Below are 57383 nucleotides of genomic sequence, written 5' to 3' on the forward strand. Positions count from 1 at the left end.
AGTTCGGCACCCAGCGAAGCCGAAGAATAAATTTTCCGTTTTACAATTTCGGTGGTGCCCGATTTGTTGACCAGCGTAACCGAGGCCGTTGATGTTTTATTATCGCGCAGGTAAGTAACTGCAATCTTATCGCCCGGATAACGATAGGCCAGTTCTTCCTCGAATGCACTTTGGCTGTTTACTTCTGCATTATTGATTCGTATAATCACATCGCCAGGTTTTAAACCGGCCTTTACCGCGGGCCCTTCCTTATCCAGGCTTTCAACCAATACGCCTTTAAAATCAATTCCCTCGGTTTTTAAATCGTACTTCCTTGCGTTTTGAAAATTGTATTCAATCACGTTTCCGCCAAAAAGGGCTTTTTGTACCACACCATATTTTACAAGGTCATCAAAAACTTTTTTGGCAATGTCCACCGGCACGGCAAAAGCGTAGCCGGTGTAACTGCCCGTACGGGAGAGGATGGCCGTGTTGATGCCGACCAGCGCTCCTGCTTTGTTTACCAGTGCCCCACCGCTATTGCCGGGGTTAATGGCTGCATCAGTTTGAATAAAAGATTCGATTGGGAACTTGCCCTCCAGAATTCCAATTCTTCTTCCTTTGGCGCTTACAATACCGGCTGTTACGGTTGACGAAAGCGAAAAAGGATTTCCGACTGCCACTACCCATTCGCCCACCTGAAGTTCTTTGGATGAGCCCAGTGTAATGGCCGGCAGGTTGGTCTCTTCAATCTTTAGTACTGCTAAATCAGTTGAAGGATCGGTTCCAATCAGTTCGGCCGGATACACCTTTTTATTATAGTTTACTTCAATGCGCTCGGCCGATTCAACCACGTGGTTGTTGGTAATGATGTAGCCATCGCGGGTGAAGATGACACCGGAGCCGCTGCTTACCTGGGTTTGCGTTGTTCCTCCACCGAAAAACCAGTCGAACGGAGAGTATGAGGTTCCTTTAAAAATGCTGTTGATGTACACCACACTGGGTATGGCTTTGTTGGCTGCCGTGCTGAAGTCGGTTAGCTCTGTAGGGTTTGCCGAACCGGAAATTTCAGGAACTGTTACCGGGTAAGCAGGCGAATCGTAATGTACATTGGTGAAAACTGTATCGGGTTGAGGCTTACTGCTATCATTCTTGATAAAGAATTGAAAACCCATAAAGGCGCCTGCCAGTCCGGCAAGGAAGCCCACAACAATAACTTTGAGTGTATTCATAACGATGCTATCCGGTTTGATGTTTGGCAAAGAGCAAAAGTTGATTCGCCCGCCTATTTTGGTGTAAATATAATCTGCCCTACGGTTTTGCGGTTTTTTCGGTTGCGCGGACAAAATATTTACTTTTGGCTTTTATGGGAATCCGCTCAGTACTTGCCAAACCTTTTGCTGCTTATGTGGCTGCACAGACCCGGAAATGGGCCAGCCAACCCGGTCGTGTTCAGTTGCAAACACTCACAAAAATTATACGGCAGGCAAGCCATACTGCTTTCGGTAGGGATCACGGGTTCACAACTGTTCAGTCATACGAAGACTTTAAAAAGCAAGTACCGGTTCGCGATTATGAACAACTGAAGCCTTACATCGACCGGATTTTAACGGGTGAAGGCGATGTGTTGTGGAGAGGCAAGCCGGCTTACCTGGCCAAAACTTCGGGTACTACTTCGGGCACCAAGTACATACCTATTTCGCACGAGTCGAAATACAGTCATTTTATAAGTGCCCGCAATTCAACGCTAAGTTATGTTCATCAAACAGGTAACGCTTCCTTTCTGGATGGCAACCTGATTTTCCTTTCGGGCAGTCCGGAACTGGAAGAAATTGGCGGCATTAAAACCGGCAGGTTGTCGGGCATCTCCAATCACCTGGTGCCGGGTTACCTGCGTACCAACCAGAAGCCCTCGTATGCTACCAATTGCATTGAGGATTGGGAAGAAAAACTTGAACGAATAATAGATGAAACGCTGCATGCCAACATGACGCTGATATCGGGCATACCGCCATGGGTACAAATGTATTTTGACCGTATACATGCGCGCACCGGAAAGAAGATTAAAGATGTGTTTCCTAATTTCTCGGTGTTTGTTTACGGGGGTGTTAATTTTGAGCCGTATCGGGCCAGGCTGGAGGAATCCATCGGCAAGAAAGTTGACTCCATCGAAACCTATCCGGCCTCCGAAGGTTTCATCGCTTACCAGGATTCGCAGCATGAACCGGGCTTACTGCTGCTGCTCAACAACGGCATGTTTTATGAGTTTATTCCGGCAGAAGAATATTTTGCTGAAAACCCAACACGACTAAGCATTGAAGAAGTTGAACTGGGTAAAAACTATGCACTCATTATTAATAGCAATGCCGGACTGTGGGGATACTCCATTGGCGATACGGTAAAGTTTGTTTCCAAAAACCCATACCGGCTGCTGGTTACCGGCCGTATTAAACATTTTATATCGGCTTTTGGCGAACACGTAATCGGTGAAGAAGTCGAAAAGGCCATGAAAGCCACGATGCAGAAATTTCCGGAAGTTGAACTTACCGAGTTTACCGTGGCACCGCAGGTAACACCTTCGGAGGGCCCGCCACACCATGAGTGGCTTGTTGAATTTGGAAAAGCGCCAGCCGACCTGGCCTCCTTTGCCTTGAACCTGGATAACCAAATGCGGGCATTAAATGTTTACTACGATGACCTGATTACCGGAAGTATCCTGCAGCCGCTGAAGATAACCTTGCTGAAACCGAATGCCTTCGTTGAGTATATGAAATCGCAGGGTAAATTAGGCGGGCAAAATAAAGTACCCCGGCTTTCGAATGATCGGAAAATTGCCGACCTACTCAGTATGTTTAAATTGTAATCTATTTTGATCAAAAAAAAGCATATCGCCATTCTCGGCTCCACCGGTTCCATCGGCACGCAGGCGCTTGATGTGGTGCGGGCTCATCCGGATGCATTTGAAGTGGAAGTTATTACGGCACAGAACAACGCTGATTTACTCATACAACAGGCCATTGAATTTAAACCCAATGCGGTTGTAATCGGAATAGAAGAGCACTACGCAAAAGTAAAATCAGCATTGCAGCAATACCCTGTAAAGGTATTTGCCGGTGATGGTGCGCTGGCATCGGTGGTGCAGATGGACAGCATCGACCTGGTGCTTACCGCGCTGGTGGGCTACTCCGGTCTTCTGCCGACCATTAAGGCTATTGAAGCCGGCAAGACCATCGCATTGGCAAACAAAGAAACACTGGTTGTTGCCGGAGCGCTCATCACCAGTCTGGCGCGTGAAAAGGGAGTGAACATTTACCCGGTTGATTCGGAACACTCGGCTGTTTTTCAATGCCTGGCGGGCGAGTTTCATAACCGCATTGAAAAGATCATTCTTACCGCATCCGGTGGACCCTTTCGCGGAAAGAAGAGAGAAGATCTTACCAACGTAACCCGTGCCCAGGCCCTGAAGCACCCCAACTGGAACATGGGTGCTAAAATTACTATTGATTCGGCCACGCTTATGAACAAAGGCCTCGAGGTAATTGAAGCCAAGTGGCTTTTCGGGCTAAAAGCCGAGCAGGTAGAGGTTGTAGTTCACCCGCAATCCATCATTCACTCGATGGTGCAGTTCGAAGATGGTTCCATAAAGGCCCAGATGGGCCTGCCCGATATGCGCCTGCCCATCCAGTTTGCGCTTACCTACCCCGACCGGCTCAAGTCGGATTTCCCCCGGTTTAATTTTTCGGATTACCCAAGCCTGACCTTCGAAAAACCCGATACCGAAACTTTTCGTAATCTTGCACTCGCTTTTGAGGCGCTGAGGCGGGGCGGAAACATGCCCTGCGTACTCAATGCCGCCAACGAAGTGGCCGTGGCGCAATTCCTGAGCGACAAAATCGGTTTTCTGAAAATGTCGGATGTAGTGGAACGATGCCTCGAAAAAATTGCTTATATCGGTAATCCTGCTTACGCGGATTACGTTGAAACGGACAAAGAAACAAGAACAAGAGCTTTAGAATTCTGTAAATAATGGATTGGATGATTTCGCTGGCCCAGCTGTTGCTGAGCATTTCAATTTTGGTTGCCGTACATGAAATGGGCCATTTATTGGCTGCAAAATATTTTGGTATGCGGGTGGAACAGTTCTCCATTGGGTTTCCGCCTAAAATCGTGTCGTTTAAAAAAGGCGATACCGAATATGCCATCAGTGCCATCCCGTTGGGAGGCTATGTAAAAATATCCGGTATGATTGATGAATCGCTTGATACCGAAGCGATGAAACAGGAACCCAAGCCCTGGGAGTTCCGCAGCAAGCCGGCCTGGCAACGGCTTATTGTGATGCTTGGCGGCATTATTGTTAATGTACTGGTGGGAATTTTGATTTTTATCGGCATCACCTATTTCTTTGGCGATTCGTACCTGCTTAAAGATAAAATCAATGAGAACGGTGGTTTTGTTGTGGGCGCAGCCGGAGAAAGCATTGGCTTGCAAACCGGTGACAGGATTGTTAAAATTAACGGACATGATTACCGCTACTTTCAGGAACTGGTTGACCCGAACAACCTGCTGGCCGATAACGCATCGTACACCGTTGAGCGCAACGGGCAGGAAGTAGTGATTGCCATTCCGCCTGACTTCATTCAGCGGTTTAACCGGAAAGAAGGACTTGCTAACTTTCTGTGGTACCGCTTTCCTTCGGTTGTTGAAAAAGTAATGCCGGGAACGATTGCATCAAAAGTCGGGCTTCAGAAAGGCGATGTGTTGAAGCAGGTTAACGGCCAGCCGGTTTATTACCATGACGAAGTAACCAAACTGGTTCGCTCGCGCACCGACTCCGTTTCGTTTACTGTTGAACGGAGTGGCGAATTACTCTCGTTCAGCGAAAAATTTTCAGGGCAGCCCGCTATCGGGTTTTATGCCCGCCTGCCGAAGGAGTTTTTAAGCGAGGCGGAGGAAAAAATTCAATACGGATTTTTCCAGTCCATCCCGTTGGGTACATCGCGTGCCTTTACCACGCTGGTGGTACAGGTAAAAGCATTTGGAAAAATTATTTCGGGTGTACTCTCTCCGAAGGAATCGCTTTCCGGCCCGATTGGCATTATGCAGGCGTTTGGCCGCACGTGGGACTGGGAGCGCTTCTGGTCGCTAACGGGCGTGCTTTCGCTGGTATTGGCGTTTATGAACCTGCTGCCCATACCCGCCCTGGATGGCGGGCACGTGATGTTCCTCGGCTATGAAATTATTTCGCAGCGAAAACCATCCGATAAATTTCTTGAACGGGCGCAAAAAGTAGGCATGGTATTCTTGCTTACGCTGATGGTGCTGATTTTTGCCAACGACATTATCAAGTTGTTTTAGTTCCGTTTATTTCTAATCTCAAACTCAACCCTGCGGTTCAGCCTGCGGTCGTCTTCGGTTTTTTCCTCCACAATCGGCTTCGAACCACCATACCCGATGGCGGTAATGCGGTTCGGATCAATTTTGAATTCGTACATCAGGTAAGCGCGGATGGCATCAGCACGTGCCTGCGAAAGCCGCAGGTTGGCATCGGCCCGGCCTTCCGAATCGGTATGCCCGCTGATGGTCAGGTTCAGGTAGGGGTGGTCGGTCAGAAAATTTCCGAGCCGGTTTAAATCCGGGTGCATGGCCGGCAGAATATCGGCTTTGCCGCTTTCAAACTCCAATGATTTAAAGGCAATTTTGCTTTCCAGTGGCTCGGTTTGCTTATTGATTTCCATATCGCCATCCATAAAGAAAATTTCTTCGATGCGGAAATAATCATCGCCCTGGATGATGAGCAGGTAATTGCGTTTGTTAATCAGGCTGAAATCAAAACTGCCATCGGGCCTCAGAAATTTCGGAGCCACCTCAACACCGTAGTCCAGATCAATAATCGATACAATCCCCTTCATCGGGTTGCCGGTCTGGCTGTTGGTCAGCGTACCTTTTAGCTGAGCAATCGCTTCGGGTTGAGCCTCCATAGGCACCGGAAACGAAAACAGATCGAGGTTTTTGGGGTCATCACTTTCTGAGCGCGCGTAATAGAGATCCTTCGATTTTGAGTCGATGGTAAAATAATATTCGCTGCCCGGCCCGTTTACCAGCGGCCCGATGTTTTTAGGCTCACCCCACTGGGTGCCCTGTTTGTACGACTTGTAAATATCAAAATCGCCAAAGTTGAGGGGTTGTCCGTTTGAACTGAAATAGAGCACGTTGAACTTGTGATGAAAAAACGGACTTACCTCGGATTGTCGTGTATTAATAATGGGTCCGATGTTCCGGGCCTTTTGCCAGTTGCCGTTTTCATCTTTAACAGAATAGTAAATATCGGTTTGGCCAAATCCGCCAGTCCTGTCGGATGCAAAGAAAAGGGTATCGCCTGAGTGCGAAAGTGAAGGGTGCGAATCCCAGTAGATGGAATTAATGTTCGGGCCCAGGTTACGCACATTACCCCAGGTGTTGTTTGCTTTTAATTCGGCAATGAAAATATCGCAATCGCCTTTCGGTTCGGTTTTACACCGCGCAAAGTACAACTGCTTTCCATCATGACTCAGACAGGCCGAGCCCTCGTTATCGCTGGTATTGATGTCGTTGTACTCCTGTGCATCCATCCATAAGCCGAATTCGCGCACGCTGAAAAATAAATCCTCATCGTATTTTCGTTCGATTAAGCTGGCGTGCATGTTTCGTTTGGAGGTAAACAACAGCAGCGTATCCACATTGCCGATGGTAGGGGCATAGTCTTCTTTCGGTGAGTTTATTCCGATGCCCATATTCAGTAATACGCCATGCGGGGGGCGCAGGGTATCAATTTCTTTGCGATACTCCACCAGTTGGTAGTATTGTTCTAATGGAACGTAGTAGTCGCGCTGATTCTCAGTAAGCACATCGTATTCTTTCTGAATTTTAGTGATATCGGCATGAGGCACATGGTGTTTCAGTACCAACTTATAGAGTAATATGGCTTCGCCTTTTGGGCCGTGTTTCTCCGAAAGCCGGGCCAGTTGCCAGAGCAGGGAGGTATTACGCGAAAAGTTTTCAATACCAAAGTTTGTAACATAGGCTTTAAGTGCCTGGTAGAGGGCCTCTTCGGCACCCGATGCCTCCAGTTGCCGGATGTGGTTCAGCTTCTCACGATTGGTGTAGTTGGCAATGTTATTTAGGTTAGGAAAACTGAAAATGTCAGATTGGCTGTAAGTTGTCAGGCTATCATTAAGTTGCACTACGCCTGCACTCTTTAGTTTTTCCTTTTTTTTCTGCGCTTGGGCAGGTAAATGGACGAGCAGGCAAATGCCAATAATGCAGTTAAAAAAATAGGTTTTCACATCAGCTTGTTTTGCCGGAAAAAGCCATATCGCTAAAGTTGAAACAATTTTGCTTCTTTTACAACGTATTGGCATTGCTATTGTCAGCATATGGGCCCTATATCCGTTGTCCTTTTTACTGACTTAACGGATGCCAATTTGACACAACCCCTGCATGTTTAAAACGATGCCCATACAGCTTGTTCAGGACGATGGCGATGAACTGATCCAGTTAATAAACCCTGAACAGGAAAGCGATTTGAAGCCAGAGGATCTGTCCGATGAGCTTTCTATTCTGCCAATAAAGAACACGGTGTTGTTTCCGGGGGTGGTTATCCCCATAACGGTTGGCCGGCAAAAGTCCATTAAACTGGTAAAAAAAGCTTACCAAGGCAACCGCATAATAGGCGTTATTGCCCAAAAGAACGCCCAGGCCGAAGAGCCTTCAACCGAAGAATTATACCGCACGGGTACTGTTGCGCGCATCATTAAAATGCTGGTACTGCCCGATGGCAACACTACTATAATTATCCAGGGTAAGAACCGCTTTCATGTAACGGATTTTGTGCAGGAAGATCCCTGGCTTACCGCCCGTGTTGCCCTGCAGCGCGAAGTGCCCATTGAAATGACTAAAGAAGCAAAAGCACTCGTACAATCGCTTAAAGAATCGGCTTTTAAAATTTTAAAACTAAACCCCGAAATCCCGCAGGAAGCACAGATTGCGCTGGATAACATTCAACGTGTTCCGTTTCTTATTCATTTTCTGTCATCTAATCTTAATGTTGAAGTAGCCGATAAACAGAAAATTCTGGAAACCGAAAACATTATGGATCGCGGCACGCTGTTGCTTCAGTTTATGCTGCGCGAAATCCAGATGCTGGAAATTAAAAACGAAATCCAGAAGAAAGTACATACCGATATTGACCAGCAGCAGCGCGACTACTTCTTACGGCAACAGATAAAGGTGCTGCAGGATGAATTGGGTTACGATACCCCCGACAAGGAAGTGGAGGCCCTGCGAAAACGAGGCGAACAGAAAAAATGGGCCAAACCGGTGGCTGACCATTTTAATAAGGAGTTGGATAAGTTATTACGCATAAACCCGCAGGCGGCCGAATACCCCGTGGTGATGAACTACGTGGAGTTTATGCTGGATCTGCCCTGGGGTGAATACACGATTGATGATTTTGATTTAAAGAAGGCGCGAAAAATTCTCGATGCCGACCACTTTGGTCTGGAAAAAGTAAAAACCCGGATTTTAGAATACCTGGCGGTACTCAAACTGAAGCAGGATATGAAGGGGCCCATCCTGTGCCTGTATGGCCCTCCGGGAGTAGGAAAAACCTCGCTTGGCCGTTCAATAGCAAAAGCCCTCGGCCGAAAGTATGTGCGCATGTCGCTGGGCGGTGTGCACGATGAAGCCGAAATCCGCGGGCACCGGAAAACCTATGTCGGAGCCATGCCGGGTAAGATTCTGCAGAACATTAAAAAAGCCCACTCTTCAAATCCGGTATTTATCCTCGATGAGATTGATAAAGTCCGGTCTGATTTCCGGGGCGATCCGTCATCGGCATTGTTGGAAGTACTCGACCCTGAACAAAACAGCACCTTTGGCGATAATTACCTGGAAGTAGAGTACGACCTCTCTAAGGTGCTTTTCATTGCAACAGCCAATTCGTTGGATACCATCCATCCTGCGTTACGCGACCGGATGGAAATTATCGAAATAACAGGTTATACGCTTGAAGAGAAAACCGAAATAGCGCTGCGGCACTTGGTACCCAAGCAACTGACCGAACATGGCCTGAAAGAAACCGATTGCACCTTTACCCGAAAGACGGTTGCCAAAATTATTGATCGGTACACCCGCGAATCGGGTGTGCGTACCCTCGAACGTAAAATCGGATCCATCATCCGCCACATAGCCAAATCGGTAGCCATGGGTGAACCTTACACCAAAACAGTAAATGATGAAGTGATCCGTAAAGCCTTAGGCCCTGAAATTTTTGATGAAGAACTCTACCAGGGGAACGATATTGCCGGAGTAGTTACCGGACTTGCCTGGACACAGGTGGGAGGAGAAATTTTGTTTGTCGAATCAAGTTTAAGTAAGGGCAAAGGAACTTTAACCTTGTCGGGTCAGCTGGGCGAGGTAATGAAGGAGTCGGCCATGGCGGCACTTTCTTACCTGAAGTCGAATGCCGAAACCCTGGGCATTGACCCACGCGTATTTCAGCAATACGATTTGCACATTCACGTTCCGGCCGGTGCCGTACCGAAAGACGGCCCCTCGGCAGGCATCACCATGCTTACCTCGCTGGCTTCGGTTTATACGCAGCGGAAGGTAAAAGCCAGGCTGGCCATGTCGGGTGAAATTACCTTGCGCGGAAAAGTATTGCCGGTGGGCGGCATTAAAGAGAAGATACTGGCTGCCAAGCGAAGCGGAATCAGCGAAATAATTCTGAGTGCAAAAAACAAAAAGGATATTGATGAAATTGAAAAGCATTACCTGAAAGGCCTTCGCTTTCATTTTGTGGATACGGTGGATGATGTACTGAAAATAGCCCTGATGAAAGAAAGGGTGAAGAACCCCTTGCGGTTCAGTTTTACAGATCAAAAAAATCCAGGCTGAAAATCCGGCTAAAATTCAGTAGCCTTGCAGGGTTGAAGAGGGTATTAATCATAGCGTTGGTACACGGTGTTGCGGTAACCTGGGGGCAGTCGGGAGGAAATAAATCATTTCAGTTTTTAAATGTACCGGCACATGCCCGGCTGGCAGCCCTGGGTGGCGTAAATGCTTCACTGGCCGATGAGGATGTTAATTTTGTGTTCAATAATCCGGCCTTAATAAGCGATACACTGGCGGGCTATGCTTCGGCAGGCTACCTTTTTTACCTTGCCGATATCGGGCAGGCCACTTTTTCGTACGCACATGATTTTTCCAAAGCAGGCGCAGTAACGTTTGGTATCCGGCATATCAACTATGGCGAAGTGGCCGGCTATGATGCGGCTGGTATGGAAACCGGCATGTTCAAATCGGGTGAAACAGAAATTTTAATTGGTAAAAGTCACCAGGTTGGCGTTTTCCGGCTGGGTGCAAGCATTAAAGGTGTTTTCTCGAATTTAGCCGGCTTTCGCGGAACGGCCCTGCTCACCGATGTGGGCGGAATTTTTATTCATCCGCAAAAGCAACTGGTGGTGGGCATGGTGTTTCGCAACCTGGGTTTTATACTCAACGAATTTTCTGAAACCAGTAATTCGGATTTGCCTTTTGATATTCAGATAGGCGCTACCAGCAAGCCCGAGCACATGCCGGTGCGGTTTTCAATTACCTTGTTTAACCTGACCAACCTGGGCAAGGCGTACCGCGACCAATCGCTGGTAACGGAATTTTTTCGGCACCTTAACGTAGGAGCTGAACTGCTTATCCATAAAAACGTAAACGTTTTAATCGGCTACAACGGCCTGCGGCAGCAGGAGTTACAGGTACAGAGCGGTTCAGGTATGCGGGGATTTACAGTTGGATTTTTGGTACGTGTAAAACAATTTGAATGCGCGCTTAGCAGGGCAACCTATAGCGTGGGCAACGCGGCTTATGCATTTACGCTTAACGTTAATACAAAATCAATGCTGATGAAGCGAAAGGAATTATGATTACAGAAAAATACTTAACACCCCGGCAGATTGTTGCCGAACTGGACAAGTACATTGTGGGCCAGGCCGAAGCCAAACGCAATGTGGCCATTGCCTTGCGCAACCGGTGGCGGAGAATGAATGTGCAGTCCGAATTACGGTCGGAAATTATCCCGAACAATATCCTGATGATTGGCGCGACCGGGGTAGGTAAAACCGAAATTGCCCGCAGGCTTGCCAAACTGGCTGATGCTCCATTTGTAAAAGTGGAGGCATCAAAGTTTACTGAGGTGGGATATGTGGGGCGTGATGTGGAAAGTATGGTGCGCGACCTGGTGGAGCAGTCGGTAAACATGGTAAAGGCCCGCAAAAAGGAAGAAGTACGCGACAAGGCAGTGCAGGCAGTAGAAGACATTATTCTGGATGCGCTTATACCGCCCCTTCGGCAGCAACCGGTACGCACCGGCTTTTTGGGTCAACCAGAAACCGCAGCCGATGAAACACCAACCAACGACATCGAACTTAATGAACGAACACGCCACCTGTTCAGAGAAAAACTGAAAAATGGCGAGCTGGAAGAACGCAAAATTGAAATCAACATCAAGCCATCGGGTAACCCGAACATTGGTATGATTGGTGCCGGTATGATGGACGAGGTTTCGATGATGAACCTGCAGGAAATGCTGAGCGGCATGTTACCCAAGAAAGCCAGGAAGAAAAAGGTTACCGTGGCTGAAGCCAGGCGCATTTTGCTGGAAGAGGAAGCTGCGCGGCTTATTGATATGGATGAAGTAAAAGAAGAGGCCATCCGGCTGGCCGAAAATTCAGGAATTATTTTTATTGATGAAATTGATAAAGTTGCCTCCGGCTACAAGAAGGGAGGAGGCGGCCCTGACGTGAGCCGCGAGGGTGTACAGCGCGACTTGTTGCCGATTGTGGAAGGAAGCACGGTAAATACAAAGTATGGCGTTATCAAAACCGATCATGTATTGTTTATAGCGGCCGGGGCGTTTCATATCAGTAAACCGTCTGATTTGATTCCGGAGTTGCAAGGCCGTTTCCCGATTCGGGTTGAACTCAGTAACCTGACGCAGGAAGACTTTGTACGGATATTAAAAGAGCCGCGCAACGCGCTCACCCGGCAGTACCAGGCATTATTTGAGGCGGAAAGTGTTTCGGTTTCATTTACCGATGAGGCAATTCAGGAAATCGCGCGCATGGCATTTACACTAAATGCCGAAGTGGAGAACATTGGTGCCCGAAGGCTGCAAACCGTTATGAGCCGGTTGCTCAACGAGTTCCTGTACGATGTTCCGGATAGGATAAAGCCGGGGTCATCCATCAGCATTGATGCTGCGCTGGTAAAGGAAAAACTTAGTGCGCTGGCAAAAAATAAGGATCTTAGCGAATATATTCTTTGAGGATATTATTGCTACCGGTTCTTGTATTCCTGGGGGGTTATCCGTGCGATGGTCAGCCGGCTGACTCATTGCGTGCTTATTACATTCAGGAGTACCCCGACCACTTTTTTATCTGGCCCGTATTAAAACAACGGTCGCTAACGTTTGATATACAGGATAAGCAAGAAAACAAACGTAAAGTTGAATTTATTCCGAACAACAAGTTCACCTTGGGTGCCGGCTTTTATGTATTTGATTTGGGTTTTGAAGTTACGTTTGCCATACCCCTTGCTGAAAACAGTAAATCCATTTATGGAGAATCGACTGGGCGCGACCTGCAACTTAATATTCTTTCGAAAAAATGGGGCGCAGATATCTATTACCAGAAATACAACGGCTTTTATATAAACGACAGTGATAACCCCGTGCCGAAAGGGCAGCCCTATCCGCAACGTTCTGATTTGGTTACCCGCAACTTTGGTGCTTCGGGTGTTTACATCTTTAACCACCGCAAGTTTTCCCTCCGGTCCTCATTTACCTATGCCGAAAGGCAGTTGCGAAGCAAAGGATCTTGGCTGCTGTACGGAACAATAAACTCATTTAAGGTTACGGCCGACTCGGCCCTGCTGGATCCGGCCGTTCAGGATGTGGTGGGTACCGGTTCAGGTTTTCGGTCACTTCGGTATACTACGGTAAGCGTAGCGCCTGGTTATTCATACAACCTGGTGTGGCGTAAATTTTTTCTTAATGCAACGGTGGCGCTGGGCCCGGCTCATCATTGGATAAATTATGAAGAAGAATCCGGTCCGAAACGCGATGACATTAGTATTAACAGCACCGGTATAGCCCGGTTTGCGGTTGGATACAACAGTAACCGTTTCTTTGGCGGTTTCGGTTTTTCAGCTCAGACACGCATTGTAAAGTTCGAAGAGGTACGGGTTTCCAATTCTACCAACTTGTTTAAATTACTGGTTGGGTACCGGTTCAGGGAGTTCGGTATTCTTAAAAAAAGAGTTTGGGATGTAAACCCGTTGAAGTTTTAATCAGCGTTTTTTGGGAAATCAATAAACAGTAATTCGCTGTTGCCGGTTTCGATATCCTTCCACGTGTCGGTAAGGAAGCGGGCAGCTACCACACCGCAGGTGGGTAGGTTATCCAGGTTTGCGTGCATTACCTCGTTTACAAAATCAGTAAGACCCGGGTTGTGCCCGAACAGCATAACAGCATCGTATTTATTATTGAGGTTTTGTGTGATATCCAGAATAGTTTCAGAGTCTGCGTGATAGAGTCGTTTGTCGGTTTTTATTTTTTCTTCATCATAACCGATTTCCCTGCCGATTCGTTTAGCTGTTGCAAGTGCCCGCTTAGCCGGGCTGCTCAGCAGCAGCCCGGGATTAATGCTGCGTTCTTTTAAACGCTTACCCATGCGCGGAGCGTCTCGTTTACCCCGGTCGTTCAACGGTCTGTCAAAATCATTTTGCAGAGGATCGTCCCAACTGGACTTGGCATGCCGTACAATGTATAGTGTTTTCATCTCCTTATTCAAAGGTAAACACCTGGTTGCAATTCTGCTATCTTTGCCGCGTGATGAAACGGTGGAAGAAAATACGAAGGAAAATCCGGTATACCACCATTTATGTGGTCATTCGGTTTTTGATAAGCCTGTCAGCAATTGTACCGCGTAAAACCTGGTTAACTGTATTTGGCTTCTTTGGTAGACTTTCATTTTATCTGGCTACCCGGTCGCGCAGGATTACCATTGCCAATTTAACCATGGCCTACGGCCATGAAAAAAGCAAAGCTGAAATACACCGCCTGGCGCGAAATGTTTTTGTTATGGTAGGTAAAAATGGTGCAGACATCATCCGGTCTTATCGGGTCACATCACGCGACAGCTATGAAAAACTCCGTGTAATCCACGGTGCCGAATTTCTTCATAGAGCTTATGCAAAGGGTAAAGGTGTTATTTTTCTTACGGCTCACCTCGGTGCGTTTGAATTGTGTGCTACAGAAATGGCCGTGCGCGGTTATAAGCCGCTGATTATCGGTACCGCCATGAAGGATAAGCGGCTTACTGAATTATTATGGCGTCAGCGAAGTAAACTGGGTGCCTCCGCTATTGAACGCGGTAAAGAAACCGTCCGTTTACTGAAAACATTGAAAGCCGGTGGCACCGTAGCCATTTTAATTGATCAGGATACACGTGTTAAAAGTGTTTTTGTTGATTTTTTCGGGAAACCCTGTGCAACTCCGGTTGGTGCAGCTGTTTTGGCGCTTAAAACCGGTGCCTCGGTAGTGCCTGTATTTTTGCACTTGCGTGACGATGGCATGCAGGAGGTTAACTGTTACCCCGAAGTTGAGTTAGTGCATACCGGGAATGAAGAACAGGATATTGTAGCCAATACTCAAAAATTTACCAACATCATTGAAGATGAGATCCGAAAATATCCGGAGCAGTGGGTGTGGATGCATGAGCGCTGGAAAACCAAACCCGGTGAAGAACTTAATTGACTCTTAGTGTTTTTGAATTTTGTGCCCGGGTTCCCAGATGATCCGCATAAAAAAACTAAAGCGTTGATTTTCGCGATTAACCGGAACTCCCGTAACAATACCCATCAGAAAATTATCAGCAATACCCAACCGAATTTGCGGCCGTATCACCATATCGAAAACGGATTTATAAAGTTGCTTGTTAAATTCAACGCCAATAAAATTGCGGGTACCGGTAATCATGTAATGAAAACTGGTGTTGATTTCATGATGGCTACGCCACTGATTCGTTTTAAAGTCCTGTTCAAATTTCGGCCCCGTGTAGATCAATGCATGGTAATTGTTGCCAAAACGTTTGGCGGCAATAAAAAATGGATTAAAGATGTTTCCGGTAAATAACGGATTGCCAAAATTGCGAAAGGAAGAGAACTCAAATTCATGGATATACCCTAATGCCAGCGAGAGGTTGTGCTCGTCTGAAACCAGAAACGTCCATTGTGTGGCCAGTTTTAAACTTTCAAGCCGACTGGGAGGTACCGAATCACTTTCAGCACCATTTAACGGTGCAACGATTGAAATCGGCAATTCAATTTCAAGTCCAAAACGATCCACCGGTGCAAACTCGTATTCAATTAGCGCCTGGTAAGTGTCGAATTGAACATTATCCCTGATCCCGAAACCAATGTTCCATTCCTTTTCGCCTCTGTGAGCCCCCAGGTCACGAATCAAATCAACGTAAAGAGGTTCGGCATGAAGCACCTTCGGTTTGCGGCCTTTTGATTCCTCTTCGTGTATATAGAGGCTATCCAGTTGCTGATACACCAACTTCAGGCTGTCGGTTTCCTGCGCAAGACTGATAAGCTGTTGGAGAAGGAGCAATAACAGAAGAATTTTTTTCATGCAACCATAAAAATTTCACGGGATGCCTGAAACCGGGCATCCAGATAAAACAAAAATCATTCCTCTTATTTTTTAAAAATGAAATAAACCGCGAGAATAAGAAATAAAAAACCAATCAGGTGATTCCACCGGAACGTTTCGTTTTTGAAAAGCAACAGCGAAAATCCGACGAAAACCACCAGCGTGATAACCTCCTGAATGACCTTGAGTTGTACCAGCGAAAACGGACCACCATAGGCCTTAAACCCAATGCGGTTAGCAGGCACCTGCAGCAGGTACTCGAAGAACGCAATGCCCCAACTGATGAGGATAATGGTAAGCAACGGCAGGTTCTGGCTCCATTTCATTTCCTTAAACTTCAGGTGGCCATACCAGGCCAACGTCATAAACGCATTGGAAAGAATAAGTAAAGTAATCGTTAGTGTTCCTTTCATGTTAATGTGATAAGGTTAGTATTTTTTGAGTTTGCGGGCCCATGCCTGGCCTTGTTTAAGACGTTCAAGTTCTCCGTTTTTAATAAGCGAAGCCAGGCGTTCATTCAACGGGCCTTTCGAGGTTAAATGGTACTGGCCACATTCTTCGCATGGGTAAAACGTTACCGGGCCGTTGGCCCGTTCATATGCGAAGTGAATGTGGGCTTCCAACAAGGCCTCCTCCGCCAGAGCGGCAGTGGCATATGATCGTTTTCCGCTGGTACATTTTTGCATTAATGCGAAGGTAATAAATACCGCTAAGTGGTGGAATGGCTGCGTTTCACAGCCAATGTGTTAAACCTTTTACGATGCCGGTCATCTAAGAAACAGATAAACAAGAGGGTTATGAAAAATGTAGTAGCAGCAATCTTCATCGGGATGATGAGCATTGCAACTGAAGTAACCGCCCAGTTGAGACCGGGTGTTGACCAACGTCAGGCCGTATTGAATGCACAGCAGGTCCGCTTACGCCAGGCCGCTGTAAATCCTCAAAGGATTGAGCAGCTGCGCATAAGCCAGCAGCGGGTTGAGCAACTAAGGATTAAGCAGGCGCGCATCAAACACGAACGAATTAAAAATCACCGCATTAAACAAGCCCGGATAAAACATGCCCGCATTAAAGAGATTCGCGAAGATGCTGCCGATGAACTGGGCAACCAGCACCCCAGGCGCAGGTATTTTCATATGATGAAGAGAAAGCGCACGGCCGGGCAATTCAATTCAGAGAATCCCCCCTTCTTCGGAAATCAGTGAAAGACGGAGCGAATTAAAATGAGCGGACGGTTACCGTCCGCTTTTTTTGTGATATACCGGTCGGCCCCGCTAGACATGTATAAGGCAAATTGCTTAAAATTGCTCATCAGTAATTATACGCATTGGCTGGTATGATTTTTTTACTGCGGGTAATACGCCTGATAGTATTAAGTTTCATTCTGTTCTCCGGAGTTTTGGCACAGCCGGCAAAAACAGATAGCTTAAAACGCATTACAGAAACCGCTACTAATGATTCAATAAAAGTCAGTGCGTTGCTCCAACTGGCTTTTCAATCCATTTTTAACGACTCCAAAACGGCATGGCAACAGATGGAGGAAGCACATCGGCTGCTTGAAAAGACGAAATCCTACCCCTACCTTGAAACACATGCCCGGTATGTTAAAGCCGTGTATTATGATGTTACAGGAACTGCCGATTCAGCACGATTTTATTTTGAAAGCGGCCTTGAAAAAACCCGTTCGCATGGTTTTACCGATTTGGAAGTTAAATTCCTCAACGGCCTGGGCCTCAACAACTGGAATCGCGGACACTACCAAACGGCACTCGATTTATTTCTTCAGGTAAACAAGCAAAATCAATTATTAGATAAATCCAAACAAATACCCCAAAGTACACCGCTTAATAACATCGGGTTAATTTACCAGGAACTGGGCCTATACGAAAAGGCGCTTGAGTATCACCGGAAGGCACTGGAAATCCGGTTGCGCGATGCCGCCCTGCTGGCACAGGCAGCCACTTCGTATAACAACATTGGCATCTGCCTGTATCATCTGAAAAAATATGAAGAAGCGGAAGGAATTTACCGTACAGGCCTGGCGCTGGCCCGCGAACATAAATTCCTGCGGCAGTATTACGACCTGGCCGGCAACATGGCCAATACACTTGCCGCATTGAACCGATACGAAGAAGCCCAGCGGTTTAATCTTGAAATCATTAACCATGATCCTTCCATTAAACTGCCTGATAAGTTTTTGATGAACATCCGCTCGGCTGCAGCCGGAATTTATCTGAATATGGGTAAACCCGATGCGGCTTTGCCGCTTATTGAAAACGGCCTGGCATTAATCAGCCAAAAGCCCGAATTGGAATTTTATGCTCCCGACCTGTACCGATATGCTTCGGCCTATTATTACAGGCGTGGCGATGCGCAAAAGGGAAGGGAGTATGGCAATAAACAGCAGGAGATACTGGAGCAACGCTTTTCAAAGCGCAATGCCGAAAGCCTGGCCGAAATGGAAATAAAATACCAAACCGCTGAAAAAGAGCGTAAGATACTTGATCAGCAACTGGTGATTGAACACGGCAACCTGCTGCTGGCACGCCAGCGCAGCCAGAATATTATGCTGGTTGGTGCCCTGATTGTGCTGGCTTTGTTAACCGGTATCGGCTACATTTATTTTCGTACACGGCAAAAAGTACGCGAGCAGCAATTGTTGCTTAGCGAAAAGCAACAGCGTTTACAGGCGGTGCTGCAGGCAACCGAAGAGGAGCGCCAGCGCATTGCCCGCGACTTACACGATGGAATCGGCCAGCAGTTAAGCGGGGCTATTATGCAACTGGAGTCGGTATTGCATAATAATGATCAGGGTACATCACAAGCGCACATCAGCCTGCTGGTTGAAAACCTACGTAAAACATCTTCCGAGGTGCGCACACTATCTCATCAGATGATGCCCCGATCGCTTACCGAACTGGGGCTGGTGCCGGCCATCAGCGATTTACTGAACCGTACTTTTTCCGGAACTTCCGTTCAGTGTTCGTTTCATCACTACCAGGCAGAGGAGCGATTTAACGCTCAAACCGAATTAACTCTGTTTCGGGTGGTGCAGGAATTGGTAAACAACATCATCCGGCACGCCCAAGCGCATAATGTGTCGGTTAACCTCCTGCGCATGAAGGACAAACTACGTTTAACGGTTGAAGATGACGGAATAGGCTTTAAGGAAAACACGGTAAATAATGGTTACGGTTTGATGAATATCCGCAGTCGTTTAGAAGGTGTAAACGGTACGGTTCTTTTCGAACGAAACGGCCATGCCGGCACGCTGGTTACTGTTACCATACCGGTTACTAATTAACTATGGAAAAAGGTACCCTTTACCTGGTAGATGATCATCAATTGGTTATTGATGGCATTATCGCGTTGGTTGAAGGAAGTGGAGAATGGAAAGTAATCGGGTATGCCAATTCGGGTGAGGAAGCCCTCCGGAAAATCCCGATACTGAAGCCGGATATCATTTTAATGGATCTGGAAATGCCCCGGATGAACGGCCTGCAGTGCACCGAAAAACTACTCGCACATAATCCGCAGGCTAAAGTTGTTATCCTAACCTTTCATCAGGAAAAGGCCCTTGTACAGAAGATGGTTAAAATGGGGGTGAGCGGCTACATCATGAAAAATGCACCCCGGCAGGAGTTTCTTACCGGGTTGCAACTGGTTAGGCAGGGTGGTAAATTTTATTCCAGCCAACTTACCGAATCCATGCTCGAAGTAAACCCGCTCGCAGTCCGCAAGGAGTCGAACATAAAATTACTTGCTCTACTCAGTCAGCGCGAGCGCGAGGTACTGAAACTGATAGCCGAGGGTATATCCAGCAAATCGATAGCTGAAAAATTAAACCTCTCGCCCGCAACAGTAGAAACCCACCGTAAAAACCTGTTGAAGAAACTCAATGCCCGCAATTCGGCCGCACTCATCCGCATGGCCCTGACAGAAGGTCTGCTCGACTGAGTTTACCGGAATTCCGGTAGCATAATCCTTATTTTCAGGTAATGCCCCGGGAGCAGGGTTAGAAGAAATTGGCTTTGAAAATTTAAACCTCAAAGCCATGAAAAAAATTCTTCTCCTTTGGGTGCTCTGTTCCCCGGTGTGGGCACAGAACACCATCCAACCCAAGTACACATACACGTTGCCAAACAAATGGGAAACCTGGACGCTTGCTCCCGGTGGTATTTTATTGGTCGGTCATTCAAAAGGCTTTACCGCCATTGAAGCACACAACAACCAGTTGTTGTACGATTACACCGAGTTAGGCAAGATCAAACTCAACGAAATGGATTTGATTGAAGGGTTGCCCTGGGTTATGCTTAAAAATACAGCGGTTGGTAAAATGCCATCCTATGTGCTGCTGGACTACTTTACCGGCAAACCGGTTTTTGAAAGCCAGAAAAATGATTGGACGGGACCGGCAGGCTACTATTTTGTTGCCGATGAAGCGAAAATGGTGATCTGGGGAGCAAACAATAAACTAAAATCAGCTACCTGCATTGGTATGTATGATTTGGGTTCGAACAAAGAACTGGCGCTCATTGACCTGAAAGACAAAAAGCTAACCGGTGGCGGTCTTCCGGTAAGTATGGTGGTGGAAGACGATCGGTTTATTATGACCACCACCAAGAGTGTAGTGGTTGTGAATCTGCGCACCAACAAGATAGAGTGGTTCACCACCAAACTCAATAATTCAAACGGTACATTGAAATACCTGTTTGATGAAGAGAACCAGGTAGTTTATGCGTATGGCCCTTATTTGAAGGCCAAGATTTACAAAATCAATGCAAAAGACGGCTCGCTGATGTGGGCCAAGCCGATTAGTCTGGACGGGGCCGTGAAGCGCATTGAAATTCTGAAAGAAGGATTATGGGTGTATGCAGAAGAAGAAAAATCGTTTGAAGTAAACCTGTTTGATCCGGGCACCGCGCAAAAACTGTGGAAGAAGCCTTATAGCGATAAGGGAGGCATCCGCGAATTTATCTTCCAGCCCGAAGGCGTGGTGTTTGGTACTTCTACCGGAGAGGTAAACACCTTGCTACACACCGGTGCACTGAAACTGAGCAAAAATATTGATACGGGTGCGCCTTACCGGATATTTGCCCTTAACCCGGATGGTACCCTGTTTTATCTCAGCGGTGTTAAAATGGGGGTGGTTAACCTGCAGGATGGCGGGTTTGCGAAGGAGCCGGCCAAGTTCAGAAAAGTAGAACAACTGATAACTGGGGTTGATCGTGAAAATAACCGGTTCGTAGTAAGCACGGGCAACGAGTTGTTTTTCATTACGCGTGACGCCACCTCCCAAAAAGTATGCGACATCGCTTTTAAAGGCGATGAAAATCCTTCAAAAATTGAATTCCGTGAAGCAGGTATTCTCCTGTCAGCCAACCAGAATGCCATGCTGGTTGATTACGATGGTAATGTAAAGTACAGCGTGTTTTACAAAGCCCCCGGCACCAGCATTGCCGGTAAGTTGCTGGCCGGTGCTGTACTGGCCGCCAGCGTGGCGGCCGGTACTGCTAATGCCGCCAAAGCAGGGATGATGCAGGGTGCTTCACCGTTTTATGTGGAAGACGAAGAAGCTCGTGCATCAAATAATGCCAAATCATTCTCCGGGATGGCCGGCAGCGCAGCCGCTATTATGAAACAGCGTTTCAGCGCCACAGCGGCTACCAAAAACAGCCTCTATATCCAAACTTCACTGGATGAGGGTGTGGGCCTTATCAGACTCAATAAAGATACCGGTAAGCCGGATGGCCAGATTATTACCAAAGACAAAAAACCTGAATACCTGGTGGATGAAGATTTTGGTGCGTTCTTCTTTCTGAAGTCGGACAACACCATCATTGGTTACGACTTACGGCAATAAAACGCGTACAAAGCCCTTACCAGCCAGTCTCCGGGGCAACAGGGCTTTGAGGCTAAGCTGTTACCGGAGTTACGCCCTCCCCGCAAGGGGAGGGTTTTGTTTAGTTCAGTTTTTAGTTTTCAACCTTGAGTTGACTGGAAGTATCAACTCACTAACTTTTTATACTTAATCCGGTGGGGCTGGTCATCGCCAAGGCGTTTTTTCTTGTTCTCTTCATATTCGCTAAAAGTTCCCTCAAACCAATATACCTGCGAGTCGCCCTCAAAAGCGAGGATGTGCGTGCACACGCGGTCTAAAAACCAGCGGTCGTGCGAAATGATTACGGCACAACCTGCGAAATTTTCAAGGGCTTCTTCCAATGCGCGCAGCGTGTTTACGTCAAGGTCGTTGGTGGGTTCATCCAGCAGCAGCAGGTTGCCACCTTGTTTGAGCGCAATGGCCAGGTGTACGCGGTTGCGCATACCGCCCGAAAGCTCTTTGATTTTGCGTTGCTGGTCGGTGCCGTTAAAATTAAACTTGCCTACATAGGCGCGCGAGTTCATTTCTTTACCACCCAGCATAATAATATCGTTGCCACCACTGATGGCCTGCCAAACGGTTTCATCGGGTTTCAGGTCATCATGTTCCTGGTCAACATAAGCTATCTGTACGGTTTCGCCCACTTCAAAAGTTCCGGCATCGGGTTTTTCTTTTCCGATGATCATTTTAAACAGCGTGGTTTTACCGGCACCGTTCGGACCGATAATACCGACAATGCCGGCCGGTGGTAACGAGAAAGTGAGGTTCTCCATCAGCAGCTTATCGCCAAATGCTTTGGAAACATTTTTTGCCTCGATAACCTTGTTACCGAGCCGCGGGCCGGGCGGAATGTAAAGTTCCAGTTTCTCTTCGCGTTCTTTTACTTCCTGGGTCAACAGTTTTTCGTATGCATTTAAACGTGCTTTGCCTTTGGCATGACGGCCTTTTGGACTCATCCGCACCCACTCCAATTCCCGCTCAAGTGCTTTTTGTCGTTTTGATTCGGTTTTTTCTTCCTGGGCCAGGCGCTTTTGCTTTTGCTCAAGCCATGATGAATAATTTCCTTTCCATGGAATGCCCTCACCGCGGTCGAGTTCCAGAATCCAGCCGGCCACATTGTCCAAAAAGTAGCGGTCGTGGGTAACGGCAATAACCGTTCCTTTGTATTGCTTCAGGTGTTGCTCCAGCCAGAGTACCGATTCGGCATCGAGGTGGTTGGTAGGTTCGTCCAGCAGCAGTACATCGGGCTCTTGCAAGAGTAGCCGACATAAAGCAACCCTTCGTTTTTCGCCTCCCGATAAAAATTCAATTTTTGCATCCGGAGGCGGGCAGCGTAGGGCATCCATGGCGCGTTCCAGCTTGTGGTCAAGTTCCCAGGCGCCTATGGCATCCAGTTTTTCCTGAATTTCACCCTGCCGGGTGATGAGTTTTTCCATGGCGTCAGGGTCCTCCATCACGGCCGGGTCGGCAAATTTTTCGTTCACGGCTTCAAACTCTTTCAATAAAGCTACTGTATCCTTTACACCTTCTTCAACAATTTCGCGAACGGTTTTTGATTTGTCGAGTTTAGGTTCCTGCTCCAGCAAGCCAACCGAAAAGGAAAGGTCAGATACAACTTCGCCCTGAAATTCCTTATCCACACCGGCTATAATCCGCAGCAGCGATGACTTGCCTGATCCGTTCAATCCGAGTACACCGATTTTGGCACCATAAAAGAAAGACAGGTAGATGTCTTTAAGTACCTGTTTATTGGGCGGGTAAATTTTGTTTACGCCCGCCATCGAGAAAATTATTTTTTCGTCAGCCATTGAAGGAGGTTTAATCTTTTGTGAATCAGGCTGCAAATATGGCGTATTTCGGGCAACTGGCAATTTTGTTGTTGCAGGTTACCCGCCAGCCGGCAGGCCGATGAAGGCAAAAAACAGCACCCCAAAACAGGTGTTGCCTGTTGAGTAATTAATTCTATTTTTGCGGAAAATTAAAGGGAGGTACCCTATGTATTGGACACTTGAACTTGCCTCGTATCTGGAAGATGCACCCTGGCCGGCTACCAAGGATGAATTGATTGACTACTCCATCCGGTCGGGCGCACCGCTTGAAGTGGTGGAGAACCTGCAGGAGTTGGAAGATGACGGGCAGCCGTATGAGAGCATTGAAGAAATCTGGCCGGATTATCCGACCAAAGAAGACTTCTTCTTTAATGAAGACGAGTATTAGTATTACACAATCACAGAAAAGGACCCTGACGGTTGCCGTCAGGGTTTTTTTATTTCCGGGCAGCCAGCAGGGCTTCTGCAATAATCAGATCTTCGGCTGTGGTAATCTTGATGTTTTCATAGCTTCCCTCAAACAACGAAATGGTATGCCCCGCACGCTCGGCTACACTGGCATCATCGGTTAATGCAGCATCTTCTTTTAACTGGTAAGCCTGCTTGATTAAACTAACCCGAAAGGTTTGGGGCGTTTGAATTAACCGGAACCGCGACCGATCCATGGCTTTGGTAGTATCCTGGTCGGTCATCCGAATGGATTCTTTCAGGCGCACGGCAGCAACGGCTGAACCGTGAACCGCTGCCAGCCGGAATGAAGCAGCAATACTATCAGCACTGACCAGCGGGCGAACACCATCGTGAATAGCCACTAGTCCATCGGTTTCAATTTTGGCTAATCCGTTTCGTACCGATTGAAAGCGTGTTTCTCCGCCTTTTTCAAGAAGCAACGGTTTGTTGTAGTTATGAAGAAGGCACAACTCGTTCCACAACGCGAAGTCATCTTCGGGCAGTACAACAATTACTTTTAGGGAAGGGGAGTACGCATAGAAGGCATTGATGGTATGCATGAGTACAGGCAACCCGTCAATATCCAGGAATTGTTTGGGCACTTTGCTTTTAATGCGGGTGCCCTTGCCACCGGCCACGATAAGCGCGTATTCCGTATTGTTCATATCTTACCGAAAAATACCAAAAATAGTATGGTCCTTCTCCGATTTATCCTGATTGCCTTTAATGTAGTGGTGGTAACGTACCTGGTGTACCGCCTGTTCATCGTAATACAGGAGCCCATCATCAGATGGAAAAAGATACTGGTGGTAGGTGCAGGTTTGCTGTTGTTGTTTTCACCCTTCAGCATGTTTTTCGGCATCTTCAGGCCAACGATGCAGTATTTTTTGATTTATCCGGTAGCTATTGCCTTGTTTCTTTATTTAATCCGCGAAGTAAAGTGACTGTGCTTACAGAATGAGCATGGCGTCACCGTAGGTAAGAAACTTATACTTTTCCTTCTTAGCCACTTTATAAGCCTCCATAATCAGGTCGTAACCGCCAAAGGCGGCAGCCATCATCAGCAAAGTTGATTCAGGCATGTGGAAGTTGGTGATCATGGCATTACAGATTTTAAAGTCGTAAGGCGGGAAGATGAATTTATCCGTCCAGCCTTCTTTTACTTTTAACCTGTTCGTTGCCGAAACGGATGATTCCAGGGCGCGCGCAACGGTAGTTCCAATGGCCACTACCCGGTTTTTGTTTTCGAGGGCTTTGTTAACCTTGGCTACGCAGTCGGCACCGACAATAAAATTCTCTGAGTCCATTTTGTGCTTGGTCAGATCTTCCACATCCACATTGCGGAAGGTGCCCAGCCCGATGTGCAGGGTAATGTAAGCCATATCCACCCCTTTAATCTGCAATCGTTTAACCAGTTGTCGTGTAAAGTGCATGCCGGCCGTAGGGGCAGATACAGCCCCTTTATGTTTTGCAAAAATGGTCTGGAAGCGCTCTTTATCTTCGGGTTCTACTTTGCGTTTAATGTATTTGGGAAGCGGGGTTTCGCCCAGTGTTTCGATTACTTTATCGAAAGCGGCTGCATCGCCATCAAATAAAAAACGGATGGTACGCCCGCGTGACGTGGTGTTATCAATTACTTCGGCTACCAGATCGCCATTGCCAAAATAGAGTTTGTTGCCCACCCGTATTTTACGGGCCGGGTCAACCAGCACATCCCACAGGTGCATTTCGGCATTGAGTTCACGTAACAGAAAAACTTCAATTTTGGCACCGGTTTTTTCTTTGCGTCCGTACAGGCGGGCCGGAAAAACCATGGTATCGTTGGCCACCATGATGTCGCCAGTGCCGAAGTAGTTAACGATGTCTTTGAAAACTTTATGCTCGATTTTGCCGGTATCCCGGTGAATGACCATCATACGCGATTCATCGCGGTTTTCAGCAGGGCGGAGGGCAATCAGGTTGTTGGGGAGGTCGAACTTAAATTCAGATAGCTTCATAATTCCGAAGGCAAAGTATGCCCAATGAACAATTTATTTTTTTAAGGCTGCAAAAATAAGCCAATACTTGGTATTTGCGAAGTTGAACGCGTTTTTGTTGCCGGCTTCCTGTAACACAAACCCGGCTTTTTAGGTCTATTACCCGTAATTTACACCCGCAGGGGCCGACTAACCACGGGTTAGTTTAAGCGTTAATAGCTCATGATGTTTACCCTCCGACAGATTTACGAAAGTTTCCGGTTTGCCTGGAAAGCCCTCAAATCAAACCTGTTGCGAACTGTACTTAGTTTGCTGGGGGTAACCATTGGCATCTTTGCCATCATTACCGTGCTAACCCTGGTTGATTCGCTTGAAAGGAACATTAAGGATAGCCTTAATTTTATTGGTAGCGGGGTAATTTATGTTCAAAAATGGCCCTGGCTGCCCGAGAGTGGCGGTGAATATAAATGGTGGGAGTTTTGGCGCAGGCCCACGCCTTCGTTTGCCGAGTATAAAATGTTGCAGCAGAACCTGAAGCACGCCAGTTCCATTGCTATTGCAGTCGATCGCGAAAATATGATTATTAAACGCGATAACAACAGCATCGGGCAGGTGCGGCTGGTGGGTGGAAGCGAGGGTTATGATAAAATGTTTGAGGTGCCCGTTGAGAAGGGCAGGTACCTTACGCTTGATGAGTTGGGCACAGGCCGCAATGTGGCTGTTATAGGTTTCCAGGTGGCCAAAGCCTTGTTCCCGAACGATGAAGATGCTATCGGTAAGCCCATTAAAGTAAAGAATGTTCAGTATAATGTGGTGGGGGTTGTAAAAGAAGAAGGGGCAGGTTTCTTTGGTAATAACAGCAACGATTATGCAGTAATCATTCCGTATAATTCATTCAGAAAGTTATATCAAACCGGCACCGGGCGCTGGAATGAAACCGAATCGTACATTGCTGTTAAAGGATTTGATACCGATGTCGGGCTTGTTGAACTTGAAAACGAAGTGCGCGGCATGTTGCGCGGCAAGCGGGGCGTCCGCCCGACTCAGAAAGATAACTTTGCCATTAACCGCCCAGAGGCTATTATGAATGTTATCAGCGGGGTGTTTGATGTGGTGGGCATTGCCGGCTGGATTATTGGCGGTTTCTCCATGCTGGTAGGTGGGTTTGGCATTGCCAACATTATGTTTGTTTCGGTTAAGGAGCGCACACCCATTATCGGCCTGCAAAAGTCGATGGGTGCGAAGAATTACTTTATCCTCTTTCAGTTTTTGTTCGAAGCGGTATTCCTTAGCTTAATAGGAGGACTTGCCGGATTGTTCCTTACCTTTTTAATTACCTTGATTCCGTTGGGTAGCCTGGTGGTTACATTATCAGTAAAAAATGTTGTACTGGGGCTGGGTGTATCCAGTGTTATTGGTCTTGTATCGGGTATTGTACCCGCTGCGGTAGCCGCCCGGTTGGATCCGGTTATTGCTATACGCGCATGATAAAAAAACAGGGCTGGTTAACCAGCCCTGTTTTTAACAGCGTTACTTTCCTTCCAGCGCTTTTTTGCCATCTGCCTGGCTAAGTTTCTCTTTTATTTTCTTTTCAAGTTCTTCCATCAACTCCGGGTTATCCTCAATCAGTTGTTTTACGGCATCGCGGCCCTGCCCCAGTTTGTTCCCTTCGTACGAAAACCACGAACCTGATTTCTGCAAGATGTTCAATTCAACACCCAGGTCAACAATCTCGCCCGATTTGGAAATTCCTTTTCCATACATGATGTCAAACTCCACTACCTTAAACGGAGGGGCTACTTTGTTCTTCACCACTTTTACTTTAACACGGTTGCCCGTAATGTCATCAGCAGCTTCTTTAATTTGTCCGATTCTGCGGATGTCCAGCCGTACCGAAGCATAAAACTTCAAGGCATTGCCACCGGTAGTGGTTTCGGGGTTCCCGAACATGATGCCGATTTTTTCGCGCAACTGGTTGATGAACACGCAGGCGCAGCCTGTTTTGCTGATGGTGCCGGTAAGTTTGCGCAAAGCCTGCGACATGAGCCGGGCCTGCAGGCCCATTTTACTGTCGCCCATCTCGCCCTCCAGCTCGCCTTTGGGTACAAGTGCTGCCACAGAATCAATTACAATAATATCAATAGCGCCCGAGCGGATAAGGTGGTCGGCAATCTCAAGTGCCTGCTCGCCATTATCGGGTTGGGAGATAAGCAGGTTTTCGGTATCAATGCCCAGTTTTTCGGCATAGGCTTTATCAAAGGCATGTTCGGCATCGATAAACGCAGCAAGGCCTCCTTTTTTCTGTGCCTCGGCAATCATGTGCATGGTAAGCGTGGTTTTACCCGATGACTCCGGGCCGTAGATTTCGGTTACGCGGCCGCGCGGAATACCGCCAATGCCCAGGGCAATGTCCAGTCCGATGGAACCCGTGGAGATAGCGGGTATATCCATAATTTTTTCATCGCTTAATTTCATCACGGCTCCCTTGCCGTATGTTTTTTCAAGCTTATCAATCGTTAACTGAAGTGCTTTTAACTTTTCTTTGGTATCGCTCATATACTTTATACACTCGTATGGGTTAGTTGCGTTATTTTTAATATCGGGTTGAAATTACGACTATCACCCCCAAAAACAAACGGAGCCAACCGGGTACGACAAAAGCTGTCAGTGTGGCTGATGGACTTGATTCGGTTAACTTGCGCTGTTTTTCAATGATGTTAAAGAAGATACTCCTGTTTTGTTTGATTGCCGTTGTTGCCCTGATCGTTGCCTACCGCGAGTTGATTGGTTACGGTTTACGGCAGGGTATTGGTCAGCTTAGTATTGTATGGAACGCAAGGCCCATCAGCGAAGTACTTGCCGATGACCAGTTTCCCGATTCATTAAAGCAAAAACTCAGGCTGGTGCAGGCGGTCAGGCAGTTTGCGATTGACTCACTCGGCCTGAAAGACACTAAGAATTACCGTACGCTTTATGATCAGAAAGGCGAAGAGATTTTATGGGTGGTAACTGCGTGCGAGCCGTTCAGGCTGATTGAAAAGCAATGGGAGTTTCCGGTGCTTGGTGCCGTACCTTATAAAGGCTTTTTCAATAAAGAGTTGGCCATGAAGGAAAAGGAAAAACTGGAAGAAGCCGGTTGGGATGTAAACATCCGTAATCCGGGCGGCTGGTCAACACTCGGCTGGTTTACCGACCCCATCTTAAGCAAAATGCTTGAACGCAGGGAGGGCGACCTGGCCAGCCTGATTATTCATGAAATGGTACACGCTACCATTTTTGTGAAAGACAGTGTGGACTTCAACGAAAACCTGGCTTCCTTTATTGGTGACCGTGGAGCAGAACAGTTTTTAATTTATCACTTCGGACACACAAGTAAAGAATACCAACAGTTTTTGTTGGAAGACCGGGAGTTCCGGGCCTATGCCAATCACATGCTGCGCGGATGTGATTACCTTGATAGTGTATATCGGGCCATAGCCGACTATCCGCTAAACGAAAAAATTGAAGCCAAACATTCTGCCATCGCTCACATCATCAACACATCCGATTCGCTTGCCTTTACAACCTTCAGCCGGCCATCGGCACTTTACAGCAGCAAGCTCCCGAACAATGCGTACTTCATGAGTTTTAAACGTTACCAATCGCGTCAGGATATTTTCTGGACCGATTGGAAAAATAAATTTCGGGGTGACCTTAAACAGTACATTCAACACCTCAGCAGCACATACCCGTTTCTGTAAAATCCATCGCTTTTTTAGCGGATTAAGGAATTGTTAATATTAAATGAGCGGTTTTTTAAGCCTTGTTTTCTGCCTACTTTTGAAGCGAAAAACTTACTCTATTATGGCAAGCAAGCCGGTACACAAAGTGCTTGTGGTTGACGATGAAGAACCCATTCAGGAATTGCTGAAGTACAATCTTGAAAAAAGCGGGTATGAGGTAAAGACTGCCGGAGACGGCTCGAAAGCAGTTGAAATTGCCAGAAAATTTCAGCCGGATTTGGTGCTGTTGGACATTATGATGCCCAAGATGGATGGCGTTGAAACCTGCCGCCTGCTGCGCGAACTGCCCGAACTCCAAAAAACATTTATCGTCTTTTTAACAGCCCGATCAGAAGAGTATTCGGAAGTAGCTGCATTTGATATTGGTGCAGATGATTATATAACCAAACCCATTAAGCCCCGGGCGTTGGTGAGTCGCATCGGTGCACTTTTTCGCAGAGACAATAAGAAGGCGGGGGCTTCCAATGTTATTACCATTGGCGATTTGACGATTGACCGCACCAGCTATACCATAAAAGTTAAAGACCGCGAAATTAACCTTCCCAAAAAAGAGTTTGAATTACTGTACTTCCTTGCCCAAAACCCCAATAAAGTATTCAGCCGCGAAGATTTATTGCAAAATATCTGGGGTTCGGATGTTTACGTGCTGGCCCGGACGGTAGATGTTCATATCCGCAAAGTGCGGGAGAAAATCGGGGATGATTACATTACAACCGTAAAGGGAGTAGGTTATAAATTCAGCTTGAATTAATCACGGCCCGCAAGTAAAGGAATTAGGTTTCTCCTTGAATTTTGAATTATAAATCTTGAATTTTCAGCATGGTTTATAGTTCAAGGGTACTTGCCCTGTTACTGGCAGTAAGCATTTCGGTAATCACTACGTTATTTCTGCTGTTAATGGAAGCCCACATAAACGTTATGTTGGTTGGTTTTTTCATTAGCTTTTCGGTTTCATACCTGCTGGTATTTGTTGTGCTGGAGTTTCTCATCTTCCGGGAGATTAAAAAAATTCATAAGCTGATGGAGAAACTCAAAAAAAAGGAACTGAATAAAATCAGCAAGCAGAAGTCGGGCATTCTCAACCCGCTGGAAAATATTAACGAGGAAATTTTTTCGTTTGCCGAGCTTAAACAAAAAGAGATTGACGAACTGAAAAAACTGGAGGCATTCAGAAAAGAATTTATAGCCGATGTATCGCACGAACTGAAAACACCCATCTTCGCTGCCCAAGGTTTTGTACATACCCTGTTGGATGGCGCCATTGACGACAAATCGGTTCGCAACAAATTTTTAAAAAAGGCGGCCAAAAGCCTGGATGGCCTTGATGCCCTCGTTCAGGACCTGCTCACCCTTTCGCACATCGAAACCGGGCAGATTAAAATGCACTTCGAAACGATTGATTTATATAAACTTACCGAAGAAGTTTTTGACCAGTTGGAAGAAAAAGCACAAAAACGAAACATCAAACTAAAAATTGAAAATGAACCACAAAAGGTTACCGTATATGCCGACTGGCAGCGGATTTTTCAGGTGATGACCAACCTGGTGATGAACGCCATTAAACATTCGTTCGAAGGGGGCGATGTGCTGGTGCGATTTGAAATAGGAAAGAAAAGTGTGGTAACCCATGTGCGCGATTTTGGTGAAGGAATCCCACCGGAACACCTGCCCCGCATTTTTGAACGCTTTTACCGTGTTGATAAAAGCAGAAGCCGTGAAAAAGGAGGTACCGGCCTGGGCCTGGCCATCGTTAAGCATATTCTGGAAAATCACAACACCAAAGCCGAAGTAAAAAGCGAACCCAATAAGGGCGCTGACTTTAGTTTTAAATTACCCCGTGTGAAGCCCGAGCCCGGTGAATCTCAGGACTAATTAAATCCCAGCACTAATTATCGTACCGGTGTGAATACCAAACACAACTTCAAGTCACTGGTCCTTTGGGAAGATGAGGATTATATCGCGGTTAACAAGCCTCCCTTTATTGCCACACTTGAAGACAGAGTTGCTTCAACCCACCTGCTTGCACTGGCAAAGGTGCATGTACCCGAAGCACAAGCCTGCCATCGCCTGGATAAAAACACTTCGGGCATTCTTGTCTTCGCTAAAAACCCACCAGCCTACCGGCACCTGAGCCTGCAATTTCAGAACCGCCAGGTGGTTAAACTGTACCATGCCGTTGTTGATGGCATTCACCGGTTTGAAGAGGTGGCCGTTAACCTTCCCTTGTTAAAACAAAACGATGGAACTGTAAAAATCAGTCGCAAAAAAGGCCGGCCTGCGGAGACATGGATAAATACCTTACAGGTTTTCCGGAATCATACGTTGGTTCAATGCCGGCCGGTTACCGGCCGCATGCACCAGCTTCGTGTACACCTGGCTTCTCTGGGGGCATCCATTGCCGGTGATGAGCAATACGGAGGCAAACCGGTGTATCTTTCATCCTTAAAAAAGGGGTATACCCTTAAAAAATTCTCAGAGGAGCAACCCCTTATGAAGCGCATGGCCCTCCATGCCCTGAGCCTGACTTTTAAGCGACTGAGCGGTGAATCGATTACGCTGGAAGCCCCTTATCCAAAAGATATGAAAGCCCTGCTGCGTCAGTTAGAATTAACCGCGCGATAAACCAGCCTCTGAAACATCAAAATTTGCTCCCTGTTTGTATTTCAGGGCTCATCCGTTTACCTTTGTGTCCCTTTTTTAAGGAAGGGTTGATTTTATTGAATTTTAACGCTAAAAAACGTGGAGCATCAGAGTTATAAAACGGTTTTTGCCAACAAAGCCACTGCCGAGAAGGGTTGGGTATTGGTTGATGCCAAAGACCAGGTATTAGGCCGGGTTGCCAGCCAGGTGGCCAGCATAATTCGTGGAAAACATAAAACCAGCTATACGCCCCATACCGATTGTGGCGATCATGTGGTGGTTATCAATGCCGAAAAAGTAAGGATGACGGGTAAAAAATGGACTGACCGGGTAATCTTTACGCACTCCGGGTACAATGGCGGCCAGCGCGAACATACCCCGGCACAAATCCGCGCCAAGCATCCCGCCCGGCTGGTTGAACATGCCGTTCGGGGTATGCTGCCCAAGAACCGCCTGGGTCGCGAATTGTTCCGCAGCCTGCACGTTTATGCAGGGGCAGAACATCCACACACTGCACAGCAACCAAAAGAAATAAAGTTTTAATACATGGAGATTGTCAACGCAACGGGTAGAAGAAAAACTTCTGTAGCCAGGGTTTACGTAACCCCGGGGAAAGGTGAAATAAAAGTAAACGCCCGTGATCTCAAGGAGTACTTCCTCTCTGAGATTCACCAGACACTGGTTAAGCAGCCTTTGGTGGCGCTTAAAGCCGAGAACCAATACGATGTAACGGTAAATGTTGAGGGTGGCGGTATAAAAGGCCAGGCCGAAGCGGTTCGGCTGGGTATTGCCCGCGCCCTTGTTTCTGTTAACACGGAGAACAAACCTGTTTTGCGCAAGGAGGGGTTAGTAACACGCGACAGCCGTATGGTTGAACGTAAAAAATACGGCCGCAGAAAGGCGAGAAGGAGATTCCAATTCAGTAAACGTTAACCGGAAACAGCAACATGGCAAGAAAATTAACTTATCAGGATTTACTGGATGCAGGTGTTCACTTCGGGCACTTAACCCGCAAGTGGAACCCGAAGATGGCCGAATACATCTTCATGGAAAATAACGGCATCCACATTATCGATTTGAACAAAACCCTGTCGTGCCTTGAGGAGGCTGCCTTCGCCCTGAAAAACATTGTACGTTCAGGCCGGAAGATTATGTTTGTAGCCACCAAGAAGCAGGCAAAGGACATTGTTACCGAAGAAGCGAAGCGGCTGAACATGCCCTACGTTACCGAACGCTGGCTGGGTGGTATGCTCACCAATTTTGCTACCATCCGCAAGTCGCTTAAGAAGCTTGCCCAGATTGATAAATTAATGAAAGACGAGGCAGCTCAGAACCTGCAGAAAAAGGAGCGCCTCATGCTTACCCGCGAAAAGGCGAAACTTGAAAAGCAACTGGGCGGTATAGTTGACCTCAACCGGCTGCCGGCTGCGCTTTTTGTAATTGATGTGAAGCGCGAGCACATAGCCGTAGCCGAAGCGCAGAAATTAAATATACCGGTTTTCGCCATGGTGGATACCAATTCTGATCCGGGCGTGGTTGATTTCCCCATCCCGGCCAACGATGACGCCTTCAAGTCTATTTCACTTATCACAAAGTACATTGGCGAAGTGATTGAAGAAGGCCTGATGGAGCGCAAGCGCGATAAGGAAGACGCAAACCTTAAAAAAGAAGAAGAGGAAAAACGCAAAGTTGACGAGGCAGCCGTAGAAGAAGCCAAGTAATGAATAACATTAGCTGATTGGCCGATGGCAGGTCAGCAACAACATGGTGAACATCGGCTGCTTGGCCGATGTTCTTCGTTTCTAGTAATTCATAAAAATCAGGTAGTACATAAATTTAAGTGAAGCAATGATCTCAGCACAAGATGTAAACAAACTCCGCCAGATGACAGGCGCAGGCATGATGGACTGTAAAAAAGCCCTTACCGAGGCTAACGGAGATTTTGAAAAGGCTATTGAAATCTTAAGAAAGAAAGGCCAGAAAGTTTCGGCTTCCCGCTCGGATAAAGACGCTACCGAGGGCTCGGTATTTGTACAAGTAAGCGATGACCACAAAGAGGCCGTGTTAATAGCCCTGAATTGTGAAACGGATTTTGTGGCTAAGAATGAAGAATTTCAAAACCTCGGAAAACTTATCGCTGAAAAAGCTTTTTCGAACAAGCCGGAGACTAAAGAGGCACTGCTGGCGTTAAAAGCAGGCGACCTTGCATTAAACGACAAGATTATTGAACTGGTAGGTAAAATCGGTGAGAAAATTGAAGTGAGCGAATATGTTTATATGAAGGGCGAAGCGGTTGTACCGTACATCCATGCAGGTGCGAAACTTGGCGTGTTGGTTTCTCTTAAAGGTGTCAATGGAAAGGACGTAACTGATGCCGGCAAGGATGTGGGTATGCAAATTGCTGCCATGAACCCGGTTGCCGTAGATGACAAATCGGTAGATAAAACCCTTATTGAAAAGGAACTGGAGATTGCGAAAGCGCAGATTCTTGCTGAGGGAAAACCAGAAAATATGGTAGAGAAGATTGCACAGGGTAAACTTGCTAAGTTCTTTAAGGAAAACACGTTGCTTGCGCAGGCTTTCGTAAAAGACAACAGCAAAACAGTTGCCCAATACCTGGATGGCATTTCAAAAGGATTGACGGTGGCCGAATTCAGGCGGGTAGCCATTGGTAAATAAAATTTACCATTGTGGTAACATTTAAGTTTGTTTGATTTAACAGGGACATATATTGAAGGCCTTAAGTAGCAGAAATATGAGCAAACAAGTGGTAGTATTTATTTTACTGATTGTACCGGTACTGGCAGTTTATAGTCAAAATACCAGTAGTTCTACGCGTACTTATATGCAAAACCAATACCTTCTGGAGCGTATGTCAAATCCCGAAATGCTGGTAACGGGGGCTTCCGTGCAGACCTTACCACCAGCCCCACCCGATGTGATTGGCGATGACATGTTAAACACTCATTTCCAGAAGACTACTTTTCTGCTTAACGACAGCTCGTTGCTGGAAGGCTTGCCGGTCAAGTACTACATTGCACGCAATGAATTTGATATAAAAACCAAAACCGGCCTTCGTGCTTTAAAGGGCGATCGGGTTAAAAGTTTTGTGTGGATTGACAGTGCAACAAAAAAGCCCCAGGTGTTTATTAATGGGCAGTTATTTAAACATGAGGACGGTACACAGGGTACGGGATTTTTTCAACTTATTTCGGAGGGAAAGGTTGGCTTAATAAAGCAGACTGAAGTTATTTTTAAAGAAGCCAATTATCATGTAGCGCTTAATGTAGGTAGCCTCGATCACAAACTAATCAAAAAGATACACTACTATGCGCTTTATAACAATAATGTTTTCAAACCGTTGCCTAAAAAGAAGTTTGAAATGATGTTCCCGGATCATCGCCCGGAAATACAGCGATTCATAAAAATCAATACGCTTGACTTAACACGCGAAGATCACCTGCAGGCATTGTTTGATTATTATAATTCGTTGAAATAAAGCTGCTTTAAGAAAACTCCCTCTGCAGATTTTCAATTGTGTTTTTATTGACGTGCCTGAAATCCAGAATCATCAGGCCGTCTAACGCTTCGTTAAACTTCGGGTCAACATTAAAGCCGATGATGCGGGCATTTTGCTGAATGTATTTTTTAAGCAGCACAGGTGCCGAACGGATGGCCGGCTCAATGTCATCAATAATCTTATCCAGTTTGCGCACATCACCGCCAGACGTTTTAAGCAGCGTGTTGGCTTCTTCCATGATTTTCGGGCTTACTTTAAAGCGCTTTTTTGGTTGAATAAACGCAGCCAACTCCTGGTCGAAGTAATATTTTTGGATAAACGCAACGATTACACTTTTCGAAACTTTCGAATAATAGTTGCTGATGCTTACCGGTCCGATGATGTAACAATAGTGCGGGTTGGATACCAATACCGTAAGAATGCCCCGCCATAACAAGAACAGCGGTAGTCGCTTATTCTGGTATTCGGGTATAATAAATGACCTGCCCAACTCAATGGCGTTGTTTAATACGGGAACGATACCATCCTTCATTTTAAATAAGGTGTTGGTATAGAAACCTTTTCGGCCGTATTTCCTGATGATGTCATTGCCTTTACCAATTCGGTAAGCGCCTGCCAATCTGGAAGCTTCGCGATCGTATAAGAAAAGATGTTCGTAATACTCATCAAACTGATCGAGATCAATTTTTTTATTGGTTCCTTCACCTTCCTGCCGGAAAGTGAGTTCGCGCAACCGGCCTATTTCTAACAAAATATTCGGTATATCCTTTGCGGGCGCCAGGTAAACATCAAAGTTCTGCTGGCTGAATAATTTTAAATGCGCAAGTTTTTCTATTTCCTGCTCAATCAGTTCGGGGCTTATGCCTTCGGTAACCGGTTGCGGCCTGTTGAGTTTTGGTATGGTTACCAGGTTTTTCTTTCGGGTAATGGCAAGGCCCAGCGAGTAGGTCCTGGCTCTTAAAAATGTACTGAACTGGTCGATGCTTTTTAATTCATCCTGCTCTTCAACGGTTATCGGGTTGCCGATGCGTATACGCAAGGAAACATCTGTTGCATGGGTTAATTCATAGGGAAGCCGCAGCGTGCGCAAAGCCGGGTGGATGCGCCCTAACAGATGAAACGACCAACTGTTGTGCCCATGAAAATAAATCGGGATAACAGGCACTCTTGCATTTTTAATCAGTTTAATAGCTGGTTTCTGCCAGGCCTTGTCGGTTATGCCGGTTGCATTACGTTGGCGGGTTGAAACCTCACCGGCCGGAAAAATACCCAGGGGCCTGCCAGTCTCAACATGTTTGCGGGCCAGTTTCATTCCTGCAATGCTGGAGGCTGCCTCTTTGTAATCCTCAAACGGGTTCACGGCAATAAAAAAATCGCTGATAGGCTCAATCTTTTTTAGCAGGAAGTTGGCAAGTACTTTATAGTCGGGTCGCCTGCGGGCAATCAATTCTATCAGTGCAAGCCCGTCAATACCCCCATACGGATGGTTTGAAATAGTAATAAAAGCACCTTTTTTTGGAATACGCGCCAGTTCAGTGTCATCAACTTCCAGCCTGATGTTACGTTTTCTGAAATACGCCCGGGTAAAATCAACTCCTTTAAAATCATATAACGCTTCATATAACTTATTCAGGTCGTGCAATCCGGCAAATTGCATCAGGCCCCCGGCAATAAGTTTGTTGCGGATGCCCGTGGCTTTAGTAAAATCAGAAACACTGATAAGTGGTTTCATTCAGGTTATCAGGTGGTAACCGGGTTACCCGGAAGTTTTCTTCTTAAACGCAGCCTTAAGGGCATTCTCCAGTTCTTGCCCAGCCTTCTTTAAACTGGCCTCCACTTCTTTCCAACGTTCCTTATCCTGTGCTTCTTTTTTGAGTTTCTCGGCCGACAGCTTCAGTTCTTCAAATTTTTGTTCAAATTCTTTGTTCAGTTTTTCGCCCGCTACGTTCAACTCCGCCATAAACTGATCCACCTTTTTGCCAAAATTTTTAAAAGCCTTTTCTGCTGAGCCTTCTTTACCTTCGTTTGCCATAATCTTTTGGATTAAAAAGTTAGTAACTTTCAACGCAAGTGCAAGCCCCCGGGTTATGAACACCGACCAAGACCACCTTGACTATATCACAAAACTGCTTGAAACCAAGTCAACCGCCAAGCAAAAAACCTATAAATTTTTGCTTGATGCGTTTGCTGTATTGAAAGGTGAATCAAAACGCATAATCGATGAAATCCGCAAAAAAGCACACCCGGATGATGGCGATGTGACAGTTGATTTTACCGATGTAAACGAGCATGAGTTTCAGGTAAAACTGGCAGGCGACCTGTTGATATTTGTTCTTCATACCAATGTGGTAACCTTTGATGAAGAACACTTTGTTATGAAGGATCCATACATTCTTCAAAATGAGTGCAACCGGTATTTCGGGCAAATCAACATCTACAACTTCATGTCTGATTCGCTCAAGTTCAACCGTGTTAACGATCCGGGATACCTGTTGGCCCGCCTCATGGTTAACCACGAAAACCGGTTCTTTGTTGAAGGGGAAGGCCAGGTGGCTCGGTTGTTTAATAAAGTTTCTGAAGGCGCGCTAACGCACGATTTTCTAAATGGCTTAATAAAGCTGGTGTTGGCTTTAGCTATTGAAAACGACCTAATGGCTCCGCCTTACCCGCAGGTTAAATTTATTACCCTTTATCAAAAACTTGAGCATACACCCGATTTGGGCGGAGGGCAGAAAATCGGCTTTCGGATGAGCTACCAGGATAAAACCAGATGACCTGTTGTTGGGTTGCGCAGCACAGCAGGGCATTTTATATTGCCGGTGAAACCGGTTCATGAAACGCATCGCCTTATTTTTTCTTATCAGCGCTGTGCTGGCTTTTAGCTGCGCATCCAATAAAAAGCACAAGCGGTTAAAGCCCGGCAAGCCTATTCCATGCCCGTTAAAAGACTGCTGAGCATGCTCAATAAAATTATCATCGCCATTGATGGGTATTCGGCATGCGGAAAAAGCACCACCGCCAGGCAGGCTGCCCGGATTTTAGGCTACCGGTATATTGATAGTGGTGCCATGTACCGGGCGGTAACCATGTATTTTCTTGAACAGCATGTGGCTGTTACTAATCCCAAAGAAGTTAGCCGGGCACTTCAAAAAGTGTCCATTTCTTTTAAAGTAAATGCAAAAGGCGTAAGCGAAACTTACCTGAACGGACTTAATGTTGAACAGGAAATCCGCGATATACGCGTATCGGAATACGTGAGCCGGGTAAGTACCATAAAAGAAGTGCGCCAGGCCATGGTTGAACAGCAACGCAAAATGGGTAAAGACAAAGCCCTTGTAATGGATGGCCGCGATATTGGCACAGTGGTGTTTCCGCAGGCCGAGCTAAAGTTTTTTATGACTGCCGACATGTTGGTACGCGCATTTCGCAGGCAGCGCGAACTGCTCGAAAAGGATATTATGGTTGATTTGGATACCGTAATCGAAAACATACAGGAGCGCGATCGCATTGACACCACCCGGGCCGAAAGCCCGCTGCGCCAGGCACCCGATTCCATTGTAATTGATACCACCCACATTACCATTACCGAGCAGGTTGATGAGGTGGTAAGGCGGGCGATTTCGGCCATGGTAAAAAGCCGCTAAAGCAAGCCGCAAAGCCTTTTTAATGTCAGATTTATAGTTAATTTTGCCACCGTTCAAAATTCAAAACCACTGCTGGCATGGGCAAATTTATCCGGTTAAAGAAGGGCTTTGATATCAATCTTGCCGGTAAGGCCGCTTCAACAATCGCAACCCTTGATCAACCCGAAACCTTTGCTGTTAAACCCACTGATTTTCATGGGATTTACATGCCCAAACCCGTAGTAAAAGAAGGCGACCAGGTAAAGGCCGGTTCTGTTTTATTTCACGATAAAAAGAATGAACAAATAGTTTTCACAGCCCCGGTAAGTGGCGAAGTAGTAGAAATAAAACGAGGTGAAAAACGCAAACTGCTTGAGATAAAAATCCTGGCTGATAAAAATATCGAGTACCTTTCCTTTAACAAGTACTCTGTAAGCGATCTGGCCGGCCTTACCCGCGAAAAAGCTCTCGAACAGCTCCTTGCCAGTGGCGTATGGGTAAATATTGTTCAACGCCCCTTTGGCGTAGTTGCTGATCCGGCTGAAAAACCTAAATCAATTTTTATATCTGCTTTCGATTCAGGTCCTTTGGCGCCCGACTATAATATGTTGTTTAAAGGGCAGGAACAGTTTTTTCAGGCGGGTATTGATGTATTGAAAAAATTTACATCCGGTGCGGTGCACGTTAATGTGCACAGCGAACGGGAAATATCACCGGTTTTTTCGCAGATTAAAGGTGCTGAACTCAATAAGTTTTCGGGTCCGCATCCGTCCGGCTGTGTGGGCGTTCAAATCCACCACCTCGACCCGGTAAACAAAGGCGATGTGGTGTGGACCATAAGTCCGCAGGGTGTTATTCAAATAGGGAAATTATTTCTTATTGGTGTTTACGATGCCTCACGCATCATTGCTGTGGCGGGCTCTGAAGTGAAAAATCCGCAGTACTATAAAACCTACACGGGTGCTTGTGTTAAGAAATTTCTGGATAATAATCTTAAACATAATCATGTACGGGTTGTTTCCGGTAATGTGCTTACAGGAACAAGCATCGGGCCTGAGGGCTATATCGGGTTTTTCGATCACCTGGTAACGGTAATACCCGAAGGCGACTACTATGAATTTTTGGGGTGGATCAAACCTACCGTAAATAAACTCAGTTTTCAGCGGGCTTTTGGCTTGCTTTCGTTTCTAACGCCAAAGAAGGAATTTGTAGCCGACAGCAACACGCGTGGCGAGCCTCGCGCTTTTGTACAAACCGGTGTGTTCGAAAAAGTAACCCCGATGGATATTCTTCCTACTTACCTGATCAAAGCAATCATAGCCGAAGATTATGATGAGATGGAAGCCCTGGGGATTTATGAAGTAATTGAAGAGGACCTGGCCTTGTGCGAATTTGTGGATGTATCCAAACACAACGTGCAGGAAATTTTACGCGAAGGAATTGATTTAATACGGAACAGCTAAGCACCATGAAGTTTTTGCGACAGGTATTTGATAAAGCAAAACACAACTTCGAGCGGGGAGGGAAGTACCACAAGTACTTCTACCTGTTTGAAGCCATAGATACATTCAATTTTTCACCGAATACGGTAACACCCGCCAAAGGCGCGCAAATACGCGATGCCATCGATCTGAAACGATTGATGATGACGGTTGTTATTGCCATGATACCCTGCCTGCTGTTCGGCATCTGGAACGTGGGCCACCAGCATTTTCTGGCTACGGGAGCGGCTGCCTCAACCGGTGATAAAATAATCATCGGATTGGTGCAGGTACTTCCTATTATTATAGTGGCCTATGCTGCAGGGGGGCTTGTTGAAGTTGTTTTTGCCATCATCCGTAAGCACCCCATTAACGAAGGGTACCTGGTAACCGGTATGCTTATACCGCTTGTAATGCCGCCCGATATACCATTATGGCAGGTTGCTGTGGCATCCATCTTTGCGGTAGTTATCGCTAAAGAAGCGTTTGGCGGAACCGGCATGAACATTCTGAACGTAGCGTTAACTGCCCGCGCCTTTCTATACTTTGCATACCCAACCGATATTTCAGGTGAGGTGTGGACATACCTGGGCGAGGGTGCGACAACCGTGGCCGGTTATTCAGGCGCTACACCGCTGGCGGTTGCGGCTGCTTCAACGGGTAATGTAGTTAGTGACCTTTCAAATTTCGGTGCCGGCTGGGCAAACGATATTTACAGTTTCAGCAACATGTTCTTCGGCTTTATGCCCGGTTGCATTGGCGAAACTTCTACGCTGATGTGTTTAATCGGTGCGGCCATTCTGGTTATAACCGGTGTGGGCAGTTGGAAAATTATTGTGAGTGTATTTGCCGGAGCCTATGGTATGGGGTTGTTCCTTAACGTGTTGGGCACCAATCCGTTTATGCAGATGCCGGCTCATTACCACCTGGTTATGGGCGGTTTGGCATTTGGCGCAGTGTTTATGGCCACCGATCCGGTAACGGCAGCACAAACCGAAGCCGGCAAATGGGTTTACGGCCTGCTTATTGGTATATTAACGGTACTTATCCGGGTGTTTAACCCGGCTTATCCCGAAGGTATTATGCTGGCCATCCTGCTGATGAATGTATTTGCACCGCTTATTGATTATGCCGTGGTTAGCGCAAACAAAAAACGCAGATTGAAACGTGCGACAGTCTAATCTCTATATCGTAATGTATGCAGCCATCGTCACCATTGTGTCGGGTGGGCTGCTGGCTATTGCTTCCGAAGGATTGAAAGAACGCCAACAGGCTAATATTGAACTGGAGCGGAAATCCAATATCCTTTCAACCGTTATGGCAGTTGGTAAGGATGTGAACGTGGCAGAAGAGTACGACAAGCGGGTTAAAGCATTTGTGGTGGACTATGCCGGCAATGAAGTGGCCGGAATATCGCCTGCCAGCGTGAACATTGAAGCTGAGTATAAAAAGCCTGCCGAAAAACGCCTGTTGCCGGTATATGAGTTCCGGAATGCCGAAGGCCATATTGAGTACGTTGTACTGCCGTTACACGGTTTCGGCTTGTGGGATAAAATCTGGGGGTATGTTGCCCTTCAATCCGATTTAAATACCATTCAGGGTACGGTATTCCAGCACAAAGGCGAAACACCCGGTCTGGGCGCACGCATTGCCTCGGCCGAAATACAGGACCGGTACAAAGGCAAAAAAGTTTTTGAAGGCGACCAGCTTGCCTCGGTGGAAATGATGAAAGGCGAAGGCAATGATTATTCATCCGATCCGCACAAAGTGGATGGCATGTCGGGCGCCACCCTTACCGGCAAAGGCGTTAACAATATGCTGAAGGATTATCTGGCCTGCTACTCGAATTATATTAAAAGGATTAAAACCAATCCGTAAACATTATGAGCTCGGAAGTTGCAGAAGTTGTACAGGAGAAAAAAAGCGAACCGCTCTTTTCGAAGAAAAACAGGAAGTTGTTAACTCATCCGCTGGACATTAACAACCCCATTACCGTTCAGGTGCTGGGTATCTGTTCAGCGTTGGCGGTAACCACGCAAATGAAGCCCGCTTTTATTATGGCCATCAGCCTAACGGTGGTAACGGCCAGTTCAAACGTGGCCATTTCGCTGATGCGCAACACCATTCCGTCACGCATCCGCATTATTGTACAGCTTGCCATCGTAGCCACCTGGGTAATTCTGGTTGACCAGGTTCTGAAGGCCTATGTTTACGATGTGTCCAAGCAATTATCGGTGTTTGTTGGCCTCATCATCACCAACTGTATTGTAATGGGCCGGCTTGAGGCATTTGCCATGGGCAACAAAGTTGGGCCCTCGTTTTTGGATGGGCTGGGTAACGGTTTCGGGTACGGCATTATCCTGATGATTGTAGCATTCTTCCGCGAATTGCTCGGCTCGGGCGCTTTGTTTGGCTTCAAAATTTTTGAATCGGTTGGCCTGCACTACAAAGGCAACGGACTGATGTTATTGCCGGCCGGAGCGTGTATTATTGTAGGTATTATTATCTGGGTTCAGCGGGCATTAAACGGATACAGGGAAGGTTAACAACTAATCATATGGAAAACTTAATCAGCATCGGGGTTCGATCCATTTTCGTTGATAACATGATTTTCGCCTACTTTTTGGGTATGTGTTCATACCTGGCCGTATCAAAAAAGGTGAAAACAGCTTTTGGTTTAGGACTTGCTGTGATCTTTGTATTGGGCGTTACCATCCCGATTAACTGGCTTATTCAGAATTATATTCTTATCGAAGGCGCACTTGGCTGGGTAAGCCCGGAATTTGCTTCGGTGGATCTGTCCTTTCTGCAATTCATCGTGTTTATTGCTGTAATTGCCGCTATGGTGCAGCTTACCGAAATGGCGGTTGAAAAATTTTCTCCGGCATTATATGGTTCGCTGGGTATTTTTCTCCCGTTAATTGCAGTGAACTGCGCTATTCTGGGAGGTTCGCTTTTTATGGTAGGCCGCTCGTACACGCTGGGTGAGGCTACTGTTTTTGGTTTTGGCAGCGGCATCGGCTGGATGCTGGCCATTGTGGCGCTGGCGGGTGTACGCGAAAAGATGAAGTACTCCCATGTGCCCGGTCCGCTGAAAGGCCTGGGTATTACGTTTATCCTGGTGGGCCTGATGTCGTTCGGCTTTCTGAGTTTTCTCGGCTTTTCGATTTAAGCAATACGAAAATGATCAACTGACCTCTGCTCGGATTTCGGCAGAGGTTTTTTATTTTAAACTCAAACGTATATGATTTCGAAAATTGCCCGCTATTTTTTTAACGGTACGTTGTTTATTGTACCGTTGGTCGCCACCATCTATTTTATTATCGAAGCGTTCCAATGGCTTGACTCCCGGCTTAACCTGCCGTATCCCGGAGTGGGCTTCGTTATTATCCTTACGGTAATTACACTGTTCGGGTATTTTACAACCAACTTCGCCTTTAAAACTTTTTCTGATTGGTTCGAACAGATTATCAGCCGGATACCCTTAATCAAACTGATTTATTCCTCCATCAAAGATCTGATGTCGGCTTTTGTGGGTGAAAAACGAAAGTTCGATAAGCCGGTGCTGGTTACTATTAATAAAGATAACCAGCTATACCGCGTGGGCTTTATTACCCAAAACGATTTAACCAACCTGGGTCTGCAGGACATGATTGCCGTGTACATACCACAGTCGTACACCATGGCGGGCGATCATTTTGTGGTACCGAAAGAGAACATCAAACCGCTTAACGTATCGGGTGCGGTGGCCATGAAGTTTATTGTGTCGGGTGGGGTAAGCGGTTTTTAAATACCATCAGGCGATTACGCCTGAGCCAATTAATTCCTCCCCATTATACCAGGCGGCAAACTGCCCGGGGGTAATGGCCTTCTGTGGCTTTTCAAAAACCAGGTACAGCCCTTCCGGCTTTTTATGCAGGATGCAGGGCTCCAGTTCCTGCCGGTAGCGGATGCGCACGCGGTAGGTTTTCGATTCGCCTTCCATAAGTTTCAAATCTTCGCGTACCCAGTGCTCATCGGCACCCGCAATAAACAAACCTTTCCGGTAAAGGCCCGGATGATCTGCGCCCATGCCCATGTACAAAATATTGCGGGTGGTATCGGTGCCGATAACGAACAAGGGTTTAGGAAAGCCGCCCAGGTTCAGTCCCCTGCGTTGCCCGATGGTATAATAATGAGCGCCTGCGTGTTCACCGGCTTCGGTACCAACATCGGGGCTGTACCGGTAAGGGTTTGTTATATCCACCAGGTCGTCCATCGACTGACTGTTACTGAATACCGGTGCATCGGGCGGAACAAGGATGGCCTTGCCTTTTTGGGGTACAAGTTGTTGTTGCAAAAACTCTGGCAGGTGCACTTTGCCCACAAAGCACAGTCCCTGCGAGTCTTTTTTACCGGCAGTTACTAACCCGATTTTTTTTGCGATGCTACGCACTTCGGGTTTCAGCAGTTCGCCAACAGGGAAGAGCGCCCGTGAGAGTTGTTGCTGGATAAGCTGGCACAGAAAATAGCTTTGATCTTTATTCGGATCGGTACCGGCCAGCAGCCGGTAAACGGTTTTGCCGTTAACAACGGTTTCGGCCTTTCGGGCATAGTGGCCGGTGGCTACGTAATCGGCACCCAGTTTCAGTGCCGCGTTTAAAAAAATATCAAACTTGATTTCGCGGTTGCACAGCACATCGGGGTTGGGGGTGCGGCCGCGCTGGTACTCGGCAAACATGTAATCCACAATGCGCGCCTTGTACTCGCTGCTCAGGTCGATGGTTTGGAACGGGATGCCCAGGTGCTGGGCCACAATCATGGCATCGTTGCTGTCGTCAAGCCAGGGGCACTCGTTGCTGATGGTTACCGAGTCGTCATGCCAGTTTTTCATAAACATGCCGATAACCTCGTAGCCTTGCTCTTTTAACAGATAGGCCGCTACGCTGGAATCAACCCCGCCTGATAAACCGACTACAACTCTTTTTTTCATGCTTAGCTTTATGCTGCAAGCTACCAGCTTCTAACTGCTAGCCTATAAGTTGTTAACTTGGGCTTGCAGCCAGAAGCTAGTGACTAATGGCCATTTAATAACTGATTCACCATTTCATTAAACCGCTCCTTTTGTTGTTCATAATAAACCCCTGTGCCCGGCCCCGAAAAACCGGTATGGATGTATTTTACGTGGCCGTCTTTACCCACAAAGATAGTGGTTGGAAAAGCAATAACCCGGTTGAGCGCGGGCAGCGTTTCGCTGGCGTTGGTGTTGGTTCCGGCTATCAGTACTTCATAGGGGATACTTAGTTTTTCTTTCATCTTGCGTACCCGTTCGCGGGCGTAATCAAAGTCAGCTTTTTGTTCGTAAGCCAGCCCGATAATTTCTATGCCGCGATGCTTGTTTTTTGCGTACCATTCGGTAAGAAAGCGTGTTTCATCCATGCAGTTAGGGCACCAGGAACCCAGCAGTTGAACAATCACGACCTTATTTTTAAACCGATCGTGCTGAAGCGATACGGGCTTTCCATCCACATCCGGAAATGTAAATTCAAGTGTTTTGTATCCTTCATTTAAATGCGTCAGCGATTCGGTTGCAGGGGGTTTGGCCTGGTCGTCTCTCACGCCCGTCCACCTTCTTTTGCGCGACTTGCCCAGCCAGTGAGTCCCCGTAAGGGTATCGCCCTGCTTAACGGCATTAAAAATATAGAGGTGATTTCCATCGAATCCGCTAAGCCAGAGCGTATCGTTTACCACGTTTCCTTCAAGGTACCGGTAATCACCGGTGGGTGTAAGAAAGGTGCCTTCGGCATAGTTGCCTTTTTGGGTGAAGATGCCCAGCGCGTTAACCGTGTTGTTGTCGTTAAAAAACTGCACGGCATAAGTGCCTGAAAAATCCGGACCGGAGGCCGTGTAATCCGCTGGAATAAACCGGTGTGTTTCACCGTGGCGTGCTCTGAACGGAACCCGGTAGTCATCGGCATAGCGAATAATAAAGTGGCCGTTCAGTTCCGTTCCGTTCCGAGCGGCCTTAATTAGTGCATCGAAAATATGGATGTGCAGGGTTATGGAATTGCCTGTTACAACAACTTCGTCCAGGTAAAGCTGTTCCCGTCCGTTTTTAATCCAGGCAACGTACTTGCCGGCTTGCGTCTGCAGGTCAAAGGTAAAGGGTAACTCTTCTCCCTGCAGTTCAAGCACGCCCCGCCAGGTGCCGGTAGGGATGGCTGTTTTTTCTGAGCCTGAGCACGACATCATAAGAAGTAACAAAAATGGTAAAAAGCGCATAATGGAGGTTGGTTAAAGGTGAAGAACAGGATTTAAACTAAAAATGTTCGCTTATTGAAAATTGTAAGCAATATACTTTCCTTACTATCTTGAATGAATGAAGGTTGAAGATTCAGGCGATCATCAGGCACACTTGTTCTCAAAATTTAACGTTGCCCTTAATCACCCGCTGGGCGATGACGTGGAGCCGCCCCCGCCCGGTGAGTACCGCGAGTACATCTGCGGCCAGTGCTGGCGCGATGAACGCAGCATGAATATGTACATGCGCTTTACCGGCTATGGCGGTGCCTTATTTGGCATGGGCCCCGGGTGGAAGCCGGGGGATGGCAGTATGTTTGCCGCTTTTAATGCGTGGGTTGACAACCAGGTAGCAAAAGCCCACCAGCGACAGAATATTATGAGAGGAATTACAGAAGCGCTTACCAGTAAAGACCAAAGAATATTTACTGTCGATCCCCGAACAGGTGCTGCAACTCTTCACACCTCCGAGCAGCAAATAAAAGACTGTATGGAGGATCTTTACAAACTGATAAGTTCACAGAGTGGGCCAGTTTGTGCTTCAACCAATGCAGGGCCAAGTGACACCTCTCCATGGGATATAGTGAAAGGAAACTCAAAATTACTTTTGCAAATGATTCTGCATTTACCAGATGCATTTTCAATAAATGGTAATATTAATGCAATTCAATTACTAGGAGTTGATTGGACACCGGATAGCAGATTTCTTAATGGAAATAAAGTGTCATTTTTAGGAATGTTAACCGGACCGGATCGAGGTAAATCAAAAAGCTTTTATGAACATCCCTTGGCATTTGGTTTTGATATCAGCGCAGGTATTACATTAGGTGAATATTTCTATGTGCCCAATGGTAATCAATCATTAAGGCTAAGTAATTTTCAAGGGGAAAGACTTTCGGTAAGCGTTGGCTTTGGGTTCTTGGGATTTGATGGAAGTGTTGGTTTGGTTTATGCTCCACTTGAGAGTGGTTATTATATTGGTATTATGAGATTTGTGGGAGCTGGGGATCCCGGTCTTTCACTTAATGTTAATTGGGGTAGAACTTTTTTTGATGACTAAATTTTGAAATAGATGAAACTTCAATTCCCTTTCTCTGATTCAAAGTATATCAAATATAAGATTGGACTTATACCAATTGGCATATTGTTGTTTATAGCGGGTATATATTGGATGAATTGGAAATTAGAAGAAAGGTTAAAACTTTTTCCTGCTATAAGGACCGAATTTGACATAAATGGGAAAGTAATGGAAATAGTGTTAGAGAGGGGTAACGCAGAAATAACACTTGAGAATGGTGCCAGGTACACTGTTACGTTCGCAAGAAACTACTTGTATAATCCCAATGACATAAGTGAATTCCTTATGAAAGGTGACTTGTTTATAAAGCATCCAAATAATGACACTATCACAATTGTAAGGGATGAAGAAATTTATCTCTTTGTTTTATCTAAGGAACTTAATAGATAGACGCGTATTGAACACAGTAACGAAGTAAATGCACACCCAAACCACCAGGTGAAGAATGTGGGGCATCCGGTGCAATGTAGAATATGACTCGATTTCAATTCCTTTTGAATACAAGTTTCTTGTTTGTAAACAGTCAAGGCGGGGTCAGCGAACAAGCAGGATTGGCACAATGCATGTTTAATAACCGGCAAGTTTTGTAACTTGGTAAGTGAAAGCATTCGGTAAAAAAATGGCCCGCATGAGCTAAATTGATGCTGACGCTTGTGGTAGGTGTGATATGCCGGATTTAACTAAATTTGTAACTACTTGAAATCACTGCAAATGACACGGGAAATCCTTATTAAGAAAACCATTGATAATCTGCGAAAATTGCCCGATCAAAAATTAAAGGAAGTATCCGATTTTGCCGAATTTCTTCTTAGTAGAATTGAAAATCAAATAGTGATTGAGGGTATTCAGAAATTGGTAAGCGATTCAAAGGTATTTAAGTTCTTAAAGGATGAGGAAGATCTTTATTCAGTCAACGATCTGAAAGAAAGATATAAATGAATAAGGGTGACATCGTCCTGATACCTTTCCCATTCACTGACCTATCAGATGTAAAGCACAGGCCGGCACTTATTCTTGTGGCAGGTGAAAGCGATTTAACGGTTTCATTTATAACAACTCAAATAAAGTGGCAGGATGAGTTTGATGTGAAGGTTGAACCATCTGTGATAAACGGTTTAAAACAAACTTCTTTAATAAGGTTGAGAAAACTGGCAACCATTGATAAGGATTTAGTGATAGGTAAACTCGGTAACTTGTCTAAGGATGAGTTAAATATTGTTGATGACAATTTGGTCAAAGTATTCAAACTTAGGCAATAACCACGAGGCATTGTGGCGATGAACGCAGCATGAGACACTGCCTAATTAAGTGTGTAAGTGCTGGGTAACGACTAAGCAACTGCGTAAAGGTTTTATATTTTGCATCTGCCTTCGAAGATAGTTAAAAATTGATTTACGATTAGTGGCCAGTTTCTCACGGGCAAGGTCCATTTTTTGGTGATCTCCCGTAAAGCCAGGTACACCGCTTTCACCACCGCCTGGTCGTCAGGGAACGAAAGTTTGTTGTTGGTATACTTGCGGATTTTTCCGTTGAGATTTTCGATAATGTTCGTGGTATAGATCAGCGTTCGGATTTCGATCGGATAATCGAAGAAGTGCGTGAGGTTATCCCAATTCGTTTTCCACGACTTGATAGCATGCGGATATTTTTGCCCCATGTTACTTCAAGGCTGCTCTAAGGCTTGAGCAGCCGCTCTTTGTTTGGTGCTCCGTAAACAGTCTTCAAATCGGCTACAAATTGTTTCTTGTCTTTCCAGACAACGTAGCGAAGCGCATTTCTGATCTGATGAACTACACAAATCTGGGTTACCGATTGGGTAAACACGCTGGTGATTGCATCGGTGAAGCCCTTCAGATTATCGGTGCTGGTGATGAGAATATCTTCCACGCCACGGCTTTTAAATCAGTAAGTACACTTATCCAGAATGAAGCACTTTCGCTTTCACCCAGCCACATGCCCAATACTTCCTTAAACCCCTGAGCATTAAGGCCTACGGCCAGGTAAATGGTTTTGTTGATCACCTTCCCATTCTGCCGGACTTTGAATACGATCCCATCCATCCACACCACAAAGTACACCGATGAAAGAGGCCTGCTTTGCCACTCCGTTACCAACGTATGTACCCGCGAGGTAACGTTGGAAATAGTGGCATCCGAAACATTCACACCATAGATTTCCCGGATTTGTATTTCAATGTCGCGTACGCTCATACCCCGGGCATATAAGGAGATGATAATTTCTTCGATGCCTTCTACGAACCGGCTGCGCTTGGGAACCAGGACGGGCTCAAACGTGCTGTTCCGATCCCGAGGTACTTCTATCTGTAGTTCACCTCGCGTGGTCTTGATGGTCTTACGGGTTTTTCCGTTCCGTGAGTTCCCGGAGTTAATCCCTTCTGGTGAATGTTTGGCATAGCCCAAATGGCCATCGAGTTCACCTTCCAGCATTTGCTCCATGCCCTTTTTGAAAAGTTCATCGATAAAGCTGTTGAGGTCTTTCGAATTCTTAAATTGCTTGAGAAACTCAGGGGTGAGCATCTCTTTGAGTAGTGGGTGTTGTTCTTGATTTTCCATGGTAACTGTGTTTAAAGTTAAGTCTTTAAATGCAACCGATTCGGCTGAAAGTGGTACATTCCACATCCCCTTTCAGCAAGGCCGAATCGGGCCTTTACACAGTTGCTTAGTCGTTACCCAGCATGAATATGTACATGCGCTTCTCTGTCCCCGCAGCGTCTCCTGCAAGGGACTCTTCTATGTTGAAAGTCAAGTCCTGATGCACTAATTTTGTTATTGTTTTACCTGCGTGGCTGCGATTGGAAACCTCAGCGAACAAGCAGGGTTTACACTGAAAAAGATTTGGACTGTTAATAGGCAAAATTGGCAGTCCTTTCTTTTTTAGGAAAACCGAAAAAGAGTTTCCAACATAGCCCTGGCTTTACCCTTTACCAAGTATAAAATCAATCTTCTATAAGCAGTCATTCCTTTTCGGAAGCTGCACGATACCTTTTATATTTTTATAAAGGTGGGCTGTAATCTGCGGAAAGCAGTCACTCTGAAATCCAGAGGCTGCAAGAGTCCCCTTACATTGTGCCCACCGTTTATAACTTTTATATGGTTAAGCGGCTACGCCAAGTTCGTATTCCGTTTTGTTAATCAACACATAACGCAGTCGGCTCACCAACATCCGGGCAATACGAATGATGGCTTTATTACCCTTCATTCGGCTGCATAGTTGGTTATACTTCATAGTCAATGCCGGATCGGTACGTACTGCAACCCAGGCACTTTCGATGAAGCACTTCCTTAACGTTTTATTGCCTCGTTGTGTGATGTCGCCCACATGTTCACGGTCGCTCGATGAGGAAACATTGGGCACCAAGCCAATGTAGTTACATAATGAATCACGACTTTTAAATCGTTTGATATCTTCTAACTCAGTCAACACCATCATGGCTGTTAACCGGCCTATGCCAGGCACACTGATCAGCAGTTCTACCGGCTTAGCATATTTCTCTTCACCAGACAGAGTGTTTATCTGTTTGAGGATGGTAGTTAGTGTGCTTCTCCAGAATTCTGCTTCAGCCAGGTAAGTAGCTAATGTGTTGTTCCACTTTTCCCGATGTCCACTTTCTTAAGCCACTCCATGAATCGCTTAGACCAATGTGTGCCCGACCTGGTGAATTGTTCGGGGTAATTAATCCCAAAATAACTCAATAAGGCTTTGATGCGATTACGACATCGTGTTTGATTGCCTACAATCCGCTGACGAGCCCGTAACAGGCTGCGGTCTTGCTGACAATTTTGCTGGGTACATAGATGGCCTCCAGGCTCACCACTTTTAACGACCTGGCAATTTTTCGACTGTCTAAGGGATCGCGTTTTTGTTTTCTCTTTGTCTTTGGTCGGCACATCGGCTGCATGAACAACCATGCAGTTAACGCCACTTGCCTGCAGTCTTTCTTGCAACCAAAATCCTGAATACCCAGCTTCATAAGCAGCATGGTAGGTTGCACCCGGAAAATTCCGATTTAGATATTTTACCAACACATCGACATCCGGAGGCTGACTAAAAGTTTTAAGGTGCAAATTCTCGCCCATGATGGTTACCGTGATCTGTTTCTTGTGCGTGTCTAAACCAACGTAAATGTTTTGTCCACTGAAATCCAATTTTTTGTTAACTTGTTTTTGCATAAGCCTTGAGTGTTTTGTTTTAATACAATAACTTATTAAAGTTAGTACACTGGGGCTTATGCTCTTTCAAACATAGTATCTGCGGCATTGGAAATCCTGATTGGTGAGCAACCGCCATGTATTATCTTTAATTTATCGGATGAGTGTTCGTCTTTGCGCTGTACAACATTTTCGATCCCCACCACAAAAGCCCTTATGTTGACCGGTGGAATATGCGCATGGGCTTTGAGTACATACTAAAGAAGCGGAAGAAAAAACCGGTTGAAACGCCACAAAGCGGAATAGGAGCACATCAGGGTAGAACCGAAATAAAAAATCAGGCTGTATCCTTTCCCTGAAGGTTTATCAAGCCTGCTTTGCAGTTGTTTTTGTTGAGCTTGAAAAGACGCGACTTCGGCCGACAGGTACTTGGCTTACGGTCCGGCCATCAAATCAACAAAAGGCTTAGGTTATTCTGGCCCCGAAACGTGTTTTGAATACGGGTATTAGGGACTCTATTTCTTTCTATGGCTCATAGCTCGTTAAATTATATATGACAACCAAAGAAGCCGCTGTGATTTTCAGGCATGCTCAAAGCGGTGAGAAAAGGCTTAGGTTATACCACACTAAACCCGACTGAATTACACATCACCCTTAATGGTTCAGCATTCTGCTACCTCGGATGCCAACGGTACGATCTGCGATTTTGGCCCGGAATCGTAGCTTTTGTCAATCAGTCGTGTTTAGTGCGGTTAAAAAGTCGCGTTTACTTGTGTCCGGTCTAAAACTAAGAGAGAAATGACAACAGGTCTAAAAAGGGCCTGGCAGACCCTAAAATGCAAAAAAGTGGTTGAAAGTGGTTGAAAGTGGTTGAAAAATGCTTATGTTTGTTATCAAGGAATAGACAACCACTACGTCAATGACCTTTTTCACCAGCGAATATGAAAGTAAGCTCGATGCCAAGGGCAGGCTGGTACTGCCTTCGCGTGTAAAAGCCCAGCTGCCCGAAGGCGACAGCGAACTGGTTTTGCGCAGGGGTTTTGAGCGCTGCCTCATACTCTACCCCATGGTGGAATTCAAAAAGGTGTTCTCCAAAATTTCCGGATTGAGCGAGTTTAACGAGGAGTACCGAACCCTCCAGCGCAACTTCTTCAGTGGCACGGCCACGGTTGAACTGGATGGCAACGGCCGCTTTTTACTCCCTAAAAACATGCTCGCCTATGCCCAGATAGAAAAGGATGTGATGCTGGTAGGCATGGGTAACAAAGTGGAGATCTGGAACCCGGCACTATACGAGAAACACCTTATCGCAGACCCAAGTGAGTTGTCGAAACTGGCGCAGAAATACCTGGACCAATAAGCTTCAAGCATGAGCTTCAAGCTACGAGATTGTGTAGACATGTATGAGAGACTTTAAGAAGCTACTCATTTGGCAAAAGGCTATGGAAATTGTTAATGCGGTTTATTTGGCAGTTGATAAGTTTCCGGGTGAGGAAAAATTCGGATTGCGTTCGCAGGTAACAAGAAGCGCGGTATCCATCGCGGCTAATGTCGCTGAAGGAAGTGCGAAGAGCAGCCAGAAGGAATATAAATATTATGTAGAAACGGCATTGGGGTCGGCTTATGAATTAGAAACGCATATGCTGATTGTTGAGCGATTAGGCTGGCTTTCACACCAGGATGTAAAGGATATTTTGTTGATGATAGAAGAAGAGCAGCGAATGCTCTCAACGTTCTTGAACAAGATAAAAGAGAAATGATAACGACTTGCGGCTTACAACTTGAAGCTTGCAGCGAAAATTGAAAGTGCAATGAGTTATCACAAACCGGTAATGGTAAATCAGTGCATCGAAGCACTGCAGATAAACCCGGAAGGAACATACGTAGATGCCACTTTCGGGGGAGGCGGACATAGCCTGGCCATGCTGGAAAAAATAAAAGGCGGTCGGTTAATCGCCTTCGACCAGGATGAAGATGCCGCGCGTGAGGCAGAAAAAATCACGCACCGTTCTTTCACATTCTGTCATGCCAACTTCAGGTACCTGAAAAAGTTTTTAAAACTCAATAAGGTAACAGAGGTAAACGGCATTCTGGCTGACCTCGGCATTTCATCGCACCAGATTGATGAACCAACCCGTGGCTTTTCAACCCGGTACGATGGCCCCCTGGATATGCGGATGGATACCAACAATCCGGTAACGGCCGCTGATGTGCTGAACACCTGCAGCGAAGCTGATCTACACCGGATACTTGGGCTGTATGGCGAAATACGCAATGCCCGAACGGTGGCCAAAGCCATTGTTCAGGGGCGGACGATAAAGCCATTGAGCCGTACCGAAGAATTGAAAAACCTGCTTGTCCGGTATGCGCCCATAGGCAAGGAAAACAAATACTTCGCCCAGGTGTTTCAGGCGCTGCGCATTGAAGTGAATAACGAGATGCAGGCCCTTGAAGATTTTTTGCACCAGGCGGGCGAAGTGCTGGTACCGGGCGGCAGGCTGGTGGTGTTGTCATACCACTCGCTGGAAGACAGAATGGTGAAGAATTTTATAAACAAAGGAAAAACTTACGGAGAAGCCGAAAAAGATTTTTTCGGAAACGTACTTAAACCCTTCGAAGCCGTAAACCGGAAGCCGGTTGAAGCATCGGAACAAGAGATAAAAGAGAATAAACGTGCACGCAGTGCAAAGTTGAGAGTAGCAGTAAAATTATAAACCTCCCCTCTCCTTTAGGAGAGGGGCGGGGGTGAGGTTATGGCAGACAACACATTCAGAATCGACACGAAACCAAAAAGTTCAGGCGGTGGCTTGTTTTCATTTTTTGAACGCAGGCTTAAACTCGAGAACTATTTTGAAGAAGGCTTTCCGGTTCAGCACCTTCCGAAAATTGTATTTGTCATGGCGCTGGGTTTATTCTATATCAGCAATACGCATTATGCCGATAAGACCGTGAGGCGCATTAACGAATTGCAGGCCGAAGTGGAAGACTTGCGTGCGGATTACACCACCACCAAAGCCGACCTGATGTTTGCCAGCAAACAAAGCGAAGTAGCCCGAAAGGTAAGCCCCTATGGCTTGAAGGAAAGTTTGAAACCACCCTACAAAATCGCTGTGAACGAAGATGAATATTAAGCAGTCCATATTGTTACGTGTGCGGGTAGCCTTTTTGTTTGTGCTGCTCTTCGCCCTTGCAGTGGTGGCGCGCATTGCTCACGTGCAGATGATTGAAGGCGATAAGTGGGCCGCCATGGGCGAGCAGATTTCATTTGACTATAAAAAGGTTAAAGCTACACGGGGTAACATTTATTCTGATAACGGTAGCCTGCTGGCTACTTCGCTGCCCTTTTACAAAGTAGCGTTCGATGCCACCCTGCCTAAAGAGGAAGTGTTTCGCAACGGAGTGGATTCGCTGGCGCGTCAACTGGCCGCATTCTATAAAGACAAAAACTGGATCGATTACAAGCGTATGCTCATTGATGCCCGCGAGTCGGGTAAACAATATGTGGTTATTAACCGAAAGCAGATTGATTACCAGGATAAGAAACTGATGCTTACCTGGCCCATCTTCCGCGAAGGCCGGCTAAAGGGGGGTGTCATCTTCGAAAAGATGGATGTGCGTTACCGTCCGTTCTCCAACCTTAGCCGCAGAACCATCGGGTTTGTAAATGAAAATGAGAAAGGTGCCGGCCTGGAATACAGTTTTAACAACCAACTGGGTGGTAAAGACGGCTACGCCTACTACCAGAAAATTGCCGGTGGCATATGGAAGCCTGTGTTTGATGCCAACAATGTTAAGGCGGTTAACGGGTTGGATATTCAAACCACCCTCGACATCAATCTGCAGGATGTAGCCGAAACAGCGCTGCACAAAGCCATGGCACAGCACCGTGCCGATGACGGCCTGGTGGTGGTGATGGAAGTAAAAACCGGAGAAGTGAAGGCCATCAGCAACCTGAGCAGCGATGGTAAAGGCAATTTCTATGAGAAATTCAATTTTGCCACGGGCGGCTTGTTTGAACCGGGTTCAACCTTCAAGCTGGTAACCATAATTGCCCTGCTCGAAGACAGCAATATTGATTTGGCTGACAGCATTGATACCGGTAAGGGTGAAACTATCTTTTATAAAAAGTACCGCGTGCGCGATCATGAAGAAGGCGGGCTTGGTAAAATCACCATCCGTGAGGCGTTCGAACACTCGTCCAATGTGGCGATGGCCAAACTGGTGGATAAGAATTTTGGCGTGCGCCCGCAGCGCTACCTTGATCACGTAGAACGGCTTAAACTCAACAAGCCACTTGGTCTTCAGATTACCGGAGAGCCTGCACCCAAGTTCAACTACCCGGGCCAGAAGGGTTGGAGCGGCATCAGCCTGCCCTGGATGGCCTACGGTTATGGCATTGAGATAACCCCCATGCATACACTTAGCCTGTATAACGCTGTGGCGAACAATGGTAAAATGATTAAACCTGTTTTTGTAAAATCGGTTAACCAGGCCGACCGGGTTAAGGAGCGTTATCAGACGGACGTTATCGTGAGTAAAATATGCTCCGACCGCACGCTGAATAAGTTAAAACAGTTGCTCGAAGGCGTAGTTGAAAACGGCACTGCGAAGAATATTAAAGGAACCCATTACCGCATTGCCGGAAAAACCGGAACGGCCCAGATATTGGAGAATGGCCAGTACACCAAAAAATATATCACTTCGTTTGTCGGGTATTTTCCGGCTCACAGTCCAAAATATTCAGCCATGGTGCTCATCAAGAATCCGCGCGGCTGGCAACAGTACGGCAGCAACGTGGCTGCACCGGTGTTCAAAGAAATAGCCGATAACATTTATGCGCGCGACCTGAACATTCATTTGGCTATGGAAAAGAAAACCTACCGGGAACCGGGCCTGTTTCCGGTTATCCGTGCCGGCAACCAGGAGGAGTTGACGATGCTTTGCAATGAAT

The 57383-nt window shown here is 46.5% G+C and carries 57 protein-coding genes and 1 pseudogene (2 of these 58 running past the window's edge); 41 read left to right on the top strand and 17 right to left on the bottom strand.

The window, feature by feature from the left end; genetic code table 11:
- Nucleotides 1-1211, bottom strand: the 5' portion of a protein-coding gene (locus HRU69_07980) for a trypsin-like peptidase domain-containing protein (protein QOI97430.1). Its footprint begins 223 nt before the window's first position; only the first 1211 of its 1434 coding nucleotides appear in the window; it begins with the start codon at nucleotides 1209-1211; the stop codon falls past the left edge of the window.
- Between the two features lie 134 nt (nucleotides 1212-1345).
- Here HRU69_07980 and HRU69_07985 point away from each other — a divergent pair, with 134 nt between their 5' ends.
- Genes HRU69_07985 through rseP form a run of 3 tightly spaced genes read left to right on the top strand, consistent with a single transcriptional unit; the run spans nucleotide 1346 to nucleotide 5334 of the window.
- Nucleotides 1346-2842, top strand: a complete 1497-nt coding sequence (locus HRU69_07985) for a GH3 auxin-responsive promoter family protein (protein ID QOI97431.1) — start codon at nucleotides 1346-1348, stop codon at nucleotides 2840-2842.
- Between the two features lie 6 nt (nucleotides 2843-2848).
- Nucleotides 2849-4006 (top strand): 1-deoxy-D-xylulose-5-phosphate reductoisomerase, encoded by a 1158-nt coding sequence (locus tag HRU69_07990; GenBank protein ID QOI97432.1) that lies wholly within the window; start codon nucleotides 2849-2851, stop codon nucleotides 4004-4006.
- A complete protein-coding gene (gene rseP, locus HRU69_07995; GenBank protein QOI97433.1) occupies nucleotides 4006-5334 on the top strand; it encodes an RIP metalloprotease RseP in 1329 nt (442 codons plus the stop codon). Before HRU69_07990 ends, rseP begins: the two co-directional genes overlap by 1 nt.
- Here rseP and HRU69_08000 read toward each other — a convergent pair.
- Nucleotides 5331-7376 (bottom strand): OmpA family protein, encoded by a 2046-nt coding sequence (locus tag HRU69_08000; protein QOI98865.1) that lies wholly within the window; start codon nucleotides 7374-7376, stop codon nucleotides 5331-5333. The two genes, rseP and HRU69_08000, sit on opposite strands and share 4 nt — an antisense overlap.
- Nucleotides 7377-7455: 79 nt before the next feature.
- On the opposite strand from HRU69_08000, the gene lon reads away from it, so the two are divergent.
- The 4 genes from lon to HRU69_08020 are packed head-to-tail and all read left to right on the top strand — an operon-like array spanning nucleotide 7456 to nucleotide 13356.
- The gene (gene lon, locus HRU69_08005; protein QOI97434.1) at nucleotides 7456-9912 is read left to right on the top strand and encodes an endopeptidase La; all 2457 of its coding nucleotides are present in this window, start codon (nucleotides 7456-7458) and stop codon (nucleotides 9910-9912) included.
- Between the two features lie 32 nt (nucleotides 9913-9944).
- A complete protein-coding gene (porQ, locus tag HRU69_08010; GenBank protein ID QOI97435.1) occupies nucleotides 9945-10934 on the top strand; it encodes a type IX secretion system protein PorQ in 990 nt (329 codons plus the stop codon).
- The gene (hslU, locus tag HRU69_08015) at nucleotides 10931-12334 is read left to right on the top strand and encodes an ATP-dependent protease ATPase subunit HslU (GenBank protein ID QOI97436.1); all 1404 of its coding nucleotides are present in this window, start codon (nucleotides 10931-10933) and stop codon (nucleotides 12332-12334) included. Before porQ ends, hslU begins: the two co-directional genes overlap by 4 nt.
- Before the next feature lie 8 nt (nucleotides 12335-12342).
- Complete coding sequence (locus tag HRU69_08020; protein QOI97437.1) at nucleotides 12343-13356, top strand: DUF4421 family protein; 1014 nt, start codon at nucleotides 12343-12345, stop codon at nucleotides 13354-13356.
- On the opposite strand, the gene HRU69_08025 is transcribed toward HRU69_08020, so the two are convergent.
- Nucleotides 13353-13847, bottom strand: coding sequence for a histidine phosphatase family protein (locus tag HRU69_08025; GenBank protein ID QOI97438.1), 495 nt, complete (start codon nucleotides 13845-13847; stop codon nucleotides 13353-13355). The two genes, HRU69_08020 and HRU69_08025, sit on opposite strands and share 4 nt — an antisense overlap.
- 53 nt (nucleotides 13848-13900) lie before the next feature.
- Here HRU69_08025 and HRU69_08030 point away from each other — a divergent pair, with 53 nt between their 5' ends.
- The gene (locus tag HRU69_08030) at nucleotides 13901-14824 is read left to right on the top strand and encodes a lysophospholipid acyltransferase family protein (protein QOI97439.1); all 924 of its coding nucleotides are present in this window, start codon (nucleotides 13901-13903) and stop codon (nucleotides 14822-14824) included.
- 3 nt (nucleotides 14825-14827) lie between these two features.
- Here the strand turns inward: HRU69_08030 and HRU69_08035 are convergent, their stop codons facing one another.
- The 3 genes from HRU69_08035 to HRU69_08045 all read right to left on the bottom strand — a co-directional run bounded on the left by HRU69_08035 (nucleotide 14828) and on the right by HRU69_08045 (nucleotide 16410).
- Nucleotides 14828-15703 carry a phosphoribosylformylglycinamidine synthase gene (locus HRU69_08035; GenBank protein QOI97440.1) on the bottom strand — a complete coding sequence of 292 codons (876 nt, stop codon included), beginning with the start codon at nucleotides 15701-15703 and terminating at the stop codon, nucleotides 14828-14830.
- 65 nt (nucleotides 15704-15768) lie between these two features.
- Nucleotides 15769-16137, bottom strand: coding sequence for a DMT family protein (locus HRU69_08040; protein ID QOI97441.1), 369 nt, complete (start codon nucleotides 16135-16137; stop codon nucleotides 15769-15771).
- Nucleotides 16138-16152: 15 nt separating this feature from the next.
- The gene (locus tag HRU69_08045; protein ID QOI97442.1) at nucleotides 16153-16410 is read right to left on the bottom strand and encodes a hypothetical protein; all 258 of its coding nucleotides are present in this window, start codon (nucleotides 16408-16410) and stop codon (nucleotides 16153-16155) included.
- A 111-nt stretch (nucleotides 16411-16521) separates the two neighbouring features.
- On the opposite strand from HRU69_08045, the gene HRU69_08050 reads away from it, so the two are divergent.
- From HRU69_08050 to HRU69_08065, 4 genes are all read left to right on the top strand, one after another.
- Nucleotides 16522-16929, top strand: a complete 408-nt coding sequence (locus HRU69_08050; GenBank protein QOI97443.1) for a hypothetical protein — start codon at nucleotides 16522-16524, stop codon at nucleotides 16927-16929.
- Nucleotides 16930-17060: 131 nt separating this feature from the next.
- A complete protein-coding gene (locus HRU69_08055; protein ID QOI97444.1) occupies nucleotides 17061-19028 on the top strand; it encodes a sensor histidine kinase in 1968 nt (655 codons plus the stop codon).
- A gap of 2 nt (nucleotides 19029-19030) precedes the next feature.
- On the top strand, nucleotides 19031-19681 hold the full coding sequence (locus tag HRU69_08060; protein ID QOI97445.1) for a response regulator transcription factor: 651 nt from the start codon (nucleotides 19031-19033) through the stop codon (nucleotides 19679-19681).
- A gap of 97 nt (nucleotides 19682-19778) precedes the next feature.
- Nucleotides 19779-21587, top strand: a complete 1809-nt coding sequence (locus tag HRU69_08065; protein ID QOI97446.1) for a hypothetical protein — start codon at nucleotides 19779-19781, stop codon at nucleotides 21585-21587.
- Nucleotides 21588-21730: 143 nt separating this feature from the next.
- Here the strand turns inward: HRU69_08065 and ettA are convergent, their stop codons facing one another.
- Complete coding sequence (ettA, locus tag HRU69_08070; protein ID QOI97447.1) at nucleotides 21731-23413, bottom strand: energy-dependent translational throttle protein EttA; 1683 nt, start codon at nucleotides 23411-23413, stop codon at nucleotides 21731-21733.
- Nucleotides 23414-23600: 187 nt separating this feature from the next.
- On the opposite strand from ettA, the gene HRU69_08075 reads away from it, so the two are divergent.
- Nucleotides 23601-23822, top strand: a complete 222-nt coding sequence (locus tag HRU69_08075) for a DUF2795 domain-containing protein (GenBank protein ID QOI97448.1) — start codon at nucleotides 23601-23603, stop codon at nucleotides 23820-23822.
- Between the two features lie 49 nt (nucleotides 23823-23871).
- Here the strand turns inward: HRU69_08075 and HRU69_08080 are convergent, their stop codons facing one another.
- Nucleotides 23872-24549 (bottom strand): 2-C-methyl-D-erythritol 4-phosphate cytidylyltransferase, encoded by a 678-nt coding sequence (locus tag HRU69_08080; protein QOI97449.1) that lies wholly within the window; start codon nucleotides 24547-24549, stop codon nucleotides 23872-23874.
- A gap of 27 nt (nucleotides 24550-24576) precedes the next feature.
- Between HRU69_08080 and HRU69_08085 the strand changes: the two genes are divergently transcribed.
- The gene (locus tag HRU69_08085) at nucleotides 24577-24828 is read left to right on the top strand and encodes a hypothetical protein (protein QOI97450.1); all 252 of its coding nucleotides are present in this window, start codon (nucleotides 24577-24579) and stop codon (nucleotides 24826-24828) included.
- A gap of 6 nt (nucleotides 24829-24834) precedes the next feature.
- Here HRU69_08085 and queA read toward each other — a convergent pair whose 3' ends face one another.
- Entirely contained in the window at nucleotides 24835-25881 is a 1047-nt protein-coding gene (queA, locus tag HRU69_08090; protein ID QOI97451.1) for a tRNA preQ1(34) S-adenosylmethionine ribosyltransferase-isomerase QueA, read from the bottom strand.
- A gap of 204 nt (nucleotides 25882-26085) precedes the next feature.
- Here queA and HRU69_08095 point away from each other — a divergent pair, with 204 nt between their 5' ends.
- On the top strand, nucleotides 26086-27348 hold the full coding sequence (locus HRU69_08095; protein ID QOI98866.1) for an ABC transporter permease: 1263 nt from the start codon (nucleotides 26086-26088) through the stop codon (nucleotides 27346-27348).
- Nucleotides 27349-27390: 42 nt separating this feature from the next.
- Here HRU69_08095 and recA read toward each other — a convergent pair whose 3' ends face one another.
- Complete coding sequence (recA, locus tag HRU69_08100) at nucleotides 27391-28416, bottom strand: recombinase RecA (GenBank protein ID QOI97452.1); 1026 nt, start codon at nucleotides 28414-28416, stop codon at nucleotides 27391-27393.
- Nucleotides 28417-28571: 155 nt separating this feature from the next.
- Between recA and HRU69_08105 the strand changes: the two genes are divergently transcribed.
- From HRU69_08105 to HRU69_08145, 9 genes are all read left to right on the top strand, one after another.
- The gene (locus tag HRU69_08105; protein QOI97453.1) at nucleotides 28572-29600 is read left to right on the top strand and encodes an aminopeptidase; all 1029 of its coding nucleotides are present in this window, start codon (nucleotides 28572-28574) and stop codon (nucleotides 29598-29600) included.
- A gap of 103 nt (nucleotides 29601-29703) precedes the next feature.
- A complete protein-coding gene (locus HRU69_08110; GenBank protein QOI97454.1) occupies nucleotides 29704-30393 on the top strand; it encodes a response regulator transcription factor in 690 nt (229 codons plus the stop codon).
- A gap of 68 nt (nucleotides 30394-30461) precedes the next feature.
- Complete coding sequence (locus HRU69_08115) at nucleotides 30462-31514, top strand: two-component sensor histidine kinase (protein ID QOI97455.1); 1053 nt, start codon at nucleotides 30462-30464, stop codon at nucleotides 31512-31514.
- 30 nt (nucleotides 31515-31544) lie between these two features.
- Nucleotides 31545-32264, top strand: coding sequence for an RNA pseudouridine synthase (locus HRU69_08120; protein QOI97456.1), 720 nt, complete (start codon nucleotides 31545-31547; stop codon nucleotides 32262-32264).
- A gap of 117 nt (nucleotides 32265-32381) precedes the next feature.
- A complete protein-coding gene (gene rplM / locus HRU69_08125; GenBank protein QOI97457.1) occupies nucleotides 32382-32825 on the top strand; it encodes a 50S ribosomal protein L13 in 444 nt (147 codons plus the stop codon).
- A 3-nt stretch (nucleotides 32826-32828) separates the two neighbouring features.
- Complete coding sequence (gene rpsI / locus HRU69_08130; protein QOI97458.1) at nucleotides 32829-33215, top strand: 30S ribosomal protein S9; 387 nt, start codon at nucleotides 32829-32831, stop codon at nucleotides 33213-33215.
- 14 nt (nucleotides 33216-33229) lie between these two features.
- Nucleotides 33230-34003 (top strand): 30S ribosomal protein S2, encoded by a 774-nt coding sequence (gene rpsB / locus HRU69_08135; GenBank protein ID QOI97459.1) that lies wholly within the window; start codon nucleotides 33230-33232, stop codon nucleotides 34001-34003.
- Nucleotides 34004-34130: 127 nt separating this feature from the next.
- Complete coding sequence (locus tag HRU69_08140) at nucleotides 34131-34961, top strand: elongation factor Ts (GenBank protein QOI97460.1); 831 nt, start codon at nucleotides 34131-34133, stop codon at nucleotides 34959-34961.
- A gap of 76 nt (nucleotides 34962-35037) precedes the next feature.
- Nucleotides 35038-35781: a hypothetical protein gene (locus HRU69_08145; protein QOI97461.1), complete on the top strand. Its 744-nt coding sequence runs from the start codon at nucleotides 35038-35040 to the stop codon at nucleotides 35779-35781.
- A gap of 7 nt (nucleotides 35782-35788) precedes the next feature.
- On the opposite strand, the gene HRU69_08150 is transcribed toward HRU69_08145, so the two are convergent.
- Nucleotides 35789-37534, bottom strand: a complete 1746-nt coding sequence (locus HRU69_08150) for a lysophospholipid acyltransferase family protein (GenBank protein QOI97462.1) — start codon at nucleotides 37532-37534, stop codon at nucleotides 35789-35791.
- Between the two features lie 24 nt (nucleotides 37535-37558).
- Nucleotides 37559-37834, bottom strand: coding sequence for a hypothetical protein (locus HRU69_08155; GenBank protein QOI97463.1), 276 nt, complete (start codon nucleotides 37832-37834; stop codon nucleotides 37559-37561).
- 55 nt (nucleotides 37835-37889) lie between these two features.
- On the opposite strand from HRU69_08155, the gene HRU69_08160 reads away from it, so the two are divergent.
- The 8 genes from HRU69_08160 to HRU69_08195 all read left to right on the top strand — a co-directional run bounded on the left by HRU69_08160 (nucleotide 37890) and on the right by HRU69_08195 (nucleotide 44696).
- A complete protein-coding gene (locus tag HRU69_08160; GenBank protein QOI97464.1) occupies nucleotides 37890-38576 on the top strand; it encodes a hypothetical protein in 687 nt (228 codons plus the stop codon).
- Between the two features lie 183 nt (nucleotides 38577-38759).
- Entirely contained in the window at nucleotides 38760-39446 is a 687-nt protein-coding gene (locus HRU69_08165) for a (d)CMP kinase (GenBank protein QOI98867.1), read from the top strand.
- Between the two features lie 77 nt (nucleotides 39447-39523).
- Entirely contained in the window at nucleotides 39524-40888 is a 1365-nt protein-coding gene (locus HRU69_08170; protein ID QOI97465.1) for a Na(+)-translocating NADH-quinone reductase subunit A, read from the top strand.
- A 5-nt stretch (nucleotides 40889-40893) separates the two neighbouring features.
- On the top strand, nucleotides 40894-42087 hold the full coding sequence (locus HRU69_08175; protein ID QOI97466.1) for an NADH:ubiquinone reductase (Na(+)-transporting) subunit B: 1194 nt from the start codon (nucleotides 40894-40896) through the stop codon (nucleotides 42085-42087).
- Nucleotides 42074-42784 (top strand): NADH:ubiquinone reductase (Na(+)-transporting) subunit C, encoded by a 711-nt coding sequence (gene nqrC / locus HRU69_08180; GenBank protein ID QOI97467.1) that lies wholly within the window; start codon nucleotides 42074-42076, stop codon nucleotides 42782-42784. The genes HRU69_08175 and nqrC overlap by 14 nt, the downstream gene beginning before the upstream one ends.
- Nucleotides 42785-42789: 5 nt before the next feature.
- On the top strand, nucleotides 42790-43452 hold the full coding sequence (locus tag HRU69_08185; GenBank protein QOI97468.1) for an NADH:ubiquinone reductase (Na(+)-transporting) subunit D: 663 nt from the start codon (nucleotides 42790-42792) through the stop codon (nucleotides 43450-43452).
- 11 nt (nucleotides 43453-43463) lie between these two features.
- Nucleotides 43464-44078: an NADH:ubiquinone reductase (Na(+)-transporting) subunit E gene (gene nqrE / locus HRU69_08190; protein QOI97469.1), complete on the top strand. Its 615-nt coding sequence runs from the start codon at nucleotides 43464-43466 to the stop codon at nucleotides 44076-44078.
- Nucleotides 44079-44150: 72 nt separating this feature from the next.
- Entirely contained in the window at nucleotides 44151-44696 is a 546-nt protein-coding gene (locus HRU69_08195) for a DUF502 domain-containing protein (protein QOI97470.1), read from the top strand.
- 6 nt (nucleotides 44697-44702) lie between these two features.
- On the opposite strand, the gene mnmA is transcribed toward HRU69_08195, so the two are convergent.
- Both mnmA and HRU69_08205 read right to left on the bottom strand, forming a co-directional pair.
- A complete protein-coding gene (gene mnmA, locus HRU69_08200) occupies nucleotides 44703-45878 on the bottom strand; it encodes a tRNA 2-thiouridine(34) synthase MnmA (GenBank protein QOI97471.1) in 1176 nt (391 codons plus the stop codon).
- Between the two features lie 83 nt (nucleotides 45879-45961).
- A complete protein-coding gene (locus HRU69_08205) occupies nucleotides 45962-47167 on the bottom strand; it encodes a TlpA family protein disulfide reductase (protein QOI97472.1) in 1206 nt (401 codons plus the stop codon).
- A 97-nt stretch (nucleotides 47168-47264) separates the two neighbouring features.
- On the opposite strand from HRU69_08205, the gene HRU69_08210 reads away from it, so the two are divergent.
- From HRU69_08210 to HRU69_08225, 4 genes are all read left to right on the top strand, one after another.
- Entirely contained in the window at nucleotides 47265-48245 is a 981-nt protein-coding gene (locus HRU69_08210; GenBank protein QOI97473.1) for a hypothetical protein, read from the top strand.
- A gap of 12 nt (nucleotides 48246-48257) precedes the next feature.
- A complete protein-coding gene (locus HRU69_08215; protein QOI97474.1) occupies nucleotides 48258-48653 on the top strand; it encodes a hypothetical protein in 396 nt (131 codons plus the stop codon).
- Between the two features lie 321 nt (nucleotides 48654-48974).
- Nucleotides 48975-49202, top strand: coding sequence for a hypothetical protein (locus tag HRU69_08220; GenBank protein ID QOI97475.1), 228 nt, complete (start codon nucleotides 48975-48977; stop codon nucleotides 49200-49202).
- Nucleotides 49199-49522: a type II toxin-antitoxin system PemK/MazF family toxin gene (locus HRU69_08225; GenBank protein ID QOI97476.1), complete on the top strand. Its 324-nt coding sequence runs from the start codon at nucleotides 49199-49201 to the stop codon at nucleotides 49520-49522. The genes HRU69_08220 and HRU69_08225 overlap by 4 nt, the downstream gene beginning before the upstream one ends.
- Nucleotides 49523-49614: 92 nt before the next feature.
- Here the strand turns inward: HRU69_08225 and HRU69_08230 are convergent.
- The 3 genes and pseudogenes from HRU69_08230 to HRU69_08240 all read right to left on the bottom strand — a co-directional run bounded on the left by HRU69_08230 (nucleotide 49615) and on the right by HRU69_08240 (nucleotide 52453).
- A pseudogene (locus tag HRU69_08230) lies at nucleotides 49615-50800 on the bottom strand (IS256 family transposase).
- Between the two features lie 577 nt (nucleotides 50801-51377).
- Complete coding sequence (locus HRU69_08235) at nucleotides 51378-51740, bottom strand: IS110 family transposase (GenBank protein QOI97477.1); 363 nt, start codon at nucleotides 51738-51740, stop codon at nucleotides 51378-51380.
- Nucleotides 51741-51856: 116 nt separating this feature from the next.
- The gene (locus HRU69_08240) at nucleotides 51857-52453 is read right to left on the bottom strand and encodes a hypothetical protein (protein ID QOI97478.1); all 597 of its coding nucleotides are present in this window, start codon (nucleotides 52451-52453) and stop codon (nucleotides 51857-51859) included.
- Between the two features lie 898 nt (nucleotides 52454-53351).
- Here HRU69_08240 and mraZ point away from each other — a divergent pair.
- The 5 genes in view from mraZ to HRU69_08265 are tightly spaced (at most 51 nt apart) and all read left to right on the top strand, a layout consistent with a single transcriptional unit that may run on beyond the window.
- Nucleotides 53352-53792 (top strand): division/cell wall cluster transcriptional repressor MraZ, encoded by a 441-nt coding sequence (gene mraZ / locus HRU69_08245; GenBank protein QOI97479.1) that lies wholly within the window; start codon nucleotides 53352-53354, stop codon nucleotides 53790-53792.
- A 43-nt stretch (nucleotides 53793-53835) separates the two neighbouring features.
- Nucleotides 53836-54192, top strand: coding sequence for a four helix bundle protein (locus tag HRU69_08250; protein ID QOI97480.1), 357 nt, complete (start codon nucleotides 53836-53838; stop codon nucleotides 54190-54192).
- A gap of 51 nt (nucleotides 54193-54243) precedes the next feature.
- Complete coding sequence (rsmH, locus tag HRU69_08255) at nucleotides 54244-55146, top strand: 16S rRNA (cytosine(1402)-N(4))-methyltransferase RsmH (GenBank protein ID QOI97481.1); 903 nt, start codon at nucleotides 54244-54246, stop codon at nucleotides 55144-55146.
- Between the two features lie 39 nt (nucleotides 55147-55185).
- Nucleotides 55186-55563 carry a hypothetical protein gene (locus HRU69_08260; protein QOI97482.1) on the top strand — a complete coding sequence of 126 codons (378 nt, stop codon included), beginning with the start codon at nucleotides 55186-55188 and terminating at the stop codon, nucleotides 55561-55563.
- Nucleotides 55553-57383, top strand: partial view of a transpeptidase family protein gene (locus HRU69_08265; GenBank protein ID QOI97483.1) — the 5' portion only. The gene runs 263 nt beyond the window's last position; only the first 1831 of its 2094 coding nucleotides appear in the window; it begins with the start codon at nucleotides 55553-55555; its stop codon lies beyond the right edge, outside the window. Before HRU69_08260 ends, HRU69_08265 begins: the two co-directional genes overlap by 11 nt.

The organism is Flammeovirgaceae bacterium, assembly GCA_015180985.1.
GTDB lineage: Bacteria > Bacteroidota > Bacteroidia > Cytophagales > Cyclobacteriaceae > UBA2336.

Excerpts from the sequence above, each read along its gene's own strand:
- HRU69_07985 (QOI97431.1), top strand. The coding sequence starts at position 1,346 with ATGGGAATCCGCTCAGTACTTGCCAAACCTTTTGCTGCTTATGTGGCT.
- rseP (QOI97433.1), top strand. The coding sequence starts at position 4,006 with ATGGATTGGATGATTTCGCTGGCCCAGCTGTTGCTGAGCATTTCAATT.
- HRU69_08000 (QOI98865.1), bottom strand. The coding sequence starts at position 7,376 with ATGCCAATACGTTGTAAAAGAAGCAAAATTGTTTCAACTTTAGCGATA.
- lon (QOI97434.1), top strand. The coding sequence starts at position 7,456 with ATGTTTAAAACGATGCCCATACAGCTTGTTCAGGACGATGGCGATGAA.
- hslU (QOI97436.1), top strand. The coding sequence starts at position 10,931 with ATGATTACAGAAAAATACTTAACACCCCGGCAGATTGTTGCCGAACTG.
- HRU69_08025 (QOI97438.1), bottom strand. The coding sequence starts at position 13,847 with ATGAAAACACTATACATTGTACGGCATGCCAAGTCCAGTTGGGACGAT.
- HRU69_08030 (QOI97439.1), top strand. The coding sequence starts at position 13,901 with ATGAAACGGTGGAAGAAAATACGAAGGAAAATCCGGTATACCACCATT.
- HRU69_08035 (QOI97440.1), bottom strand. The coding sequence starts at position 15,703 with ATGAAAAAAATTCTTCTGTTATTGCTCCTTCTCCAACAGCTTATCAGT.
- HRU69_08040 (QOI97441.1), bottom strand. The coding sequence starts at position 16,137 with ATGAAAGGAACACTAACGATTACTTTACTTATTCTTTCCAATGCGTTT.
- HRU69_08045 (QOI97442.1), bottom strand. The coding sequence starts at position 16,410 with ATGCAAAAATGTACCAGCGGAAAACGATCATATGCCACTGCCGCTCTG.
- HRU69_08050 (QOI97443.1), top strand. The coding sequence starts at position 16,522 with ATGAAAAATGTAGTAGCAGCAATCTTCATCGGGATGATGAGCATTGCA.
- HRU69_08055 (QOI97444.1), top strand. The coding sequence starts at position 17,061 with ATGATTTTTTTACTGCGGGTAATACGCCTGATAGTATTAAGTTTCATT.
- HRU69_08060 (QOI97445.1), top strand. The coding sequence starts at position 19,031 with ATGGAAAAAGGTACCCTTTACCTGGTAGATGATCATCAATTGGTTATT.
- HRU69_08065 (QOI97446.1), top strand. The coding sequence starts at position 19,779 with ATGAAAAAAATTCTTCTCCTTTGGGTGCTCTGTTCCCCGGTGTGGGCA.
- ettA (QOI97447.1), bottom strand. The coding sequence starts at position 23,413 with ATGGCTGACGAAAAAATAATTTTCTCGATGGCGGGCGTAAACAAAATT.
- HRU69_08075 (QOI97448.1), top strand. The coding sequence starts at position 23,601 with ATGTATTGGACACTTGAACTTGCCTCGTATCTGGAAGATGCACCCTGG.
- HRU69_08080 (QOI97449.1), bottom strand. The coding sequence starts at position 24,549 with ATGAACAATACGGAATACGCGCTTATCGTGGCCGGTGGCAAGGGCACC.
- HRU69_08085 (QOI97450.1), top strand. The coding sequence starts at position 24,577 with ATGGTCCTTCTCCGATTTATCCTGATTGCCTTTAATGTAGTGGTGGTA.
- queA (QOI97451.1), bottom strand. The coding sequence starts at position 25,881 with ATGAAGCTATCTGAATTTAAGTTCGACCTCCCCAACAACCTGATTGCC.
- HRU69_08095 (QOI98866.1), top strand. The coding sequence starts at position 26,086 with ATGTTTACCCTCCGACAGATTTACGAAAGTTTCCGGTTTGCCTGGAAA.
- recA (QOI97452.1), bottom strand. The coding sequence starts at position 28,416 with ATGAGCGATACCAAAGAAAAGTTAAAAGCACTTCAGTTAACGATTGAT.
- HRU69_08105 (QOI97453.1), top strand. The coding sequence starts at position 28,572 with ATGATGTTAAAGAAGATACTCCTGTTTTGTTTGATTGCCGTTGTTGCC.
- HRU69_08110 (QOI97454.1), top strand. The coding sequence starts at position 29,704 with ATGGCAAGCAAGCCGGTACACAAAGTGCTTGTGGTTGACGATGAAGAA.
- HRU69_08115 (QOI97455.1), top strand. The coding sequence starts at position 30,462 with ATGGTTTATAGTTCAAGGGTACTTGCCCTGTTACTGGCAGTAAGCATT.
- rpsI (QOI97458.1), top strand. The coding sequence starts at position 32,829 with ATGGAGATTGTCAACGCAACGGGTAGAAGAAAAACTTCTGTAGCCAGG.
- rpsB (QOI97459.1), top strand. The coding sequence starts at position 33,230 with ATGGCAAGAAAATTAACTTATCAGGATTTACTGGATGCAGGTGTTCAC.
- HRU69_08140 (QOI97460.1), top strand. The coding sequence starts at position 34,131 with ATGATCTCAGCACAAGATGTAAACAAACTCCGCCAGATGACAGGCGCA.
- HRU69_08145 (QOI97461.1), top strand. The coding sequence starts at position 35,038 with ATGAGCAAACAAGTGGTAGTATTTATTTTACTGATTGTACCGGTACTG.
- HRU69_08150 (QOI97462.1), bottom strand. The coding sequence starts at position 37,534 with ATGAAACCACTTATCAGTGTTTCTGATTTTACTAAAGCCACGGGCATC.
- HRU69_08155 (QOI97463.1), bottom strand. The coding sequence starts at position 37,834 with ATGGCAAACGAAGGTAAAGAAGGCTCAGCAGAAAAGGCTTTTAAAAAT.
- HRU69_08160 (QOI97464.1), top strand. The coding sequence starts at position 37,890 with ATGAACACCGACCAAGACCACCTTGACTATATCACAAAACTGCTTGAA.
- HRU69_08165 (QOI98867.1), top strand. The coding sequence starts at position 38,760 with ATGCTCAATAAAATTATCATCGCCATTGATGGGTATTCGGCATGCGGA.
- HRU69_08170 (QOI97465.1), top strand. The coding sequence starts at position 39,524 with ATGGGCAAATTTATCCGGTTAAAGAAGGGCTTTGATATCAATCTTGCC.
- HRU69_08175 (QOI97466.1), top strand. The coding sequence starts at position 40,894 with ATGAAGTTTTTGCGACAGGTATTTGATAAAGCAAAACACAACTTCGAG.
- HRU69_08185 (QOI97468.1), top strand. The coding sequence starts at position 42,790 with ATGAGCTCGGAAGTTGCAGAAGTTGTACAGGAGAAAAAAAGCGAACCG.
- nqrE (QOI97469.1), top strand. The coding sequence starts at position 43,464 with ATGGAAAACTTAATCAGCATCGGGGTTCGATCCATTTTCGTTGATAAC.
- HRU69_08195 (QOI97470.1), top strand. The coding sequence starts at position 44,151 with ATGATTTCGAAAATTGCCCGCTATTTTTTTAACGGTACGTTGTTTATT.
- mnmA (QOI97471.1), bottom strand. The coding sequence starts at position 45,878 with ATGAAAAAAAGAGTTGTAGTCGGTTTATCAGGCGGGGTTGATTCCAGC.
- HRU69_08205 (QOI97472.1), bottom strand. The coding sequence starts at position 47,167 with ATGCGCTTTTTACCATTTTTGTTACTTCTTATGATGTCGTGCTCAGGC.
- HRU69_08210 (QOI97473.1), top strand. The coding sequence starts at position 47,265 with ATGAAGGTTGAAGATTCAGGCGATCATCAGGCACACTTGTTCTCAAAA.
- HRU69_08215 (QOI97474.1), top strand. The coding sequence starts at position 48,258 with ATGAAACTTCAATTCCCTTTCTCTGATTCAAAGTATATCAAATATAAG.
- HRU69_08220 (QOI97475.1), top strand. The coding sequence starts at position 48,975 with ATGACACGGGAAATCCTTATTAAGAAAACCATTGATAATCTGCGAAAA.
- HRU69_08225 (QOI97476.1), top strand. The coding sequence starts at position 49,199 with ATGAATAAGGGTGACATCGTCCTGATACCTTTCCCATTCACTGACCTA.
- HRU69_08240 (QOI97478.1), bottom strand. The coding sequence starts at position 52,453 with ATGCAAAAACAAGTTAACAAAAAATTGGATTTCAGTGGACAAAACATT.
- mraZ (QOI97479.1), top strand. The coding sequence starts at position 53,352 with ATGACCTTTTTCACCAGCGAATATGAAAGTAAGCTCGATGCCAAGGGC.
- HRU69_08250 (QOI97480.1), top strand. The coding sequence starts at position 53,836 with ATGAGAGACTTTAAGAAGCTACTCATTTGGCAAAAGGCTATGGAAATT.
- rsmH (QOI97481.1), top strand. The coding sequence starts at position 54,244 with ATGAGTTATCACAAACCGGTAATGGTAAATCAGTGCATCGAAGCACTG.
- HRU69_08260 (QOI97482.1), top strand. The coding sequence starts at position 55,186 with ATGGCAGACAACACATTCAGAATCGACACGAAACCAAAAAGTTCAGGC.